We start from the raw sequence: 57,671 nt of genomic DNA, 5'->3' as shown, positions 1-57,671 counted from the left end.
TCATCGACGGAATGCGGTTGGTTTCGACGGCCCGGCGTAAGGCACTACCGCGGCCAATCAGTTTTTGCTGGCCAATGACGTCATCCAGGGTGCGGGGGCGCATCCGTTCGGGCAGGGGTGTGGTTATCGGGTTCATGCAGAATTTGCCGTTTGAAGTAGACCGGTTTGGGTTACAAAGGTAAGTAACCGTATTGGGTAAACTTCAAACGGCAAACAATAGTTAGAACCGCAGGGCAAGCGTTGCTGTCCGTTACAGAACCACTTTTTCGGGCGAGATGTATTTTTTCAGATTGGTCAACGCGCCGAAAATCAGGTTGTAAACCGACTGGATGTTGATCTGCATCAGCGACGAAATTTCTTCATTGCTCAAATTCTGGTAATAGCGCAGATAAACGGCTTCGCGTTGACGGCGGGGGAGTTTTTCGATGGCTTTGGCCACACAGGAGTTGACGTGGTCGTCTTCTTCGTACGAAATCAGCGTCGATTCGTAGGATGGCGCACAACCGGGGAGCCATTCGCGGTCGTTTTCAACGTCATCCTGGCTGCTGAATTTCATCTCGGCGTTTAGATGGCGAACCAGTTTTCGCTTGATCGACGCCATCAGATAAAACCGGACCGAGGTGGTCTGACCGATGGTTTGCCGGTGTTTCCACAATTCGACAAACAGGTCGTGAATACAATCTTTGATCAAGGCCCGGTCGGCGGTGAAGTGGGCGCAGTAGTGATACAGCACCTGTACATATTCCTTATAAAGCCGGGCAAAAGCCACTTCATCGCCACTCCGGAACTGATCCCAGAGTTGCTCTTCGTCTATACCGGATGGGGTGCGGTAGCGAGGCATAGTAATGGTTTAGGATGGGGTCACAGAAAGTACTCTTTCTACAGAATGTAAACTTATTAACAAAACTTGTTAATAAAAACAGTTCGGGCTTTTTTTTACAAAAACTTGTATAAATAGGATTTTTTTTATTTTAGTATGCGTGCATACGGTTTTTTTACCGTTGAATCAGAATGGGGGTGAACCGGAAATTCTGGCCGTCAAACAAGCCGCGATCACTCAGTTTGAGGGAGGGAATGACGAGCAGGGCCATAAACGACAAGGTCATAAAAGGGGAAGTCAGCGTGCTTCCCAGTTCATCCTTGACAAAGCGATCGATGGCCGTGTACGTAGCCGCTACGGCATAACCGTCGGTATCGGTCATCAAACCGGCGATGGGGAGGGAGAGAAGGTGATGGTGGGTCGCATCCGCAACGGCACTCAAACCGCCCCGGGCTTCAATGACCTGGTTGACGGCCTGGCAAATGCTGTCGTCGTCGCAGCCCACGGCGATGATGTTGTGGGAATCGTGCCCAACGGTAGAGGCAATCGCGCCTTTTTTAAGGCCGAAATTTTTGATGAAAGCCACGGCCGGAGCCGCGTCCTGGTAGCGGTTCACAACGGTTATTTTCAGAATATCCCGCGTCACATCGGCCACCACCCGGTTTTCCAGAATCGTAGGAGTGAGAAGAAGGTTGTTGGTAATTAACTGCCCATCGAGTGCTTCAATCACTTGTAATTGACCTGGTTGCTGATCCGATAGCACTTCAAAATCAAGCGGTTTTTTCGGCAGGCAATTAAAACGGTTGACGTGCTCACTCCGCCAATCCGGCAAATGTGAAATTCCATTTTCGGCCACCACAACGCCATTACTATACGTCTTGAGAATCTGGAACGCCTGTAAGTCGCTGACCACGATGAAATCGGCCGGATCACCTTCCCGCAGCAGTCCCACCGGCAGACGGTAATGCAACACCGGATTGAGGCAGGCAGCCCGCAGGACGTCGAATAAATCGTGTCTTTTCGCCAATGCCCGTTTAACCAGTTGGTTGATGTGGCCTTCCACCAGGCTGTCGGGATGCTTGTCGTCGGAGCAGAACATGATCTTCTCCGGAAAGTCGGCGAGCAACGGAATCAGGGCTTCGAAATTTTTGGCCGCGCTTCCCTCGCGAATCAGAATGTTCATCCCCCGCTGCACTTTGTCCAGCCCTTCTTCATACGTAAAACACTCGTGGTCGGTGGTCATACCGGCATCGATGTAACGTTGGGCGTCGTCGCCCCGTAAACCGGGTGCGTGGCCGTCGATGGGTTTGTTGAAGGCATTGGCCAACGCGATTTTCGCCATCACGTCGGGGTCCTGGTTCAGAACGCCCGGGAAATTCATCATCTCGGCCAGGTAGCCAATTTCTTTCAGTCCCAGCAGCCGCCGGACATCCCGAACGCCAATGGTGGCTCCCGCAGTTTCGAACGGTGTAGCCGGTACGCAGGAGGGAGCACCGAAACAAAATTTGAAGGGTACGCGTTTGCCGTCGGCAATCATATACTCCACCCCTTCGACACCCAGGACGTTCCCAATCTCGTGTGGGTCCGACACCGTGGCGATGGTGCCATGAACCACCGCCAGCCGGGCAAACTGGGCGGGCGTGAGCAGTGAACTTTCGATGTGAACGTGGGCATCGATAAAACCGGGTAGCAAATACGGTTCTTCAGGCCGCTCGGGGCCCAGTTCGTCGATTTGGTGAATCCGGCCCTGCTCAATGGTCAACTGGCTGAATCGGATGGTGCGGTCGAAAAGATTAAGGAGATTGCCGGAAACTTGCATGAAGAGGGAAGAATCTTGTTTTTTTTATTTCAATATTAGTGATAATTCACAGACTTTTGTCTCCTGAAATAAACCGGGATTCTGATGGATCAGCCCCGGATGTTATTCCTACTCTTATAACTATGCAGCATAAACTTCTGAAAGTACACCCCGCCGATAACGTAATTGTAGCCCTGCAAAATTTCCAGTCGGGCGAACAGGTTGATTTTGAGGGACAAACGTATACCCTGCCGGTTGGCGTCGGGGTGAAACACAAATTTGTAACCCAAGATCTGCAAACCGGGGACTCGGTGATCATGTACGGCGTGTTGGTTGGAAAAGCCACACAACCTATTAAACGGGGCGAACCCATCACGACGTTTAACCTTAAACACGACGCCGACCAGTACGGTATCGACAAAAAACAGCCCTACACCTGGCAGCAACCCGACGTGTCGGCCTGGCACAATCGGACGTTCATGGGCTACCACCGCGCCGACGGCCTGGTGGGAACGGCCAACTACTGGCTCGTAGTGCCGCTCGTTTTTTGTGAAAACCGCAACATCCTGATTCTGAAAGATGCTTTTGAGCGGGAACTGGGCTATGCCCAATCGGAGATTTATCGGGAGCAGGTACATGAATTGCTGCAGCTCTACAAAGTGGGCGACATGGACCGGATTCATAAGATGGAAGCTTTTCTTGACCCATCGCAGGTGCGCACGCTGGATGAACCCGTTGTCAAGCGGCCTTTTAAAAACATCGATGGCATTAAGTTTCTGACCCATGAAATGGGCTGTGGCGGCACGCGCCAGGATTCCGAAGCGCTGTGTGGCCTGTTTGCGGGTTTTATCAATAACCCCAACGTGGCCGGTGTCACCGTTTTGAGTCTGGGTTGTCAGCATACGCAAACCTCGATGCTGGTTGACGAGGTACGGAAACGCAATCCGAAGTTCAATAAGCCGATGCTGATTTTTGAACAACAGGACGGCACCGAATACGCCATGCTGACCAACGCCATTCGCGAAACGTTCCTCGGATTGGTCGAAGCCAACAAACTGGAACGGCAGCCGGCTCCCCTGAGCAGCCTGACCGTTGGTCTGAAATGTGGCGGTTCCGACGGTTTCTCGGGACTCTCGGCCAACCCGGCCATTGGACATCTATCGGATATTCTGGTCACTTTGGGAGCCAAAACCGTGCTGGCGGAATTTCCGGAACTGAACGGGGTGGAACAGGAACTGATCAACCGTTCGACTTCGGATGAGAAGGCCCTAAAATTCATTCACCTGATGCAGGATTATTCGGCGAAAGCGGAGGCCGTTGGTTCCGGTTTCGACATGAACCCCTCGCCGGGCAACATCCGCGACGGGTTAATTACGGATGCGATCAAGTCGGCGGGAGCGGCCAAAAAAGGCGGAACCTCACCCGTCGCCGACGTACTGAATTACACCGAACCCGCTACCCAACCCGGTTTAAACCTGCTCTGTACGCCCGGAAACGACGTGGAAGCGACGACGGGTATGGCCGGTTCCGGCACCAACATCATCCTGTTTACGACCGGTTTGGGAACGCCAACGGGCAATCCGATTTGTCCCGTAGTGAAAATTTCGACCAACACCACCCTCCTCCGGCGTATGCCCGACGTCATCGACTTCGACAGTGGCCCAATCATCGAAGGCGAAGAAACCATCGAACAAAATGCCGAAGAACTGCTCGAATACGTGATCCGACTCGCCAGTGGCGAAGTCAAAACCAAAGCCCAGCAACTGGGGCAGGACGATTTTATCCCCTGGAAACGGGGCGTTTCTCTTTAATTTTGAATGAGGGAATGATAGAATAAATGAATAGTGTGTCAAGAACCCGGCTATTTATCATTCACTCATTCGCTCATTCTATCATTCACAATTAACTATGTTTAGCCTAAAAGATAAAGTTGCCATCATCACGGGTGGAGCCAGCGGGATAGGGTTAGCGATTTCGCAGACCTTCGCGCAGGCGGGCGCGCTGGTTCATATTCTGGAGTTGAATGCGGACCTGGCCCGGCAGGTGGCTGAGGAGATCAATGCCAACGGTGGACGGGCGCACGCGCATGCCGTCGATGTATCGAATCAGGCGCAGGTCGTCGAGGTGATTGACCGAATTGCCGCCGGAGGAGCCATCAGCATTCTGGTCAACAATGCCGGTATTTCGCACATCGGAACCGTTGAAACCACGACGGAAGCCGATTTTGACCGGGTGTTCACGGTTAATGTAAAAGGGGCTTACAACTGCCTGTATGCCACCATTCCGCACCTGAAAGCCAATGGCGGGGGCGTTGTGCTGAACATGGCGTCGATTGCTGCCACGGTCGGGATTCCGGATCGATTTGCCTATTCGATGACCAAGGGCGCGGTGGTTTCAATGACGCTGTCGGTAGCCAAGGATTACCTGAAACACAACATTCGCTGCAATTGCATTTCACCCGCCCGGGTTCACACGCCGTTTGTCGACGGTTTTATCGCCCGGACCTACCCCGGACAGGAAGCGGAGATGTTTGCCAAACTGGCCGCCACCCAGCCCATCGGCCGGATGGCGAAACCGGTGGAAATTGCCGCGCTGGCCCTATACCTGTGTTCGGACGAAGCCGGTTTCAATACCGGTTGCGATTACCCCATCGACGGCGGTTTTGTGCGGTTGAATAATTGAGGAGAGATTAAAAGAGTTGAGAATAAAGACAAGAGACGAAAGACAGGGAGCCGGGACAAGGTAGAGAGGACGATGTTGCCGGTGGGAACTGGTGATTGCCTTTCTGCCTCATCCTGGCTTTTTGGCCTTCGTGCAAATGGATTGTCTGAATGGCCAGACTCATTTTTTTACTGTATTTTTATTGTTTGTCGTACCAATAAAAACAAACTCAGAACGATAGCTTCCGATTACCAGATCGGCCAAAGCCGGTACGGTATGTACTTAATAATTTTTTTTAATATAACGGGCTTTTATATTTAAAAAAATTATTAATCTTGTGTTAAATTTCTTCTACTTCCATCTTACTACATCTCCTTTATGTCAAAAAATCTACTCAGGCTTATCGTCATGCTTTTGATGGTAAGTTCACCCGTCTTCGCCCAAACGATTACGGGGAAGGTTACGGCAAGCACCGATGGCCAGCCTTTGCCGGGCGTATCCATTGTGGTGAAAGGCACGTCTCAAGGGACTACGACCGATGCCAGCGGCCAGTACAGTCTTTCCGCCAGTAAAAACGGAACACTGGTTTTCTCCTTCATCGGCTACAAAACGCAGGAAGTCGCCATCGCCAACCGGTCGGTGGTTGACCTCGCACTGACCGAAGACGCAACGATGATCAATGAAGTGGTCGTGACGGCTTTGGGGGTAACGAAAGAACAACGGGCGCTGGGCTATGCAACGACAGTGGTCAAGAACGACGCGCTGGTCAAAGCGGCTTCTCCGAACTTTGCTACGGCCCTCTACGGAAAAGCGCCGGGTGTGGTCATCAACGCAACGCCGGGTGGTGCTACCAGTGCGGTCAGCATCAGCGTTCGCGGGTTTGCTTCCATTACCGGCAATACCCAGCCTTTGATCGTGATGGACGGTATTCCCATCCGGAACGGCGAAGTGCGGAACACGGATTATTGGGGCGACCAACGGATTCGGGGGAACGGTCTGCTGGATTTGAACCCGGCGGATATTGAAAACATCTCGATTCTGAAAGGCGCTTCGGCGGCTGCCCTCTACGGTTCTGAAGCCGTGAACGGGGTGGTGCTGGTGACGACCAAAACCGGAAAAGGGAAAAAAGGATTAGGCGTTGATTTTAACGCCAGTTACAGCGTCGATAAAATCGCCTATCTGCCCCGGTATCAGGATGTTCGGGGTCCGGGCTACATGCTGAATTACCTCAACGGCGGTCAGGATGCCAACGGATTCATTTCCTACGATACCAACGGCGATGGCGTGGGTGACACCCGGGGCTTGCTGAACGCCACGGTCAATTTCGGACCCAAGTTTGACGGACAGCCGGTGATGGCGTTCGATGGTGTGATCCGGCCTTACTCGCCTTCCAAAAACAGCTACGCGGACTTGTTCCAGAACGCCAACAGCTCCAACATCAACCTGTCGATTTCCAAGGCAACGGACAATTCCAACCTGCGGTTTTCCTACACCCGTCAGGACAACGGCATGATCAGCTACAACGCGAAGAACAGCAAGAACATCATGAACCTGAACACGAGCTTTAGCCTCAACAAAAAGCTCCGGACAGATTTGATGGTGAATTATGTCAACCAGTATACGCACAACCGCCCGTATAAAGTGGATCGCATGATCAACAACTTTACGGGGATGATGAACCGCTTCGAATCGGCCGACTGGTATTTCAATAAATACCAAACCAGCCAGGGCTACAAATTCGTAACCGGAACCAACCAGAGTCTGACGCCGAGTGAGAACATCATCCGGAACGGTTTCAAGTCGGATATCGGGGATTATGTCTGGAGCACCCGCGCCAATACCTACGACGAGTATAGCAACCGCGTGATCGCGGCCGTGACGCAGCACTACGACATTCTGGACAACCTGAAGCTGCGGGGCCGGATCGGAACCGACATCACGTCGGAGCGGCTGGAAGACAAACAACGCAGCTCCGTTCCGTTGGCCTTTGGGTACTCAGGATCGTTTTCCATGGAAAATAAACTGTATAACAACGTCTACGGGGATCTGCTTTTGACCTATACCCAAAAACTGAATCAGGACATGAACCTGACGGCCATGGCAGGGTATACGGCCAACAAACAGTTGAATACCTACATCAGCCGTTCGACCAACGGTGGATTGAGTACGGAAAATTTCTTCGATGTTTCGGCTTCGGTGAATACCCCCAACGGCAGCAACACCCGCGACCGCTACGTTCGGGATGCCTATCTGGGAACGCTGAATTTTGATTACAAAGGCTTCTTCTTTGTGGAAGGAACCATCCGGAGAGACCGGACTTCTACGCTGATTACCGGCAACAACGCGTTTACCTATCCTTCCGTCAATTCCGGTCTGGTGTTTAGTGACTTCCTGAAGCTGCCAGTAGTAGTTAGCTACGGGAAACTGCGGGCGTCGTTCGGGATCGTGGGGAACTACCCGCAGATTTACAGCGCCAACAATGCCTACAGCCAGGGGAACCTGAGCCTCCAGCAAACCGGCGGAAGTTCCGTTCTCTATACCACAATCCGAAGCGACTACGGGAACGACAAAATCCGTCCCGAGCAGAAGCGTGAATTTGAATTTGGTCTGGAAGCCCGCTTCCTGAAAGACCGGATCGGATTCGACCTGTCGTATTACAACGCCCAGATCGTCGATCAGATTCTGCCGTTGACGATTGCCGCCAGCTCAGGTGCCCGGTCGGTTCTGGCCAACATCGGTACGCTGCGGAACCAGGGGCTGGAACTCGCCCTGAATGCGACGCCGATCAAAGGGTTAGGCTACAATGCTTTCAACTGGGACATTACGCTGAACATGGCGAAGAACAGCAACAAGGTTGAAAAACTGGCCAACAACTCGACGGAACTGATTCATGCGGATTACGATGGCAATGCGGCCCAGTTGCGGTCGGTGGTCGGACAACCGATGGGGGATATCTACGCCCACGGAATCCTGAAAAATGCGAACGGACAGGGTATTGTCGGTCCGAATGGTCTGTACCAGCTGGATGGTGCCAACTGGATCAAGGTCGGAAACGCCATGCCGAAACTCACGGGTGGTTTGATCAACAGCCTGAACTACAAAGGATTTAACCTGGATCTGGTGGCGGATTTCCGCTTTGGTGGTCACATCATGCCGACGGGGATCAACTGGTTGACCTCACGCGGTTTGACCGAAGAAAGCCTGACTGCCATGGATAAGGAACGCGGTGGACTGAGCTACTACAAAGACGCCAACGGCAAAGGGGTGCAGACTACAGCCGCTGCCGGCCCCAAAGGCGAAGTCGTTTACAACGATGGGATGCTGATGCAGGGCGTACTGGCCAACGGGGAAGCCAACACCAACGTGGTTTCGCAGGCGACCTATTACAATGCAACCTACAACTGGGGTGGCCCGCAATACGGCAATGCCCGGTACGAACTGTTTGTCAAGGAAAATTCCTACATCAAAATGCGGGAAATTTCCCTGGGCTACCGGATTCCGGCCAACATTACCCGCCGAATCGGAACCCAGAACCTGACGCTGTCGGTGTTTGGCCGCAACCTGTTCTTCTTCTACCGGACCATCAAAGACCTGGATGCTGAACAGACCAATTCCAGTACGAAATGGTATGACAACATCAACAACGCCGGAAATAACCCATCGTTCCGGACCATGGGGGTCATGCTTCGCGCCAGTTTCTAATCTTAACGAAATTCTGAAAATGAAAAAAATAGCCATAGTTGCATTCGCCGGGCTTTTACTGGGAACCGTATCCTGTAAGGAATCCGAGTTTGCCGAAGCCTACCCCGATCCGGCCAAAATTGCCGAGTCGACCGTTGAAAAACAATTTACCGGAGTACTGTACGCCAATCGGGAGTACGTTCTGCCGGGTTATACGCACTATTTTACAACCCTGCGGCTTTCGCTGAATCCGTATACCCAGGCGATTGGTCGGCTGAACCAGTCCGGTCTCTACGTTCCGGGTTCGGCAGGGGTCGAAAACGTGTGGTATAACTACTACAACATGCTCGCGCAGTACCGCGAATTGCAGAAAATCTACGCTTCCAGACCCGCCGATCAGCAGGCCGACCGGAAAATTTTCATGCTGGCGGCTGCGATCTACGTCTATGATCAGACGCAGCGGCTGGTGGATGTACACGGGGCAATCCCGTTCTCGGAAGCCGGGATGCTGAGTACGAATGGTGGTGAATACGCGTCTTCGCTGGCGAAATTCGATACGGCAGAAGGGATTTACGCTTTTCTGCTGGATGACCTGAAACGCATTGCCACCGAGTTGAACGGCATCACGCTGAATGCCGGGTATCAGAAATCGTTTCAGACGCAGGATTTCCTGAACAAAGGTGACATCACGGCCTGGAAACGCTATGCCAACTCGCTGCGGCTGCGGCTGCTGAACCGCGTATCGGATGTGGAAAGCATGAAAACGCGCTCCAACACCGAGATCGCGGAGATTCTGGGCAACGCCACCACCTACCCGATTGTGGAAACCAACGCGCAGAACATACAGATCAATGTTTTCGACATCAACACCGACATCAACTCGAAAGGGTTTCAGGGCGGTTTGGCATCGGACGGCTGGTACGGCAACACGGCGGGCAAGGCGATGATCGACCACATGAACACCAACAAGGACCCACGTCTGCCCATCCTGTTTGAACCGGGTCTGAATGCCGCCGGGAAGTTTATTGGCATCGATCCCCTGGCGACCGAAGCCGTTCAGGCCGCTCAGTACAATGCTGGCCAACTGGCGATTTATAACCGGTATACCACGAGCCACAACCAGTTTTTCCCCGGTGTGATCATCAACGCTGCGCAGATGAACCTGATCAAAGCGGAATATTACCTGCGGACGGGAAATGATGCTTCGGCCAAAACCGCTTACGAAACGGCCATTTCGCAGTCGGTGGAATTCTACAACAAGATTCTGTCGCTGACCAACGCCACCGGGATCACGGGTTCAACCATTCCGACGGCGGCAACGCCAGCTTCGGTTGCCGCTTACATTGCTGGTGACGGCGTAAGCTGGGCAAAAGCAACGACCAACGCTCAGAAACTGAGCCTGATCGCTACCCAGAAATGGTTGCACTACAACGTGGTTCAGCCCTACGAAAACTGGGCCGATCTGCGTCGTTTGGACCTGCCGGTTCTGAGCTTCCAGGTCGACAACGCCAATAACCAGACGCTGCCGCCGGTGAAATGGACGATTCCGGGCAATGAAATTACTTATAATGCGGTGAACTACGCGGCCGTAAAAGCAGCGGATAATCTGAAAACCAAGCTTTTCTGGGATGTGAAGTAAGGTTCGGTAGCTTAACGTAGATACTTGCAAAAGAGGCAGGCCCACGGGGTTTGCCTCTTTTGTTTAGTGACCGGCGGTTTTATTTCTTCCGGTTTTCCAGTACCAGCAGTTGTGGAAACGACAGAATGCCCTTGAAAATCAACTGGGTCATTTCGCCAACGGTATGAAAATAGGACCCCAGCACCAGATCCAGATCACCGTCTTTGTCGAAGTCGGCGGCTTCCAGTGTGAGCCATTTGCCGTGAGCGCCTTCCGGGGTAGTAGACGGTTTGAAGTTCAGCCGGCCTTCGTTGGACAAATACACAAAGCCCTGCTCGGGCTGGGCCAGATTGGAATAGAACGACGTGGCCGCAATGTCGAGGTCGCCGTCCTGGTCAAAATCCCGGGCGATGGCTTTACTGGCTCCGTAGAGCGGATAAAACCAGGCTTCCTTGAAGTTATCCTTCCGGTCGTTCAGATAAATCCGCACGCCGTGGTAATTTTTGTTGACGGACGAGTAATCCCAGTTGTCGCCATTGGTCAGCAGAATATCCTGAAAACCATCCTGGTTAAAATCAGTCAGTTCAAAATAGCTGGCACCGAACAGGGGCGAAAACTGCAACACGGTTTTTTCCTTAAACTGCCCGTTGCCCTGGTTGTAAAAAATAACGACTTCTTCCCGCGCCTGGGCCATCACGACCATGATATCGGGCTTTTTGTCGCGGTTAAAATCCGCAATCTCCACTTTTCGGGCACCGGGCAAGGCTTTCAAAACGTGTTCTTTGGTCGGCTCAAAACCGTCGTACCAGAACAATTTTCCCGCATTATTACCAAAACCGCAAATGACCACATCCTCTTTTCCGTCGGCATTCAGGTCGCCAGCGGCAAACTGCACCGGGCGGGGCAGGCCCCGGATGTTGATGGGGGAGGAACCCGGTTTGGACGCCCGTTCCAGCGTCATGAGTCGCCCGAGGTGTTGGTCAGACGGACTGAAAATGCCGATGGTGAGCAGGCGGGGAGCGGCATTTTTAGGAAAGTCAATATCCGTCGGGGCGGTATCGATCCACCAGATATCGTTCAGGAACGCATCGCCAGCTTGCAGCGGGTTGTCGAGCACATACAGGGCGTTCTGGGCATCGCCCACGTAAAGCCGGGCGGTATTTTTGTCATACTTCAGCAAAGTCGTTTGTGGAACCGGCTTATCGCCCAGCGCAATTTCCCGCGCTTTGAATAGCGGAAGCTGATTGGTCAGGGGCTGATAGGGTTTTTGCGGTAACGGTTCGACGGGCGCGAGACGTTCGTAATACCGCACAATTTCCGCCCACTCATCTGCCGAAAGCCGGGCGGTTTCGGGGTAAATACTCAGATGGGCAACGGCTTTTTCCTCCTCTGGCGAGAGCGGTTTTAAGGTATCCCGACCGGGTAGTTTGATGCCAAGCCGCATCGCCATGTTGGGAAGCACCCCCGTGACCCAGGTTTTTTTGTCCAGCAAAGCCGGTTCCGGAAACAGGTGGCAGCTTCCGCAATGGCGCATGGCCAGTTGTTTGCCAACGGAAATGGAATCGTCTCCGCCCGCAGTTCTGCGTTGAAAAGTTGTCTGAGCAGGCTTTTCTTCAAAGAAAGAAAATGACGATACCCAGAGAGCCATGAGAAAAAACAGACCGGTTTGAAGGAAAGGCATTCGGGAATGGTTTGCAGAATGAAAGTGGCAAATACGGCAGGAAGATAGTCTAATCCGGGTTTTGTAACGTTCCCGCTGCAAAAATTTAGGTTGTTAAATATTTTTTTTGACTTGTGAATGGCAGAATCAGAACATGAAAATTCCGGGACTCTTCTGCAATTCTGGGAAATCCCGGCTATAAACGTCGGTGATCCCGGAAATTTCTAAAGTACCAATCGGGAACGGGTTGAAGGTCAAAATTGCTGTCTTTTTATGGCTAAAGTGCAATAATGAGGTGGTTGAGACGGACATGCTGCGTTCCGGGTAATTTCAATGGTGAACAGTATAATATCAACATTAATTTAAAATTAATGACGGTATTATTAAATTTTTTAAAAAAGGAATATCTTTGCAGTTAGTCACCCATCGTACAGAATCTTCTGCCTGTTTTTTTATCTTTTTCAGTAATTTCTAGATGTTGAGTCGCTTTTTTGGGGCTATAATGGCCTGGAAATCGGCACGTTAACCTCCTGTTTTCCTACTTGAATCGAATGCGCTTTTTACTTATATTCACCTAAAACAATCCTAATAATGAAGTTTATGAAACAAAAACTACTTAAAACCTGCTTAAAGGTTTTTGTCTTTGCCGGAGCCTGGCTACTCTTTGCGGCTTCACCTTCATTGGCTGTAGATAAAGCAGTTACCGGAAAGGTGTCGGATGAGAAGGGGAACGGGCTGGCTGGCGCAACGGTCACCATCAAGGGAACGACACGAGGCACCAACACCGATGGAAATGGAAGTTTCCGCATTGTCGTTCCCGACGATAACGCCATTCTGGTGTTTTCCTATATTGGCTATGCAAAACAGGAAATTGCGGTTGGAAACCGCTCGAACATCGAGGTTCAGTTGCAACCCGGCGATGCATCACTGGAAGAAGTGGTGGTAACGGCTTTGGGGATTAAGCGGGACACGCGTTCGCTGGGGTATTCCGTGACGACCATCGATGCTTCTTCGGTCAACCAGGCGCGGGAAACCAACGTCATCAACTCCCTGCAGGGGCGGGTGGCTGGTCTGAGCATCACGCCCGGAACCGGTGGTCCTGGTTCGTCATCCCGGATCAACCTCCGGGGGGTGAGCAACTTCAGTGGTGGTAGTCCTTTGTTTGTCATCAACGGGGTTCCGATGGACAACTCCTCGCGCGGAAACGCCGGTGAGTGGGGCGGGAACAATAACGGGGACGGGATTGCCAACATCAACCCGGACGATATTGAAACCATGACGGTGTTGAAAGGAGCAACGGCTGCGGCCCTGTATGGTACGCGGGCGGCCAACGGGGTTATCCTCATTACGACCAAAGGCGGCAGCAAAAACTCCGGTCTTTCGGTGGAATACAACGGAAACATGCAATTCGATCAGGTGATCGATTTCACGGACTTCCAATATGTGTATGGGCAGGGAACCCAGGGCAAACGGCCAACCGACGTCAACAGCGCCCGCAACTCCGGGATTTATAGCTGGGGCGAGAAAATGGACGGTGCGCCCTACACCCAGTTCGATGGCAAACAGTATCCGTATTCGCCGGTAAAAGACAACATTGAGAATTTCTACCGGACAGCCGCCACGTTGACGAACACGGTGGCGATGTCGGGCGGGAATGAGCAGACGAGTTTCCGCTTATCCCTGTCGTCGATGGATGCCGAAGCCACGGTTCGGAACAGCGGCATGAAACGGAAAACCATCAACCTGAGCGTCAATCAGAAAGTGACGGAGAAATTCGATGTGAGTGTGATGGCCAACTACATCGATCAACAGGATAACAACCGCCCCGGTTTGAGTGACGCTCCCCAGAATCCGAACTACGGGATTATCCTGCTGGCCACGAGCTTCAACCAGAACGCGCTGAAACCCGGCTACGATCCGGTCACCGGCAATGAGTTGACTTTCAGCGATGATACGTATAAAACCAATCCCTGGTTTGTGGTCAATCAATACAGAAGTAAACTGGAACGGAAACGTCTGATTTCGGCCATCACCGGGAAATACCAGTTTAACGACTGGATCTATCTGCAGGGCCGGGTGGGTTATGACCTGATCAACGACGGCGGCTTTGGCGTTACGCCGTACGGAACGGCGTATTCACGGCTGGGTAGTGTCAGCAACAGCAAAGAACAGCGGAATGAAATGAACGTCGACGGTCTGCTGGGCATTAACCGGAAAATTACGCCGGATTTGGGCCTGAATGTGGCACTCGGGGCCAACCTTCGTAAAAACAAGTTTGAAAGTGTGGGCGTTTCAGGTGGTAGTCTGAGCATCCCGTACCTGTATACGCTGTCGAACACCCTGACGAAAGGGCAGTCGTACGGTTTTAACGAACGGCAGGTGCAGTCGGCATATTATACGGCGGATCTGGACTACAAAAACTTCCTGACGCTGTCGACGACGGGCCGCTACGACGTGTACTCCACGCTGCCAGCCGCCAACCGGGGTATCTTTGCGCCCTCGGTATCGGCCAGCTTTGTATTCTCGGAATTACTCAAAGTGCGTTCGATGGACTTTGGTAAGCTGAGAGCTTCGTATGCCCAAACGAGCGGTGAAGCCTTCGATGCCTATTTGACCAGCCAGTATTATTCCCTGGGCAATACCATCAACGGAATCCCGCAGGGTGGGTTTAGCTCCCAGTTGCCGAATCTCGACCTGAAACCGTTCCGCTTGACGGAGTTTGAACTCGGTTTTGAAACGAAATTTCTGCAAAACCGCCTGGGAATCGACTTTGCCTACTTCAACCGGGAAACCAAGGATGAAATCGTGAGTGGTCCACTGTCGCCCACCACCGGGTTTTCGTCGCGGGTGCTGAACCTGGGTTCGACCAAAAACACCGGGATCGAACTGTTGATTACCGGTACGCCCATCGTGAACAAATCATTTAAATGGGATGTGTCGTTCAACATCACGAATGTGAAAAACACGATTGTGGACATCGACGGTGACGGCGGAACCCAGCAACTCGGTTTGGGAACCTACCGGCCTTTGAACGGGAACATTGCCCACGTAAAAGGCATGGCGGCTGCACAGGTCATGGCGTATGACTACAAATACAATGCCAACGGCCAGGTCATCATCGGTGCCAACGGCGTTCCGGAACGGGGCGCACTGACGCCCATGGGCTCGGCTATTCCGAAAGTATATGGCGGTTTGAACAACAGCTTCAACTACGGAAATTTTGGGCTGTCGTTCCTGTTCGACTACAAATTCGGGGCAAAAGTGCTGTCGGCCACCAATCACTACTCCATCGTGGACGGTTTGCACAAGATGACCCTCGAAGGTCGTGAAACCGGCGTGGTAGCCTCAGGCGTACTGGCAACCGGCGAAACCAACACCCGGAACGTACCAGCCTATACCTACTATCCGGCGCTGGTGACCAACATCTCGAAACTGAATGTGTTTAACGCCGATTTCATCAAACTGCGTCAGGTTGTTCTGAGCTATCACCTGCCGGAAAAATGGTTCACGGGAAGCAAACTGCCGTTTGAAGACATTTCTTTGTCGTTGGTGGGCCGCAACCTGGCTACGCTGCTGAGACACACGGAAAATTTTGATCCGGAAGCAGGTTTCTCGTCCGACCTGCGTTATGCCGGAACGGAAGGTGCCCAGTTGCCCTCGACCAGAACGTTTGGTTTCACCCTCAATGCCCGGTTCAAAAAATAATTGAAAAACCATGAAGAAAACTTCAATCTATATAGCGGCTCTGTTGCTGGTTTGTGCGACAAGCTGTACCGATAAATTTGACGAAATCAACACCGACCCGACCCGGTCGAGTGAGTCAACCTGGGATCCGAATTTCTTTTTGCCCAACGCCCAGATGTCGTACATCAATTTGGGTTACGATGGGATTCTGTACCAAAGCACCTCGATGCAGGTTCTGGCGTCGACCTTTACCTACTACGGGAATGGTGACAAGTATGTAAACACCCAGAACTCGACCAGCTACCAGGGCAGCCTGTTCAGCCGGGCCTACAGCATCGGTACGGTTTTGGCCGAAATGATCAACCTGACGAAGGGGAAAGAGCAGTATACCAACCTCTACAACGTCGGCCGGATCATGCAGGCCATGAACATGCAGCGGGCCACCGACGTCTACGGCGATATTCCGTATAGCGAAGCCTTCAAGGTGAAAGAAGGAATTGCGAATCCGAAATACGATACGCAGCAGTCGATTTACACGGCCATTCTGACCGAACTGGAGCAGGCAACGGCGGCCCTGGATGCCACCAAGCTGAAACCAACTGGTGATTTGTACTACGCGGGTGACATCGCCAAGTGGAAAAAACTAGGCTATTCGCTGATGTTGCGGGCCGCCATGCGCCTGACCAAAGTCGACCCGGCCACGGCGAAAACCTGGGCCGAAAAAGCCGCTACCGGGGGTGTCTTCACTTCCAATGAAGACAACGCCAGAATCGTATCGGATGCCAATAATGCGACGTCCGGGATTTTCAACGTGTACCAGGTTGCTGATGATTTCCGGGAATTGCGGTGGTCGAAAACCTTCATCGACGCCCTGAAAACGACCAATGATCCGCGTTTGAGTGCCATTGCCGAAGTGCCGCAGCCGGGTCTGGCCAACAACGCGCTTCAGACGCTGGTAGGGGTCAACGATCCCGCTGTTCAGATTGGACTGCCCAATGGCTACGACCTGAGCGGAGGTGCCCGTGACATCAGAACGTCGGCGGGCTATCCGGGAGCGACCGGCACCGGCAACGACGTGGCACCCCTCGGGAAATACTCCCGGCCACGGATTTCGGTTTACCTGAAACGGAACGGCACGCTGGAAACGATGACCTATGCGCAGACCGAACTGTTGCTGGCCGAAGCTAAAGTGCGCGGCTGGAACGTGCCGGGAACGGCCGCCGAGCATTATGCCAATGGTGTAACGGCCGCCATGACGTCGCTCTCGCAACTGGATGCCACGGCCGCCATCACGCCCGCAGCCGCAGCCGCTTACGTTGCCGCGAATCCGCTGAACGTGACGTCGACGGAAGCCTCGCTGAATGCCATCAACACGCAGTACTGGCTGGCAACGGGCACGTACATGGACTTCGTTGAAACCTGGATCAACTGGCGCCGGTCGGGTTATCCGACACTGACGCCCGTCAATTATCCGGGGAATGTGACAAATGCAACCATTCCAAGGCGCATGATTTACCTCTCAACGGAAATCATCAATAACAAAGCCAGTTATACCGAAGCGGTTAGCCGCCTGACGGGTGGTGATTTGCTCACTGGTCGGGTATGGTGGGATAAGTAAGCTCAGGAAAAAGGGAAGGCTGCCGGGTGGTGCCTTCCCTTTTTTTATTTGTTTCAGAAATTACCTTAACTTCAACCTCTCCTGTTGAAGTTTTTCGTTTTTAGCTACCATGATAGTCCTCGGCTCGAAATATAAAGTATGCACATCCGGTTTTAAAAAAGTGTGGGTGTGTAAGGTAGGGCTACTGTTGTTGTGTCTCCCGGTTTCATTTTTGCAAGCCCAAACGACCCTGTTTCAACTCCTTTCTCCGAAACAAACGGCCATCGATTTCAGCAACGACATCGATGAAAACGAAAGCCTGAACGTCTTATCCTACGAGTATTTCTACAACGGGGGTGGTATTGCCGTCGGCGATCTAAACGGCGATGGCCTGGATGATCTGTTTTTTACGGCCAACCTGAAACCCAACAAACTCTACCTGAATCTGGGTGGACTGAAATTTAAAGACATCACCAAAACCGCTGCGCCGGGTTTGGGCGGTCGGTCGGGCGGCTGGAAAACCGGCGTCAGCATGGCCGACGTAAACGGCGATGGTCTGCTGGATATCTATGTCTGTTATTCCGGCAAAGGAGAAGACGATAAACGCCGGAACCAATTGTTTATCAACCAGGGCGTTTCATCCGATGGTTCGGTGCGGTTCGCCGAACAGGCCAGGCAATATGGTCTCGATGATCCGGGTTACAGCACCCAGTCGGCTTTCTTTGATTTTGACAACGACGGCGATCTTGACATGATGCTGTTGAATCACAATGTGAAGAAATACGACAACATGGAACTGGCCAAACTGCGGAACGAAGTGGATGAACTGGCCGGGAATAAACTCTACGAAAACCGGGATAACCACTTTGTCGATGTCACCAAAAAAGCGGGTATTCACCAGTATCCGCTCACGTTTGGGTTGGGCATGGCTATTGCCGATGTAAACCAGGACGGCTGGCAGGATATTTATGTCACCAACGATTACAACGAATCGGATTACCTCTACATCAACCAGAAAAACGGTACGTTCAAAGACGAAACCCAGCACTATTTCCGGCATCTGGCGCAGTTCTCGATGGGCATCGACATTGCCGATTACAACAACGACGGTCTGCCGGATATTATGTCACTGGACATGCTGCCCGAAGACAACCGGCGGCAGAAATTGCTGCAACTCCAGGAAAACTACGAGTCGTTTGAATTGATGGTGCAGCAGAAACTCTACAAGCAGTACATGCGCAATATGTTGCAGTTGAACAACGGCGACGGAACCTTTAGCGAAATTGCGCAGGCAGCCGGTGTTTCGAATACCGATTGGAGCTGGGCTCCTTTGCTGGCTGATTTTGACAACGACGGCTACAAAGATCTGTTTATTACCAACGGGTATTTGCGGGATTATACCAACAAGGATTTTCTGAAATACTGGGGTGATTACAAAGTGCAGAAAGCGATCAAACGCGAATCGATTCAGCTCATGGATTTGATCCGGGCCATGCCATCGACCAAATTGCCCAATTATATTTTTAAGAATAGCCGGGATCTGACTTTTGCGAATAAGCAAACGGATTGGGGATTTCAAACCGCTTCGATTTCAAACGGGGCGGTGTATGCCGATCTGGATAACGACGGCGATCTGGAACTGGTCGTCAACAACATCAACGAACCCGCTTTTGTATACCAGAACCTGAGTCGGGAGCAATTAAAAACGTCTTACATTCAGCTTAAACTGGTTTCGGCGGGTAAGAATAAACAGGCGGTAGGAGCCAAAGTAACGGTCTATGCCAAAGGCGGGTTGCAGTATCAGGAGCAACAGCCGGTTCGGGGTTACCTGTCTTCGCAATCGGCCCGGCTGCATTTTGGCCTCGATCAGGCCACGATGGTTGATTCCATCAAGGTGATTTGGCCCGATCAAACTGAACAAAAATTGACACAAGTGGCTGCCAATCAGTCCCTAACGGTTGTGCAACCGACCAGTGCTTCAAAATTCAGAATGGCAGTTCAGAAACACAAGCCCGGCATTTTTCAAAAAACCGATAAGATCATTTCCTTTCTTCACGAAGGCTATAACGAAAATGATTTCAAACGCCAGCCGCTGATGCTGTTTATGTATTCGCAGGTCGGGCCGGTTCTGGCAAAAGGCGATGTGAATAAAGACGGGTTGGACGATCTGTTTATTGGCGGGGATAAAAATACCAACGGCAAAATCTGGTTGCAGCAAACGGACGGAACTTTCAAGAAAATCGAAGAACTAACCATTGGGGACGAGAACGTTTCGGCGCTTTCGGCGGCTGTTTTTTTCGACGCCAATGGTGATGGCTTTGATGATTTATACGTAGCCAAAGGTGGCTATTCGCTGTTTGAACCCAACACGCCGTCGTTGCAGGATGTCCTGTACATCAACGATGGCAAAGGCAATTTAAAACTGATTACGACGGCTTTACCGGTGCTGACGACCAGCAGTAAATCCTGTGTTCGGGTGGTGGATTTCGACGGCGATGGCGATCTGGATCTGTTTGTTGCCGGACGGGTTATTCCGGGGCGGTATCCGGAACCGCCTGCGTCGTATTTGCTGGAAAACAATGGAAAAGGGCAGTTTAAAACCGTAAAAACGCCGTTCTCGACCGTCGGTATGGTTACCGATGCCCAGTGGGAAGATTTGGACGGTGATGGACGCAAGGACCTGATTCTGTGTGGGGAATTGATGCCGATTAAAGTATTTGCCAATACCAAAGACGGTTTTCTGGATAAAACCAGCCAGTATTTTCCGGAACAAGAAAGCGGTTTCTGGTTTTCGATCACGGTCGCCGACGTAAACGGGGATGGTAAAAAAGACATTATTGCCGGCAATCTGGGCGTCAATTCGCAGCTTAAATACTCGAAAAAAGAACCCGCCGAGCTGGTGTATGCCGATTTTGATAACAACGGTTCCATCGATCCGTTCTTCAGTTTTTATGTGCAGGGAACGTCCTATCCGTTTGTCAGCCGCGATGAGCTGAACGACCAAATCTTCCCCATGCGCCGGAAGTTTGGCTACTACAAAGACTATTCGACGGCAACCATCAACGACATTTTCTCGGCGGATGACCTGGCGAAAGCCAAAAAAATGACGGTTACAGAATGCCGTTCCGTCTGTTTTCTGGCGAAAGACGGCGCATTTGAAAAACAGGTTCTGCCGCTGCCGGCCCAATTTTCTCCGGTGACAAAATCTTTGGTCGAAGACTTCGATCACGACGGTTTTATGGATGTCCTGCTGCTGGGAAACAAATCCGATAATCGGCTGAAAATCGGCAGTCTGGACGCCAATTATGGCTGTTTGTTGAAAGGCAACGGGAAAGGCGGTTTTGCTTACGTGAGTCAACCAGAAGCCGGTTTATCGGTGATTGGTGACGTCAAAGCGGTGGTCGAATTGCAGGTAAAGCAACAAAAGTATTTGGTAATCGGGGCCTTCAACGAACCGGTTCAGGTTTACAAAAAATGATGGCAATGCGGTATTTATTCCTGCTTGGTTTCCTGGTTAGTCATTCGGTGCAGGGGCAAAAGGCCAAGCCGGATCTGGGGCGTCATTTGCAACCCACAATTTTCGCGGTGACGATGGTGATGATTCATGATGTGGCCAATCCGCCGGCTGCCAGCCGGTTTTATACCTACAGTTTATTGGGGGCGTATGAAATTATGGCGCAGCACAATACGGCTTTCACAGCCCCTGCGGCTTTGGTTCCCAGCTACAAAAAGATCGTGATTGAACCTAAAGGTCCTTACAACTACCGGATTGCTGCCCTTTTTTGCGTGCTGGAAACCGGTCGACTGATGCTTCCCTCGGGCTATATGCTGGAAGATGAGCAGAAAAAACTGATGGAAACGCTCCGGAAAGAAGGTTACGACCAGGCGGTTATCAACCCGTCGATTGCCGTTGCGCAGGAAGTGGCCAAAAAAGTAACGGCGTATGCAGCTACCGATAATTACCTGAAACTAAGCACCCGCCTGCGCCACCGCCCCGCCAAAGGTGAACAATTCTGGTATCCAACCCCGCCGGGTTACATCGAAGCCATCGAACCCCACTGGCGAACCATTCGCCCGATGTTCATCGATTCCTGCACCCAGTTTACCCCCAAACCGGCGGTCGTTTTCAGCAAGGATTCTACCAGCGAATTTTACAAACTGGCCTACGAAGTATACCGGGAAGGGAAAAATCTGGATGAAAAAAAGCGGTTTATTGCCTCGTACTGGGACTGCAATCCCTTCGCCATCAACACCTCCGGCCACATGTCGATTGGCTTTAAAAAAATCAGTCCGGGAGGGCATTGGATGAATATCACGAGCATTGCGACCCGGAAAGCCAGACTGGATTTTGACAAAACGCTCCAGGCCCACTGGCTGGTTGCCGCCACGTTGATGGACGCTTTTATCAGTTGCTGGGATGAAAAATACCGTAGCAACCGCGTACGACCCGAAACCGTCATCAACCGCTCCATCGATGCGCGCTGGCAACCGCTGTTGCAGACGCCACCTTTTCCGGAATACACCAGTGGTCACAGTGTCATTTCGACCGCCGTGGCCGAAGTGCTGACGTACCTGATCGGTGATAACTTTTCGTTTACGGACGATACCGAAGTCCTGTTCGAACTGCCCACCCGCGATTTTAAGTCGTTCCGGCAGGCGGCCGAAGAAGCGGCCATCTCGCGGCTTTACGGCGGAATTCATTTCCGCGATGCGATTGAGAATGGGCAAACGCAGGGAAAAGCCATCGGCAATTTTGTGGTCTCTAAAATCAAAAAAGCCGGTATCAAACCTCTGCTCTGACGCCCCTTATCGCTGGTTTGCATCCCTCTATTTTGCCTCAAATGCCCGCCTGCTGGCTGATCGTGTCGGCTTGTTCCAAAATATTCGCTGTATTTTTTAGAGAACTTATTTGACTTTGGGGGACCGGGGTTATTCAGGTTATCGCAATAATAATATTGCGTCCCTATAAATATAGATTTCGTAAAACTTGACCTTTGGAAAGTAATAAAACGTATTTATTTATTATCTATACCGTATTTTTTAAAAAAATTAACAAATAGTATATTTGCTTGCTAATTCAGTAGAAAGCCAAATATTATTAAAGCCTACACGCCATTTGTTTCCTATAAAGAAAGTAATTCATTATAATAAGTATTCTGTGTGTTCTATCACCAATCCCCTAATCTGCTTATTTCCACTTTCTTACTGTACTGTTTCCCGTAATGTTATTTCGCTTATTTCTTAACATCAACCAACCTACAGAAAACCAATGAAGCTATGTAAAGAGCGGTTTACTCTCCTTTTTTTCGTATTGCTCCTGAGTTGCAGCGTCTCGTGGGCGCAACTCCTGAACGTACAGGGAAAAGTGACGGATGCAAGCCAGAGCGCCATTCCGGGTGCCAACGTTTTGATTAAAGGAACGAACAAGGGAACGATTACGGACGCCGACGGCCGGTATTCCATCAGTGTCGGCAAAGGCAGTGTGCTGGTGATCCAGTCACTCGGGTTTGTGGCCCAGAACATTACCGTGGGCGACCAGACGACCATCGATGTCGCCCTGGTTGAAGATGACAAAACGCTGGATGAGGTTGTCGTAACGGCATTGGGCATCGCCAAAGACAAAAAAGCCCTGGGCTATTCGGTGACGGAAGTGAAAGGGTCGGATTTTACGCAGGCCCGCGAAATCAACCTCGGTAACGCCCTGTCGGGGAAAGTTGCCGGGGTGAACGCAACCGCAACGGCAACAGGACCAGGCGGATCGAGCCGGGTCATTATCCGGGGGAACGGTTCGCTGAGTGGTAACAACCAGCCCCTGTACGTTGTCAACGGCGTACCCATCGACAACACGAACGTCAACTCCGCCGGTATGTGGGGGGGAACGGACACGGGTGACGGTTTGAACAGCATCAACCCGGACGACATCGAAACCATTTCGGTGCTGAAAGGGGGAACGGCTGCGGCTCTCTACGGTTCACGCGCTTCGAACGGGGTCATTCTGATTACGACCAAAACCGGGAAAGGCCAGAAAGGAATCGGGGTCGAATACAACGGAACTTATACGAGCGATCGCCCCTTCACACTGACCGACTGGCAGTATGAATATGGTCAGGGAATCCGGCAGGCCAAACCCCTGACCCAGCAGGAAGCCATCAACACGGGCGCTCAATCGTGGGGTGCCCGAATCGACGGTTCGCCGGTGATTCAGTTCGACGGCGTAACCCGGCCGTATTCAGCCCAGAAAGATAACGTCAAGAATTTCTACAACGCCGGCAGCACCTTCACCAACACCGTGGCGGTGGCCGGAGGAAACGAAGCGGCCAGCTTCCGTTTCTCAGCCTCGAACCTCGACTCGAAAAGCAGCATTCCGAACTCCGGGTTCAACCGGAAATCGTTCAACCTGAGCGCCAATGCCAACCTGTCGAAAAAAGTGCTTTTCGAGGGTGTTGCCCAGTATAATGTTGAAACCGGAACCAACCGGACCTTCCTGTCGGATACGCCTAAAAATCCGAACTACGGGGTGCAGATGATTGCCAATACCGTCGACATCCGTTCGCTGGATCCGGGTTACGACGCGCGTGGGTACGAGGCTCTCTGGAACAGCAGCGTGTATGCCCAAAACCCGTATTTTGTGGTCAACAAAGTCAAAAACGAAGACATCCGGAACCGCTTTCTGGGGTCGTTTTCGATGCGCTACAACATCACCGACTTCCTCTACATCCGGGGCCGGGTGGGTACCGATAACAACATGATGAAGTACCTGAGCATCGAACCGACCGGTTTGGCGTATTCGACGCTGGGGAGCATGAACCGTCGTCAGGTCCAGATTCAGGAAACTAACGCCGAAGTGCTGCTTGGGTTTAACAAAGAGTTCGGTGCTTTCTCGGTCAATGCCCTGGCGGGTGGCAACCGGATGCGTCGCTCGACGGAGGAAATGAGCTACAACGGCAGCCAGTTCAACGTGCCGTTCAACTACTTCCTCGACAACACCATCAACAAATCATCAGGCTACGGCTACAGCGGTTTTGGCATCAACTCCCTGTTTGCTTCGGCGGATGTAGGCTACCAGAATGTGCTGTTCCTGACCCTGACCGGTCGCCAGGACTGGTTCTCGACGCTGGCGAAGGCCAACAACAGCCTGTTCTATCCGTCGGCCGGTCTGAGCTTTGTGTTCTCCGACGTGCTGCCCAACAAGGGCAACTGGCTGAATTACGGGAAAATCCGCGCGTCACTGGCGCAGGTAGGGGGTGGTTATCCGAACCCATACGCCCTGAACCTGACCTACGCCCTGGAAGGCAACTCCTACGTGGGCAGTGTCCCGCTGATGCGCATCAACGGCGGAACCATTCCGAACGCCCTGCTGCAACCCAACACCTCGACGACGACGGAAATTGGTCTGGAAACCAAGCTGTTCAACAACAAACTGGGACTTGACCTGACGTATTATAACCGGGTGACGAAAAATGACCCGGTGACGGCGTCAACCTCGTCGGCTTCCGGCTACGGCAATGTGTTGCTGAACGTGGGCGAAGTCGTGAACAAAGGAATCGAGGTTTTGCTGACCGGTACGCCTGTCAAAGCGGCCAGCGGTCTGACGTGGAATGTGGCCTACAACATGGCGTACAACGATAACAAAGTCGTGAAAATCGCCGATGGTCTGAAACGCCTGGAACTCGATCAGTCGCGGACGCAAAGCGCGTATGTGTATCACTTTGAGGGTGAGCCTTATGGGATGCTGGCGGGGTATAGAGCCCTGAAAGATGCCAATGGCAACACGGTTTACAACACCGCCACCGGTGTTCCGATGCGCAGCGAATTTACGATGCTGGGCCGCGGTGTGCCGCCGTTGACGATGGGGTTGACCAACACCTTCAGCTACCGGAACTTCTCGATGAGCTTCCTGATCGATGCGAAATTTGGGGCCAAACTGTACAGTGCGACCAACTATTTCGCCTACGCCAGAGGCCTGGCCAAAGAAACGCTGGTGGGTCGCGAAGGCGGTTTGACCGTAACCGGTGTTTCGCCAACCGGCGATGCGTTCACGAAAACGTTTGCGGGCAAAGACGTTCAGGACTACTACAGCGGTCTGACGACGATCACCGACCAGTTCATCTACAGCTCGGATTTTGCCAAACTGCGCCAGTTGACGTTTGGCTACACCCTGCCGAAGTCATTCCTGGCAAAAACGCCCATTCAATCGGTTAGTTTGTCGTTCGTCGCCCGGAACCTGCTGTTATTGTACAGCAAAGTGCCGAATGTCGATCCGGAATCGACCTACAACAGCGGAAATGCGCAGGGACTCGAAATGTTCGGCGTACCACCGGCCCGCAGCTTTGGTCTGAACCTGATGGTTCGTTTCTAAGAACTACTGATCTTAACACTACAGCATCATGTTACAAACAATAAAAAGAAGACGACTGCCGATCCTGACGAGTCTCCTGAGCGCCAGTCTCCTGTTTTCCTCTTGCGATAACGGTTTTGAAGAACTCAACACCAACCCGAATGCCCTCACAACGCCGGTTATTCCCAACCTGTTTTCTTACAGCGTGGTGAAAACCGCCGGAACAGGCTACGAAAACCACCGGGGAAATCTGATTTATGCCGGTGCCATCATCCAGCATTTTGCTGCCCTGAATACTTACTGGTCGGGGGATAAGTACCTGTACAACGGGCCGTATTCGGATGCGTTTTTCGAGACGGCCTACGGTTCACACATCAAGGAACTTGAACAGATCATTGCCCTGACGAAAGACAATCCGGCGCAGTCTAACCTCTACAATGTGGCTCGGATTTTCCGGGTGTTTGCCTACCACCGCGTGACGGATCTGTACGGCGATATTCCGTATTCCGAAGCGGCAAAAGGCTACCTGAACAATACGTACTCGCCGAAATACGACAAGCAGGCCGACATTTATGCCGACATGCTCAATGAACTGGATCTGGCGGCTCCGGCCCTCGATGCCACCAAAACCGGGTACGGCGCGGGCGATATCATCTTCGCGGGGGATCTGACCAAATGGAAGAAGTTTGCCTATTCGTTGATGCTGCGGTTGGGTATGCGGCTCACGAAAGTAGACCCGGCCAAAGCGGAAACGTACGTGAAAAAAGCGATTGCCGGGGGCGTGATGCAGAGCAACGACGACATTGCCAAAGTGAACCATGCCGAGGGCGACGACAACAAACGGAACCTTGACAGCAACACGCTGCGGACGCAGGAATACGACGCAGCGAACCTGAAAGGCAATGCCAACAGCAAACTGAGCCAGACGTTTGTCAACTTCCTGAAAAACAACAACGACCCGCGCCTGCCGTTTATCGCAACCCTGTGGGAAGGAAATGCCGACCCGACGAAAGAAGCGGCAGCAACGAACCCGGCTTTGCAGAAAGGCTTGCCAAACGGGTATGACGTGACGACCATCAAAACGCTCATTCCAACCTGGACCGACCAGTCGATGGCGACGTATTCGGAAGCCAACCTGAACAAAATCGCCAGCAACTCGGCTCCGACGGTTTTCCAGAGCTATGCCGAAGTGGAATACCTGCTCGCCGAAGCCGCCGTTCGCGGCTGGGGTGACGGTCAGGCGGCTACCCATTACAACAAAGGCGTAACAGCGGCCATGAGCATGATGTCATTGTACGGCGGAACCATTCCGGCGGCTTCCATCACGGCCTACCTGACGGCGCATCCGTATCTGGCAACCGGTACGACGGCCCAGCAAATGGAGCAAATCGGCACGCAATACTGGGCGGTTAATTTCCTGAATTCGTACGAAGCCTACGCCAACTGGCGTCGGACGGGTTACCCGGTTTTGACCCCGACCAACTACGCGGGCAACGAAACCGGTGGCACGATCATGCGTCGGTTGCGGTATCCATCGTCGGAAGCCAGCCGGAACGCGGCTCAGTACAATGCCGCCATTGCGGTGCAGGGTCCTGATCTGTTTACGACCCGGATCTGGTGGGATAAACAATAAGTAACTTGTATAATTTCGTAACTTACGGGTTAATAGGCTGTCGCTATGTGGGCTTGTTAACCCGTAAGTCTTTTTAATGATTACTACCGTACACTTTCTTCGAATCGGGCGGCTTTCCAGCCTGATACTCTGTCTCATCGGTCTGCTGATCGCCCAACCCGCTTTGGCCCAGTTTACCCTGCTCAATCCCCAGCAAACCGGTGTGAAATTCGTGAACAAACTGGTCGAGACCGAAAAAAACAATGTGCTGGCCTACGAGTATTTCTACAACGGCGGGGGCGTGGCGGTCGGTGATTTGAACAACGACGGTTTGCCGGATCTGTACTTCACCGGAAACATGGTGGCCGACCGGCTGTACGTCAACCAGGGCAGTTTGAAGTTCAGGGATATTTCGTCTTCGGCGGGAATCGGCAAGGGGCTGGGCTGGAAAACCGGGGTGACGCTGGTCGACATCAACCGCGATGGCTGGCTGGATATTTACGTCTGCTACTCCGGCAGCGGCCGACCGGAACAACGGCGCAACCGGCTCTACATCAACAATAAAAATCTAACGTTTACGGATCAGGCCGCCCAATACGGACTGGATTTGCCAACCCACAGCACCCAGGCCGCTTTCTTTGATTACGACAAAGATGGCGATCTGGACTGTTTCCTGCTCAACCACAACATCAAGGATTTCAAGCGGTTCGATGCGGCTGCCGTAAAAGCCATGCGCGACGAGTTTGCGGGCGACCGCTTGCTGCGGAACGATAACGGAAAGTTCGTGGACGTCAGCGAAGCCGCCGGGATCAAAGGCAATCCGATCGGTTTCGGACTGGGCGTTGCCATTGCGGACATCAACCTCGATGGCTGGCCCGATATTTACGTTTCCAACGACTACATCGAACAGGATTACCTCTATCTCAACGACGGAAAGGGCCACTTTTACGATTCACTGGAAAAGTCGGTCGGGCATTTGAGCTACTTTTCGATGGGCAACGAGGTGACGGACATCAACAACGACGGCTGGCCGGATATTTTCACCCTCGACATGCTGCCCGAAGACAACCGGCGGCAAAAACTGCTTTACGGCCCGGAAAATTACGAAACCTACCAGAACATGCTCCGCAACGGGTTCGACCACCAGTTGATGCGGAATATGTTGCAGTTGAACACCGGCGTTCAAAAAGAGAACGGTTTTCTGGTGCCTAAATTCAGCGAAATCGGGCAACTGGCGGGTATTTCCAATACCGACTGGAGCTGGTGCCCGCTGTTTGCGGATTTTGACAATGACGGCTGGAAGGATCTGTACGTCACCAACGGCTACCTGCGGGATTACACCAACATGGACTTTATGAAGTTCTACGCCGACCAGCAATTGAAGATTGCGCGGGGCGATTCGACGGCCATGATGGACATTCTCCGACAGATGCCGTCGACCACAACCCAGCATTACATTTTCCGGAATACCGGCCAGTTGACGTTCGAAAACAAGGTAAAAGCCTGGGGACTGGATCAGAAAGCCCTTTCGAACGGGGCGGTTTACGCCGATCTGGACAGCGACGGCGATCTGGAAATCATCACCAACAACATCAACATTCCGCCCTCGATTTACCGCAACGACAGCCGGGTTTCGGAGCAGCATTATGTGCAGGTTCAGATTGGCGGCAGTCCGGCGGCACTCGCTGCCGGAACCAAAGTTTGGGTGTATAGCCAGGGAATGACACAGTATCAGGAGTTTAACCCTTCGCGCGGTTTTCAATCCGGTCTGTATACGCCCCTGCATTTTGGTTTGGGTAAAGCGACAATCGTCGATAGTCTGCGGATTGTCTGGCCGAATGACCAGACCCAGGTGTTGCGGGGGGTAAAAGCCAACCAAAAGCTGGTTTTGAAACCGGAAGACGCAGCGGGAAAATACGACTGGCACAGAACCGTCTCGGAGAAACCGGTTTTTACGGAAGTTCTGAGCGATTCGCTCCCGTACCGGCATACGGAAGACGCCTACAATGATTTCAAGCGGCAGTTGTTGATTCCCAATATGTTATCGTTTCAGGGGCCGCATCTGGCGAAGGCCGATGTCAACGGAGACGGCCTGATCGATTTGTATGCCGCCGGTGCGAAAGGCCAGCCGGGAAGCTTGCTTTTGCAGCAAAAGAATGGGAGCTGGCAAGTAAGTCCGCAATCCGCTTTCGATGCGGATAAAATGCACGAAGACACGGACGCGCTGTTTTTCGATGCCGACAGCGATGGTGATCCGGATTTATACGTCGCCAGTGGCGGTTTTGCCTATTTGCCCGACGATCTGCTGTTGCAGGACCGGTTGTACCGCAACGACGGGAAAGGGAATTTTACGCGGCAAACCGGGGCACTTCCCGACGAAACCATCAGTGATGGCTGCGTCGTTTCGCTGGACTTTGACAAAGATGGCGACCTCGATTTGTTTGTTGGGGGCCGGGTCATTCCGGGCCGGTATCCCGAACCCACCAGCAGCCGGATTCTGATCAACGATGGCAAAGGCATTTTTACCGATAAAACCGCTCAGCTTGCGCCCTTTCTAACCCAAATCGGTTTGGTTACCGACGCCGTCGCGCTCGACCTTGACCAAGACGGCTGGCAAGACCTTGTGATGGTGGGCGAATGGCTGCCCATCACCGTGCTAAAAAACGAATCAGGAAAATCATTCACTAACTCACCGCCCGGCGGCCCGGTCAATCGCTCAATCACTCAATCAAACGGCTGGTGGAACCGCATCGAAACCGCTGACCTGGACAACGACGGCGACCTGGATCTGGTGGTCGGCAATTTTGGCCGCAACAGCCAGATGAAACCGACCGAAACCGAGCCGGTTACGATGGTGTACGGCGATTTTGACCAGAACGAAGCCATCGACCCGTTCCTGTGTTATTACAACCAGGGCCGTTCGTATCCCTTGGTGAGCCGCGACGAAGCCCTCAACCAGCTTTTTCCGCTTCGCCGGAAATTTCCGACCTATCAGTCCTATGCCGACGCCACCCTGAAGGAGATCCTGACGCCGGAACAACTGACCCGGGCCGACACACTTCAGGCAACTACGTTCAGTTCTATCCTCCTGGAAAACAAGGGCGACGGCACCTTTGCCAAACACGACCTGCCCGTTGAAGCCCAGTTTGCGCCCATTTTTGCCCTGGCGCTGGTTGATTACGATGGCGACGGATTGAAGGATTTGCTGGTCGGGGGAAACCAGTCGTATACCCGCATCAAGATTGGCAAGATGGATGCCAATTACGGTTCGCTGTTTAAAAACAACGGAACATTCCGGTTTTCGTACGTGCCGCAGTCAAAGGCCGGTTTTCGGGTCGAGGGCGACGTGCGGGACATCGTCACTCTGGAACAGAATAACACCCTGACCATCTTATTTGGCCGCAATAATGACAGCATCCGGGTTTACCAAAAGACCCGTTGAGTATGAAAAAAAGACTCCTATTTCTGTTGCTGCTGGGTTGCAGCCACACCCTCCGGGCCGAACCGCCCGGGGTGGAGACGGAAGCGGCAGCTTACGCGAAAACCTTGAAAAAACTGACCGATGTCATGGTCAACGACGTCACCGGCCCCTGCGCATCGGCCCGGTATTATGCGTACGCGAACCTGGCGGCCTACGAATTGCTGTACCAGCAAAAACGCCCGGCCAGTTATGTCCCTTTCGGCGGTTTGCTGCGCAGTTATCCGGCGTTTGCCGGACCGCCGGACGCCCAAATCGACGCCCGGTTTGGTAGTTTGTACGCCCTTTTGCGCATGGGGGAGGAGTTGTTGCCGTCGGGCTATACGCTTGAAAAAGACCGGCTGGCGTTGGTGAAAGAGGCCAAAAACCGGTTCCGGTTGACGGACGCCCGTATGCAGGCCACGCGGGCCTACGCCGACACGCTGGTAAAAAAACTCGTCCGGTATGCGGCTCAGGACGGCTACATCAAAACGAGCGGTTATCTGCGTTTCACGCCCACGAACGAACCGGGTTACTGGCAACCGACGCCCCCGGCCTACTCGGAAGCGTATGAGCCCCATTGGCCCAAATTACGCCCTTTTCTGCTTGATAGTGCGTCGCAGTTCCGGCCTTTGCCGATGGTGAAGTACGACGAAAGAACTGGATCGCCGTTTTTTCAACTGGCAAAAGAAGTCTACGACACGACCCGCGCACTCACCGATCAGCAACGTCACATCGCCAATTTCTGGGACTGCAATCCTTTTTTCCTGAACCAGAAGGGCCACGTCAGTTTCGGAACCAAGAAAATTACGCCGGGCGGACATTGGATGGGCATCACCAGCATCGTTTGCCTCCAGCGGAACCTGTCGCTGGCCGAAACCGTTCGCTGGCACACGCTGGTGGGGTTAACGATGGCCGATGCGTTTATCTCGTGCTGGGAAGAAAAATACCACAGCAACCGGATTCGTCCGGAAACCTTTATCAATCAGCATCTTGATCGGGATTGGCGACCGATGCTGCAAACGCCCCCGTTTCCGGAATACACCAGTGGACACAGCGTAATGTCGGCAGCCATCGCGACGGTTTTGACGACACTGGCCGGTGGGCCGGTCACCTATACCGACACAGTGGAACTGGAGTTTGGGATTCCGGCCCGGTCGTTCCGGTCGTTTGAACAGGCCGCCAGCGAAGCCGCCGTTTCCCGTCTGTACGGTGGGATTCACTTCCGGGATTCCATTGAAAACGGCGTGGCACAGGGCAAGCAGATCGGACGGTTTTTTATCCAAAAGATGGGAATTAAATAGGCGTCCGCTGATCGCGATTAGCACTGAAATGGAGATCACCGGCCGTCGCCGTTGCAATCCGGAATTCAGTAACACTTTTAAGACACCGTGAACAGCGTGTGAGTATGTATAGAAAAAGTAGACTAGTGGTTTTGTTGGTGTTACTCAGCGTCTGGAATCGGTCAACGCTACACGCGCAGGCCGTCGCCGAAAAGTACGCCATCATCCCGTATCCGACGTCGCTGACCCCCAAACCGGGTCAGGTGGTTCTGACGCCGGAAACCGGCATCGTCATCCCGAAATCTGCCGCCCTTTTTCGGCGGGAAGCGGACTTTTTGCGCACGATGCTGGAAACCGGTTTTGGAAAACCGCTGGCGAAGGCCGTCAAACCGACGGCGACACAAATCATTTTTCAGTATGACGCCGGATTGACGGCACCGGAAGGTTACCGCCTAGCCGTTACGCCCAAAACCATAGCGTTGACGGCAAAGGAACCGGCGGGGATGTTCCGGGCCATTCAAACGCTGCGGCAGTTGCTACCGGTAGCGTTGGAAAATCGGTCAAATTTCCCGGTCCAAACGCTGGCGGTTCCGGCGGTGCAGATTGAAGACCAACCGGCGTATGCCTGGCGGGGGATGCACCTGGACGTCTCGCGGCATTTCTTTTCGATGGCGTATCTTCGAAAGTTCATCGACCTGTTGGCACTGTACAAATTCAATAAATTTCACCTGCACTTGACCGATGACCAGGGCTGGCGGATCGAAATCAAAAAATACCCGAAACTGACGGAAATAGGGGCCTGGCGGACGTTCAACAACCAGGATTCGGTAGTGCTGGACCGGGCGAAAACCAACCCGGATTTTGCCTTGCCATCGAAGCACCTGATTCAGAAAGACGGGAAAACGCTGTACGGCGGTTTTTACACCCAGGCCGAGATGAAGCAACTCATCGCTTACGCGGCCGACCGGCACATCGACATTGTTCCCGAAATCGACATGCCGGGCCATTTGGCGGCTGCCATCAAAGCGTATCCGTTTCTGAGCTGCACCGGGAAAGAGGGGTGGGGCAAGGATTTTTCGGTGCCGATTTGCCCCTGCAATGAAACGACCTACGAATTTACGCAAGCGGTGCTGGATGAGATCATGGCCTTGTTTCCAGGTCCGTATGTTCATTTGGGAGCCGATGAGGTTGAAAAAACAACCTGGGCGCAGTCGGATGCGTGTAAGGTGCTGATGCAGCGGGAAGGGCTGAAGGATGTCAACCAATTGCAGAGTTATTTTGTCCACCGCATGGAAAAATACGTTCAGTCGAAGGGCAAGAAGCTGCTGGTCTGGGACGATGCGCTGGAAGGGGGGATCAATGCCTCGGCGACGATCATGTACTGGCGGAGCTGGGTGAAGGATGCACCGGTGAAGGCTGTCAAAAACGGCAATCCGGTGGTGATGACGCCCGTCAACACGCTGTATTTCGATGTCTTACCCAACAAGAATTCCCTTGACAATGTCTATCATTTCAACCCGATCCCGGCTGGCCTGACCGCGTCCGAAGCCTTGGCGATTCAGGGGGCGCAGGCGAATATCTGGACGGAATACATTCCCTCCGAAAACCGGGTCGACTACATGACCATGCCCCGAATGACGGCTCTGGCCGAAGCGATCTGGACGAAAGAAAACCGGTATGAGGACTATTTACAGCGGCTAAAAAGCCACTATCCCCGGCTGGACGCGTTGAATGTCCACTATCGTCTTCCCGATTTATCCGGGTTTACGGAAGATAATGTGTATGTCGACAAAGCCCTCTTTGCGGTTCAGAAACCGGCCAATCACCTGATTATTCGCTACCGCACGGACGGTTTGCAACCCGATTCGACCTCAACGGTTTTACCCGAATTTCTGCCCATCACGCAGTTGACTACGGTGACGTTTGCCGCCTTTACGCCCGGTGGTCTGAAAGGCGATACGTATACCGCCCGGTTTCGGCAACAGGCGTTGGCAGAGCCTGTCATTGCCCGAACGACGCAACCCGGTTTGCAGGTTCATTACTACGCCGGTTCGTTCAAAAATTCAAAAGGAATGGCGTCGGCGACGGTTACGGATAGTCTGACAATTCGCTCGATTCAAGTACCGGACCAGGCCACGGCACCCAGTTTCGGACTCCGGTTTCGGGGGTATCTGGCCATTCCGGAAACCGGTGTTTATAGCTTTTTTCTGACCTGTGACGACGGTGGTGTCCTGCGCATCGCCAACCGCGAGGTGGTTGACAACGACGGACAACACGGCCCGATTGAGAAAAGCGGGCAGGTCGCGTTGAAGGCGGGTCTGCACCCGGTCGAACTGGACTTTATCGAAGGCGGAGGAGGGTATACCCTCAAACTGAAATACAGCAAAGGCAACGAAGAGCCCCGGGAGGTGCCTTCGAACTGGCTACTGCATTGATTAAGAGAAGGAAAGTTTTATTTGTATCATTTTACCCCTTGTTGATTTACCCCATGAAATCCATCCTCATCGGTTTGCTCACCGGATTCGTTTTCGCCGGATCGGCCGTTGCCCAGCAACATTCCGAGCAAAATCACGACAAGTACGTTTGGCCAAAAGACAGTCTCGTGAAGAAAAAATTGAATCAGTGGCAGGATATTAAATTCGGACTGCTGATGCACTGGGGCACCTACAGCCAGTGGGGCGTGGTCGAGTCGTGGTCGCTTTGCCCGGAAGACGAAGGCTGGTGTGTGCGTCGGGGGCCGGAGTCTGGTAATTGGTATGGGTACAAAAAGGCGTACGAAAATCTGCAAACCACCTTTAACCCCACCCGCTTCAATCCGGAGCGCTGGGCCACGGCCGCCAAAGCCGCCGGGATGAAGTACATGATTTTCACGACGAAGCACCACGACGGTTTTTGCATGTTCGATTCGAAGCAAACCGACTACAAAATCACCAGCACCAAATCGCCGTTTGCGTCGAACCCGCGCAGCAATGTCACCAAGGAAATTCTGGGAGCGTTTCGAAATGAAGGCTTTATGGTCGGCACGTATTTTTCCAAACCCGACTGGAATACCGAGTCGTACTGGTGGCCCTATTTTCCGCCGAAAGACCGCAACGTGAGCTACGACCCCAAGAAATACCCCGAGCTCTGGAAGAAATTCAGCGATTTTTCCTACAACCAGATTCAGGAATTGATGACCGGTTACGGAAAAGTGGATATTCTGTGGCTGGATGGTGGCTGGGTGCGCCCGGCCAGCACCATCGACTCGACCGTGAGCTGGCAGCGCACGATTCCGTACAGCCAGGACATCGACATGGGACGCATCGCCGGGATGGGTCGCCAGAACCAGCCCGGTTTGCTCGTCGTCGACCGGACGGTTTCGGGCGAGTTTGAGAACTACGTGACGCCCGAGCAGCAAATCCCGGATCACTACATGCCGATACCGTGGGAAAGCTGTCTGACCATGGGCGATAGCTGGTCGTACATTCCGAAAGAAAACTTTAAACCGGCCCGAAAACTGGTGCAAATGCTGGTCGATATTGTGGCCAAAAACGGCAATCTGCTGCTGAATATCGCCCCCGGTCCTGACGGCGAATGGCATGAGGAAGCCTACACGCGGCTGGCGGAAATTGGCGAGTGGATCAAGGTAAACGGCGAGTCGGTGTATGGCACCAAACCGCTGGCGCCCTACCGCCAGAACCAGTGGGCTTTTACCGCCAACGGTAACGTCCGGTATGCGTCGTATTTACCAAAAGATACTGAAACCGTATTGCCAGCTACTTTAACGCTCCCGATTGTACCGACTCAGCCCAAAGCTACGCTGACCATTCTGGGAACCAAACAGGCCTTGAAATGGAAAAAGGTGGGGAGCGGTGTGGAGGTGAGTGTTCCGGAAAAACTGCGGCAACAACTGGCCGGGAAACCGGTTTGGGTCGTCAAAATTGGGTAATTGAATAACAAACTTACGATGAAAAACCGCATTCTTTTTTCTGCGTGTCTGGTCATGGCTACGGTTTTGACGGTTCAGGCGCAACGCGTTTACAACTTTTCTCAAGGTCTGGCAATCGGGCCGTGTCACCAATACGGGCGTGAGGCTTTGTATACCGATCAACTGGCGTACCATTTATACCGGGGGGATTTGAAAAAACCGGCCGAGGGGCAGGGACTGTCGGTCAGTAGCACCGACTCGCTCCGTTGGCAGGGTGTCACGCCCGATAAAGAAGGCAAATTCCGGGGGCGTTCGTTCAACAACGGCTACCTCTACCTGACGTACCAGGCCGACCGCGATCAGGTGGCCGTTTTGCAGGCCACCGGGCATAACATGGTGTATGTCAACGGCGCACCTCACGCGGGCGATCCGTATGCACTCGGCTGGCTGGCCGTTCCGGTCGCGCTGAAAAAGGGACTGAATGAAATTTACCTGCGGACGTCGCAGTTTTCGCGTTTTCAGGGTCTAATGGCAAAACTCGTTTTCCCCGAAAAACCGGTGTTCCTGAAAATCGAAGATCCAACCTTGCCGAGTGTGGTATTGGGCAACCAGACCGAACCGCTCTGGGGCGCTGTCGTACTGGTCAACACAACCAGCAAACCGCTGGCGGGTCTGAAAATGAAAAGTCGCCTGTCTGGCAAAGAACTACTGACGGATTTGCCGACAGTTCCGGCCCTGAGTACGCGCAAGGTAGGGTTTCGGATGGACGCGTCGGGTGTTTCCAAAAAAGAAGAGGGCGTAGTTTTGATTAGTTTAGTACAGTCCGGAAAAGCGATTGACGAAAAAGAACTGACGCTGTCTGTAGCCGCGCTGGGTGAGCATTACAGCCAGACCTTCATCAGTGCCATCGACGGCAGTGTTCAGTATTTCGGGGTGGCTCCCCAAACCAAACCGGATGGACAGGCTCCTGCCTTATTTTTTTCTGTCCACGGCGCGGGGGTTGAGGCCATTGGACAGGCACGGGCGTATCAGCCGAAAGACTGGGGTGTTCTGGTGGCTCCGACCAACCGGCGGCCCCGGGGCTTTAACTGGGAAGACTGGGGGCGACTGGATGCCCTGGAAGTGCTGGACATTGCCAAAAAGCAATTCAAACCTGATCCGCAGCGCATTTACCTGACCGGCCACTCGATGGGCGGACACGGTACCTGGTATCTGGGGGCGACGTTTCCCGGCAATTGGGCGGCTATTGCGCCTTGCGCCGGGTATCCGACGCTGGCTGGTTACGGTTCGCACGATGGGAAAATTCCCGAAGAAGGTGGCACGGCACTGGAGAAAATGCTCCTGCGAACGAGTAACCCCAGCAACGTGCTGGCCCTCGCGTCCAATTACAAACCGCTGGGGGTTTACATTCTGCACGGCGACGCCGACCGCACGGTTTCGGTGGAATATGCCCGTCAGATGCGCAAACTGCTCGGTACGTTTCACCCCGATTTTACGCACTACGAATATCCGGGCGGATCGCACTGGTACGGCAACGAGAGCGTCGACTGGAAACCGGTTTTCGACTATTTCAAGTGGCACCGCATTGCCGCCGACAGCGCCGTCAACGTCATCGATTTCACGACGGCCAACCCTGCCATTTCACCGACGATGCGTTGGGTATCGGTCGAGCAGCAGGAACATCCGTTGCAGTATAGCCGGGTTCAGTTGAAACGTGATAAAAAAGCCAAAACGATTGCCGGGAAAACCGACAATGTTGCCCTGCTGTCGTTGAATCTGGCGGATTTTGCCGTTGGAGAAACCGTAACAATTACGCTGGATAGTCTGAAAGCGATTGCGTATCAGGTCAAAAATCCGGGTGAAAAACTGTTTCTTGTCAAAAATGCGGCCTGGGAAATTGGCAGTAAACCGGCCTTGACAGCGAAAGGCTCTCACCGGAATGGCACGTTCAAAGAACCATTTAACCACCGGATGGTGTTCGTTTATGGCACTACGGGGACGGCGGCCGAAAACGAATGGGCGTTTAACAAAGCGCGGTATGATGCCGAAACCTGGTACTACCGGGGCAATGGAGCCGTGGATATGGTTTCGGACAAGGAATTTAATCCGGCGCAATTTGCCGATCGGGGCGTGGTGCTTTTCGGCAATGCGACAACCAACTCGGCCTGGAAAAAGCTGTTGAAAGACTGCCCGATTCAGGTTAGTCGGGGGGCGTTACGGATTGGAGATGAGCAGTATACTGGCGAAGACGTCAGTGCCTACTTTAGCTGGCCCCGTGCCGACAGTCCGGTGGCATCGGTGGCGGTGGTGACCGGAACCGGTTTGGCAGGCTTGAAAGCTGCCGATGCCAACCAGTATTTTGCCGCCGGCAGCGGTTTCCCGGATTACATGATTTTCGGCCTGGACATGGCCAAAGAGGGCATCAAGGGCGTTCGGAAAACCGGTTTTTTTGACAATGCCTGGAAACTGGAGAGCCGGGAAGCGGTGGGGAAGTAGGGCTCAGGACTCGGTAAAGATTTCTTTGATACGCATTCGAAAACCGCTGATCACTTCGGATTCCAGAACACCATCTTTCAATTTTTGCGCCAATTGAAACGCGTTTCCGTCGAGCAGATATTGTTCGACGGTTTCGTGTTCGACATCCACAATCCAGTATTCCTGCACGCCATGAAGCGCATAATCAGTCATCTTGATGCCGTAGTCGCGTTCTTTTGTGCTGTCGGAAAGGATTTCGACCACAAAATCGGGTGGAGGAAAGGCCGATTGTTTTTGTTGAAATTGGGCTGATTTTTCCTTTTTCCAGAAACAGATATCCGGTTCGTAATCATTTCGGGTTAAACGAACCATCACTTTTTCATAACCAACTTTACCCAACCGATTATCATAAACGTAAGGAAGCAACCAACGTGTGATATTGTTGGAAGCCATCCAATGTCGCCCATAAACTGTTGAATGGTAGATGATTTCACCCAAAATAAACTCGGCTTTTTTCCCTTCATCGACCTCGGCCCAGAATTGATGACGACGGCGTTGTTCTTCCTGCCAGGCGTTTTCAAGTTCATCCAGCAGTTCCCGTAAATTTGGCGCTTTCAGGAAGTCGTCAATAGTCGTCATGCTTGTAGAAAAAGCTTTTGACAAATATAATAAGATTTCTTCGGGGCTGTTACAATCCGGTTTCGACACTTTATTTTTGCACACAAGGTTATAAGCCCCCGGTTTTTCCCTTTATTGTCAAAAAAGTAAACCCTCCATAATGAAACTATTTCGCTTTGGCTCACCGGACAACGAACGCCCCGGTGTCATGCTGCCTTCGGGTGCCAGTCTGGATGTAACTGCTTTCGGACACGATTATGACGAAACTTTCTTTGCGACCAACGGTCTCGAAAAACTGGCTACCTGGCTGGAAACCAACGCATCAAGCTGCCCCAGCGTGTCGGGAAGTGTTCGCCGGGCGTCGTGCATCAAACGGCCGTCCAAGATTGTCTGCGTGGGTCTGAACTACGCCAAACATGCTGCTGAAACCAACGCACCGGTTCCGGCCGAACCCATTTTGTTTTTCAAATCCACCACGGCTTTGGTTGGTCCGGATGACAATGTGATGATTCCGAAAGCGTCTGAAAAAACGGACTGGGAAGTGGAACTGGCGATTGTCATTGGCAAAAAAGCCACGTATGTTTCCAAAGAAGACGCCTTCGACTACATTGCCGGCTATGCCGTTCACAACGACTACAGCGAGCGGGCGTTCCAGTTGGAGCGCGGTGGGCAGTGGGTAAAGGGCAAAAGTGCCGACACCTTTGCGCCCCTCGGGCCGTTTATGGTGACAAAAGACGAAGTGCCGAACCCGAATAAACTGGGTCTCTGGCTGCGCGTCAACGGCGAGTCGTTGCAGGATTCCAATACCGACGACATGATTTTCGACGTTCCCACGCTCGTTAGCTACATCAGCCAGTTCATGACGCTGCTCCCCGGGGATGTCATTTCGACCGGAACGCCATCCGGCGTCGGCATGGGCCTCAAACCACAACGCTTCCTCAAACCCGGCGACGTAGTAGAACTCGGCATCGAAGGCTTGGGAACCCAAAAGCAGACGGCTGTTGCTTATAGTTAAGAGTTAAGAGTTAAGAATTATGAGTTAAGAGTTTTATGGAGCGCAAGGAAAGTATTATTCAGGGAAAAAGTTTTTCGTTTGGCGTACGAACGGTAAATCTATATAAATGGCTGATTGACAATAAAGTGCCCTACAAAATTTCGGAGCAGTTACTGAAAAGTGGCACATCAATCGGTGCAAATGTAGAAGAAGCGACTGGTGGGTACAGTCGCAAAGATTTCACGGCTTAAATGAGTATTGCTTACAAAGAAGCGCGTGAAACACGGTATTGGTTGCGATTGCTTCAGGCAACTGATTACCTGAATGAACGAATGGCAACATCCATGTTGAGTGACTGTGAGGAATTGATAAAGATTCTTGGTTCAATTTTATTAACAGCTCAAGAAAATACCGGGTTTGTTCGAGAAGAGGAACCCGAGTATTTAACTCTTAACTCATAACTCTTAACTTTTAATTTCAATGCAAATCGACGCACACCAGCATTTCTGGTTCTTCAATGCGGAACGGGACAGTTGGATTACGGAAGAAATGCAACGGATTCGGCGGGATTTTTTGCCCGCCGATCTGGAGCCGGTTTTGAAGCAGAACGGCATGGAGGGCTGTGTGGCCGTGCAGGCCGATCAGTCGGAATCGGAAACGCTGTTTTTGCTGCAACTCGCCGAAGCGTATGATTTTATCAAAGGCGTAGTGGGCTGGGTCGATTTGCAGGCCAAAAATCTGTACGAACGGCTGGAATTCTTCTCGCAGTTTGAAGAACTGAAAGGATTTCGGCACGTCGTCCAAGGCGAACCGGACGATTTTATGATGCGCCCGGAATTCATTCGCGGTGTCCGGCAATTGGCGGCATTTGATCTGACGTACGACATCCTGATTTATCCCACGCAACTGAAAGCCGCGCTGCACCTGGTTCGGACGGTTCCGGAGGTTTCCTTCATCATCGACCACATCGCCAAACCGTATATCAAGGACCAGAAAATCAACACCTGGTCAAACTACCTGACCGAGATTGCCAAAAGTCCGAACGTCTATTGCAAAGTGTCGGGGATGGTGACAGAAGCCGATTGGCAGACCTGGAAACCGGAGGATTTTCGCCCGTATCTCGATGTGGTCTTCGAACATTTTGGTCCCAATCGACTGGTTTTCGGCTCCGACTGGCCGGTTTGCCTCGTGGCTGCGGAGTATGAAGAAATGAAAAGCATTGTGGAGGACTATGTGAAACCGTGGGGTGAGGATGTCCGACAAAAGGTGTTCGGTGGCAATGCTGTGAAGTTTTATAATCTGTAAAGGCGAAAGCCTGATTTTCAACCATTCCTACCAGAAACTACGCGGATAGTTGTCCGTGAGTACGTTTATGAACCTGAACCTACAAGACAAAATAATCATCGTCACGGGCGGGGCGAAGGGCATCGGCGAGGGCATCTCGACCGTGCTGGCTGCCGAAGGAGCAACCCCGGTGATCATCGGACGCAACGCAGCCGACAACCAGAAAACCGTTGACGCCATCCTGGCGACCGGCGGCAAAGCCTTTCAGATTGCTGCCGAACTGACCCGGCCGGAAGAATGTAAAAAAGCCGTTGAGCAAACCCTGGCGCAATTTGGCCGCATCGACGGCCTGGTGAACAACGCGGGCGTCAATGATGGCGTCGGATTGGAAATGGGTGACTATGAGCGGTTTATGCAGTCGTTGCATAAGAACATGGTTCATTATTATCTGATGGCACACCATGCGCTGCCCGCTCTGAAAGAATCCAAAGGGGCGATTGTGAACATTACCTCCAAAACCGCCGAAACCGGGCAGGGGAACACCTCGGCGTATGCCGCTGCCAATGGCGGTCGGAATGCACTGACGCGGGAATGGGCGGTGGAGTTGTTGCCGTACAGCATCCGGGTCAATGCTGTGGTGGTGGCTGAATCGTGGACACCCCTGTACGAAAACTGGATCAAAACGTTTGACAATCCACAGGAGAAGCTGGATAGCATCGTGTCGAAAATACCGCTCGAAAAACGCATGACGACCCCGGAGGAAATTGCTAACATGGTGGTCTTTCTGCTGTCCGACAAATCCAGTCACACAACGGGGCAACTCATCTATGTGGATGGGGGGTATGTGCATCTGGACCGGGCTTTGACCTGATCAATTGTGAATTGTTATTGAGCGATTGAGTGCCGCCGTGCGGTGAATCGCAAATAGATACCTACATCCTAATTTTCGGACTTTTCATGGCCTCCGTTCCCTCTTCCACCACCGCCCAATCCGCCGGTTCAATGCGCGGCTACACGCTGGCGTTTGCGCTGGTAACCAGTTTGTTTTTTCTCTGGGCCTTCGTCCATAATCTGGAACCCATTCTGATTCCGCACTTAAAGAAAGCGTGTCAATTGACGGATTTGCAGTCGGCCTTGATTGATTCAGCGGTTTATCTGGGGTACTTCATCATGGCCTTACCCGCCGGTTTTGTGATGAAAAAATACGGATACCAGCGCGGCATCATTGCCGGTTTATTGATGTATGCCGCGGGAGCCTTTCTGTTTGTTCCAGCCGCCGACACCCGGATGTATGGTTTTTTTCTGGGAGCCTTGTTCATCATTGCATCGGGTTGTGCGTTTCTGGAAACGGCCGCCAATCCGTACGTAACCATTCTGGGCGATCCGACCACGGCTACGACCCGGCTGAATTTCAGTCAGTCGTTCAACGGTCTGGGGGCTTTTCTGGCACCGGTGGTGGGCGGTCGGGTGATCCTGAGTGGCATTGAGCATTCGGAAGCTGAGCTGACCGCCATGTCGGCGGAACAGCTCAATACCTATTTGCAATACGAAGCCGATCAGGTCAAAATGCCGTATGTCGTTATTGGGGTCGTGGTGGTTGCTGTCGCGGCACTGTTCATGTTCACCAAATTGCCGGACATCAGCGAAAGCGAAAAGAAAGCGCCTTCAACCCTGGGTTCGGTGTTTCGGCACCGGCATTTGCGCTGGGGGGTTATTGCGCAGTTTTTCTACGTCGGTGCGCAGGTGTGTGTCACCAGTTTCTTCATCCGGTTTGCCAAATTTTCCAGTGATGTTCCCGAAAAAACCGCTGCCGAATGGCTGGGTTGGGCCATGCTGGGCTTTTTGATCGGCCGGTTTATTGGGACATACCTCATGCGGTTTGTGTCGGCCAACCGCCTGCTAACCATCTATTCCCTGATCAGCGTCCTGCTGTTGGTGGTAGCCATGACCATGCGCTCCCAAATCGCGGTTTGGGCGATCTTTGCCGTTCCCTTTTTCGAGTCGATCATGTTTGCCACGATCTTTTCTCTGGGTATCAACAAACTGGAAGAAGATACCGAACTGGGGTCATCCCTGCTCGTGATGGCGATTGCCGGGGGCGCGTTATTCCCGGTTCTGATGGGCTACATTTCCGACCAAAGCAACATCAAAGTCGCCTACATCGTCCCGCTCCTGTGCTTTCTGGTGGTGGCGTATTACGGCTGGCGGGGATATAAAGTTGAAAGTGAAGAGTTATAAGTGAAGAGTTCACAACAAGATTCGCTTTTTTTAATTCTTCACTCATAACTCTTAATTGTTAACTCCCTCATGCGTTACTGCTTCGCCCTTGACCTCATCGATGATCCGGCTTCGATTGCCGAATACGAGAAATACCACGAGAAACTCCGGCCCGAAATCGAAGAGAGCATTCGCTCAGCGGGGATTACGGAAATGGAGATTTACCGGATTGGCAACCGGTTGTTCATGATCATGGAAACCGATGAATCCTTTTCGTTTGAAAAAAAGGCCGCTATGGATGCCGCGAACCCGAAAGTACAGGAATGGGAAGCATTGATGTGGACCTACCAGCAGGCGTTGCCGATGGCAAAACCGGGCGAAAAATGGATGCTACTGGATAACATTTTCACGCTTTAATACAGCCTGCCGGAGAGGAAGCTGTCAGAAACGGGATTTGTGCGTATTTTTGGCAGAAACCAACTGTGCGACTGTATGCGAATCTGTTTATTGATTGTGGTGCTGGTGTTTGAATTATTTCGGGAAACAAACGCGCAATCTACCATTACCATTCTGACTTTCAACATTCACCACGGAGCCAACGCCCAGGAACACAATACCATCGTGCAGATTGGAAGGTTGATTCGGGAATATAAGCCCGACATCATTGCTTTGCAGGAAGTGGACAGTGTAACCACCCGAAGCCGGGGGCAGGATCACCTGGGGCAATTGTCACGGCTAACATCGATGTATCCGCTGTATGGAAGTGCCATCGATTTTCAGGGCGGTAAGTACGGGACAGCTATCTTGTCGAAGTACCCTATCATTGCAAATCAGAAGATGATGTTACCAAACCCGGATAAAACCGAGCAGCGGATTTTGCAGTGTGCGTACGTTGAATTATCTGAGAAGACAACGGTCCGTTTTTGCAATTCACACCTCGACCACCAATCTCCGCTGAACCGGAGTCTGCAATTGGCATTCATCGATAAAACGCTGGAGAACAGCATTCAACCCGTCATCTGGTGTGGTGATTTGAATACCGACCCTGATGATCCGGAAATTGAAAAGCTGTTGGATCGCTGGTCGGACGCCGGACGGGATTCGCATACGTCGACGCTGGTTGGTACCGGAGCGCGGATCGATTACATCCTGAGTCTGAAACAAAGCGAACTGGAACTGATTCGATACCGGGTTTTGGATGTGCCGAAATTGTCGGATCACCTGCCGGTTTTGGCAACGTATCGCTTCCGAAAACCCAAAAAATAAGAGACCGTCGTACGGAGCTGGACCGGTTTAAAACCGCTGGTAACGCTGAACGGTCTGACGTAAACTGCTCACTAAACGATGAAAGTTGCCCTTTTTTTGCCGTGTTACGTCGATCAGTTTTATCCGAAAGTTGGCATCGCCACGCTGCAACTGCTGGAAAAACTGGGTTGCACGGTTACCTATCCGCTGAACCAGACCTGCTGCGGACAGCCAATGGCCAATTCGGGGTTTGAGAATCTGGCCCACGATTGCAACGAATTGTTTGTCGAAAACTTCGGGGATCATTATGACGCGATTGTCTGTCCGTCAGGGAGTTGTGCACTTCATATTAAACATCATCTGCATTCGGACAAACGGGAGGGCGACGCGCTGCAAATCCGCAGCCATATGTATGAACTGACCGAATTTCTGACGGATGTGCTGAAAGTAGAGCACCTGTCAGCCCGTTTTCCGCACAAGGTCGGCCTGCACCAGAGTTGCCACGGACAACGCGGCTTGCATCTTTCCCAGATGTCGGAACTGGTTGCCGCGCCGTATTCCAAACCGGAAAAGCTACTGAACATGGTGGATGACCTGGAGTTGATCAGCCTCGACCGGAAAGACGAATGCTGCGGTTTTGGGGGTACGTTTTGTGTTTTTGAAGAAGCGGTTTCGGCGCGAATGGGCATCGACCGGGTCGAAGATCACATCCGCAACGGGGCAGAAGTACTGACCGGAGGTGATATGTCATGTCTCATGCACCTGGAAGGGATTGTTCGCCGGAATAAGCTGCCGGTGAAGGTGATGCACATCGCCGAAATACTGAATCAGGGGTAACCGTTAAAAAAAATAGTTGTCCAATCGTCTTGACAATATGTAAAGCTTATTTTACATTTGGTCAAGATAATTTGATAACACTATGAAGACACACTGGCTATTTCCGAATCGTTACCGGCTGATGGGCTGGATCTTGTTTGTTCCGTCGGCTATCCTTGGGTTAGCGACGATGTATGGAGAGTTTTCTATTGATTTTTTGACGATTACAATACCTGAATCGATTCCGGGTTCAAATTTGTTTTCCCAATTGATCTGGTGGCTGGCTGATGGTTCTAATTTTAACATTGGGGGCAAGCCTTTTACCACGATCAATTTGACCAATGAACTGGCAGCCATCGGCGTCATCATCGGGTTGCTATTTGTGGCGTTCTCGAAAGAGAAAGTGGAGGATGAGATGATTAGCCGGTTACGGTTGGAGTCATTGCAATGGGCGGTTTACGTAAATTACATCGTATTGGGAGCGCTAATTATTCTCGTCCACGGTGGTCTTTTCCTGAATGTAATGATTTACAATATGTTCACGGTTTTGCTGATGTTCATCATCCGGTTTCGGTTGTCTATTCGACGGATTGAAAAGACGGTTTTGATGGCGTTATGAAGAACCGCATTAAAGTAGAGCGAGCTGAAAAGGATTTATCACAAGCGGATTTGGCGGGGCAGATTGGCGTGAGCCGACAAACGATCAATTCCATCGAAACCGGTCGTTACGTACCTTCCACGATCCTGGCGTTGAAACTGGCGCAGGTGTTTGAGAAAAACGTGAACGAGATCTTTCAACTGGAGGAAACGGATTAATCCTGATGCCGAATCTGTATATTCTTGCGGGTTGTAACGGGGCCGGAAAAACAACGGCGGCTTACACCATTTTGCCGGAAGTACTGAATTGCCGGGAATTTGTGAACGCTGATGAGATCGCGAAAGGACTGTCACCCTTCCAGCCGGAAACGGTAGCGTTTGAAGCCGGAAGAATTATGCTGAACCGCATCAACCATTTGCTTGAACAAAACGTTGACTTTGCAGTAGAGACGACGCTATCGACACGGTCGTACGTTCAAACCATTAAACGCGCGAAACAGGCCGGTTATTCGGTTACTTTGTTCTATGTGTGGATTGAATCCGTTGAACTGGCGAAGGAGCGGGTGGGCATTCGGGTTGCAAAAGGAGGGCATTCAATTCCGCCGGATGTAATTGAGCGACGGTACAGTCGGAGTATTGAAAATTTACTGACTTTATACGTCCCCATAAGTGATCGATTTTTAGTCATAAATAATTCCGGGACAGTTCCTGAATTTATTGCACAAGGTGGAATCGCTGCCTCGCTTGATTTGTTTAATGTGAAAATCTGGGAGAAGATTAACCAAAATGGGCGAGATTAAAATCACTCCAGAAAACGAAAAAATTCTGGAAGGAATGCGCCGGGCTGTTCAGCGCGTTATTGAACAGGCAAAACGAAACGACGAAGAACTGGTGATTGCCCGGAATGGAAAACCCGTTCGGGTCAAAGCCCGCGACCTCTAACATGATGAATCACTCCGAAGCCGCCGAAGTATTTACGGAAGATATTGACCGAACCACCTGGCACGATAAGACGCTGTGGTTTGTGCGCGAAAAACGCGACAAAGCCGTTTTTCAAATTCCGGAATGGGAGGCCCTGCGCGAAGCCGGTTCCCGCATCAAGCACAACGCCTTGTCCAACCTGGATGAATACCTGCTCGAATTCGAGCAGAATGCCATCAAAAACGGGGTGAAAATTCACTGGGCGGCAGATGGACACGAGCACAACGAAATCGTGCTGCAGATCCTGCGGGAAACCGGGGCCACCCAGATGGTGAAAAGCAAGTCGATGCTGACGGAAGAATGTCATTTGAACGATTTCCTGATTGAAAAAGGCGTCGATGTGGTTGATACAGATTTGGGCGAACGCGTTGTTCAACTCGCTGGCGAACCACCCAGTCACATTGTGATGCCCTGTATTCACAAGAAAAAAGAAGAAATCGGGGCGCTTTTCCATGAACATCTGGGGACAGAAAAAGGCGCATCGGATCCAAAATACCTGGCCGAAGCCGCGCGCCAGCACCTGAGAGAGAAGTTCCTGACGCGACGGGCCGCTCTCACCGGCGTCAACTTTGCCATTGCCGAGACCGGCGGTTTTGTGGTTTGTACGAACGAAGGCAACGCCGACATGGGCGCCCACCTGGCTGATGTTCACATTGCCAGCATGGGCATCGAAAAAATCATTCCGAAGGCGCAACACCTCGGCGTTTTTCTGCGGCTTTTGGCCCGGAGCGCCACCGGACAGCCCATCACGACGTATTCCAGCCATTTTCACCGGCCCCGCCAAGGGCAGACGATGCACATCATCATTGTCGACAACGGCCGGACCACGCAGCTCGGTCGACCGGATTTCCGGAACTCGCTCAAGTGCATCCGCTGCGGAGCCTGTATGAACACCTGCCCGGTATATCGCCGGAGTGGCGGACACAGTTACCACAATGCCGTGGCGGGTCCCATCGGCTCCATTCTGGCTCCGAATCTGGATATGCGAAAAAACGCTGATTTGCCGTTTGCGTCGACGCTTTGCGGTTCCTGCTCGAACGTCTGCCCGGTCAAGATCGACATCCACGACCAGCTTTACAAGTGGCGGCAGGTGCTGGTGGCCGAGGGCTACGTCGACAGTACCAAAAAACAGGGCATGAAGCTGATGGCGAGTGTCTTATCCAGTCCGAAACTGTTCCGTTTTTCCGGGAAAGCCGGTCGGACGATGATGCGGTTATTGCCTTATTCGGTCTCCAATCCCCTCAATCCCTGGTTTAAGCAGCGCGAAATGCCGGAGCCGCCCAAAGAGAGTTTCCGGGAGTGGTATGTGAACAGAGAAACGAAAAAATGAACAGTCGCGAACGAATTCTTTCTGCTGTGAAGCAGAACAAGCCCGAATTTCAACCGTTGCCGGAAACAACCCGGTTTCAGTCTGATTACCCGGATTTAGTTGCCAAGTTTTCGGAGATTCTTCGGTTTATCGGCGGAACGCCGGTGCTGGTGGCGAACTACGAGGAAGCGGAGACCTATATCCGGCAGACGTACAGTGACTTGCCCAGTGTGGTGAGTAAAGTACCGGCTTTGAGTCATCTGGCCACCACAGACTGGGACGTTGTGGATCCGCACCAACTGGAAACCGTCGATTTGGCCATTATTCAGGGCGTTTTCGGCGTGGCTGAAAACTCGGCCATCTGGGTTCCGGAGGAGCGGGGTGGTCACCGGGTTTTGCCCTTCATCTGCCAGCATCTGGTTCTACTGCTCAACACGGCTGATCTGGTGCCGAACATGCACGACGCCTACGAACGGCTGAACATAAGCGAATCCGGCTTCGGGGCCTTCATTGCGGGGCCGTCGAAAACCGCTGATATTGAGCAGGCTTTGGTCATTGGTGCGCACGGCGCACGGAGCCTTTCCGTGGTTTTGTTGCAAAATTCATGACTAAAAAGTGAAAGGCCATATTGTAAAAACCGTATATTGGCCAAAAACGGGCAGCAACGTGGCAACCATTTATCTAGATACCTGCACTCTGCGATCCTGGCGTGATGGCGATGAGTTTTCGTTATCCGAGCAGGCCAACAACCGAAAAATCTGGGACCGTGTCCGGGATTTTTTTCCGCATCCCTATACCGTTCGCGATGCCAGTTCCTGGATACGGATGAACCGTTCGTATCAGCAACCGGTCAATCTGGCGATTGATATTGGCGGCAAAGCCGTTGGCAATGTGGGGTTTACCATCAAAGAGGACATTTACCGGCACAATGCAGAAATTGGCTACTGGCTGGGCGAGTCGCATTGGGGGCAGGGCATCATGACCGAAGTGTTGCCCGCTATGGTCAACTACATTTTTGTTAATTTTCAGGTAAACCGGCTTTTTGGCTGCGTTCTGGAGGGAAATCTAGTGTCGATGCGGGTGTTGGAGCAGGCGGGTTTTCGGGCTGAAGCCATTCTGAAAAAAGCCGCCATCAAGAACAATCAATACCTCGACGAACACATATTCGCCCTACTTCGAGAAGAATTTGTAACCCGACAGGAGCGTATTTCCCTGGCCGGAAAGCAGTAGGGTTCCCCGGAAAGTTGTTTCTTTGCACTCATGCCAAAAATAGTCATTGCCATCGACGGCTATTCCAGTTGTGGAAAAAGTACGACGGCCAAACAGGTGGCTGCCCGGATGGGTTATGCCTACATCGATACGGGTGCTATGTACCGTTCCGTGAGTTTGTATTTTATCCAGAATCACATTTCCCTCACGAATCCAAAAGCCGTCCAGGATGCGCTTCAACTCATTCAGATCACCTTCAATTTTAATCCCAGAAATGGCCGGAATGAAACTTGCCTGAATGGCTTGAATGTTGAAGAGGAAATCCGGAAAATGTACATATCCAATATCGTCAGTGAAGTCAGTGCGATTCCCGAAGTGCGGTATGCCATGGTTGCCCAGCAACAGAAGCTGGGGCGCAGACGGGGAGTCGTGATGGATGGTCGGGATATCGGGACGAAGGTATTTCCAGACGCGGAACTGAAAATCTTTATGACGGCCGATGCAACCATTCGGGCGCAGCGCCGACAGATTGAGTTGCTGCAAAAGGGCGAAATGATTGGTCTGGATGTGATTCTGGAAAACCTCAAAAAGCGGGATTTTATCGACAGCAATCGCAGTGAAGGCCCGCTCCGGAAAGCCGAAGATGCCATTGAACTGGATACTTCCTTCATCACCATCGACGAACAAATTGACTGGGTGATTCAACTGGCCGACGAGAAAATCTCCAGACTCCACCGCAAAGGGCATTTCAAAACGATTGATGCATGACCGCCGATTATTTAATTGTCGGACAGGGTATTGCCGGGTCGGTGTTGGCCTGGACGCTCCATCGGCGGGGTAAAAAAGTCGTCCTCGTCAACTCCTCCAACCTTCCCTCGGCCTCGCTGGCGGCAGCGGGAGTTTTCAATCCGCTGACGGGTAAAAAGCTCGTCCGTACCTGGAAAGCGGATCAGTTGTTTCCGTTTCTGACTGCTTTCTACGGCGAAGTGGAGCGGGAACTGAGGATTCCTCTGCTCCATTTTTCCAACATTTACCGCCCCTTCCGTTCGGTTGAAGAACAAAATAATTACCTGGCCCAGACTTCTGATGCCTCCATCAGCCGCTATGTGGCCGAATCCGTTGACAACCAGTACTATCAGCCCTACATTCACAACCCTTTCGGTGGTCTGGAAGTAACCCGGTCCGGCTGGGTGGATGTGCCGGTTTTTTTGAACGCCATCCGGCTTTTTTTTCAGGATCAAAACCAGTATATCGAAACAGATTTTGACGCTAAGGGGATAGAAATCAGGGAGAATGGGATTTTATGGCAGGAAGGTGTGTATGGAAAAATCATTTTCTGTGAAGGCCCCCATGCGTATCGAAATCCGTTGTTCGACTGGTTGCCCTACAATCCCGTGAAAGGACAGGTTCTGGATGTTACGATGGACAATTATCCGGTTACCAGTATCGTCAATCAGGGCGTCTTCATAATGCCCGTTGAATCAAATCGTTACCGGATCGGGGCGACGTATACCTGGCATGACATCGACTGGCAAACAACCGAGGATGGAAAAGCGTTTCTACAGCAGAAAGTACAGGGTCTGTTGAAGGTTCCGTACCGGATTGTCGGGCAGCGGGTTGGCATTCGTCCGGCGACGAAAGACCGGCGGCCGTTGATTGGCTTGCATCCGGCTCATCCGGCGGTGGGGATTTTCAATGGGTTGGGTACCAAGGGCGTATCGTTGGCGCCGTTTTTTGCCGACCAATTCGCCGACTTTCTGGAAGGTCGGAAAGAATTAGACCCGGAGGTTAATATTGAGCGTAGCTTTTCGTTATATTACAGTGGAAAAAATGTTGGATAAGGTTTGATGCCGGTTGTTCAATCCGGAAGACATCAGATCTGAAACCATTTCTAAAAGTAGCGTTACTTATGAGTAAGCAATTTATACTCTGCCTGGCCGGACTGTTGCTGGTAATGAATGAAGTGGTGGCACAAAACTATCCTTCGCAGGAACAGTTTGGGAGAAACCGTATCCAATACCGGAAGTTTGATTGGAAGGTGATCAAGACCTCCAACTTTGAAATCTATTTTTATCAGGAAGGCAACCAGATTGCCAATTTGACGGCGCAGTATGCCGAAACGGATTTTGACCGGATCACCGAAATCCTGGGCTATACGCCGTATAACCGCATCAAGGTCTTTATTTACAACTCACCCCAGGAGCTTTCCCAGAGTAACATTGGCCTGAGTGCGCCCAGCGGTACCAACTACAAGGAGTTAAGCCTGGCTAAATCACGGCTGGAACTGGCTTTCACGGGCGACCAGATTAGCTTTCGCAAGCAATTGATTAAGGAAGTTTCGCTGCTTTTTGTCTACGACATGCTCTATGGCGGCAGTTTGAAAGATGCTCTGCAAAGCTCACTACTGCTTTCGTTGCCGGAATGGTATATGCCGGGCATTGCGTCCTACATTGCCGATGGCTGGAGTGTTGACCTGGACGATTACATGCGCGACGTCGCACTGACGCGCCCCGTTCGTAAACCGTCTACGCTGGTGGGGGAGGAGGCCATGTACGTAGGCCATTCCATCTGGAATTACATTGCGGAGCGTTACGGGAAAGACAACATCTCCAATATTCTCAACTTGACCCGTATCATTCGGAACGAGCAGAACAGCATTGCCAGCACGCTGGGAGTTCCGTATTCCCGGTTTTTGCGGGAATGGCGGGAGTATTATTCGTCAATGGCAAAACCGGTTGTCGATGCCTACAAACCAGGCGAAGACGGTTTTCAGGTAACGGTTTCCAGTGCCAAAGAGCCCGCCCAACTGACCAGTCTGAAACTGAGTCCCGACCAGAGCCAGTATGCCTATGCGACGGCCTGGCGCGGAAAGTTTGAAGTAACCGTGGTCAATACGCAGACGCAGAAAAAGCAGGTGATTCGGAAAGGAGGCTACAAGCAGGACGAATCTCCCGTAAAACCGGCTTCTCCACTCGTTACCTGGCAGCGCGACAACCTGCTGGTGTTGACCGAAGAGCGGGGACAGACCTATTTATATGTATACAACAACCTCGATAAAAAAGCGAAGCTCAAGCAACGGATGGTCGTTCGGGGCGTTAGTCAGGTGATCGATATGGATGCTTCCGACGACGGAGCGAGTGTCGTGTTCAGTGCAGATCGCCGGGGGCAAAATGATTTATATCTCTTCAGTATGGGTCGGGGAACCGTGCAGCAACTGACGAATGATTTATACGACGATCTGTATCCGCAGTTTGTGGGCCGAACCCGGCAAATCGTGTTTTCTTCAAACCGACGCATCGACTCGTTGAGCCTCGACAAAGGAAACTACAAATCCATTCGCAACCAGCTCAGTCTGTTTTTGCACGACGGAACGCCCCGTGTCGAGGTGGTGAGCCGCCTGACCGACTCGCTGAGTATCGCCATGCGTCCGGTGGCCTCTTCCGAAAATATCGTCTATTATCTCGATGATGCAACTGGTGTGCGGAATCTCGCCAAAGTGGATGTTGAAACCAAAACGAGGGAATTTATTACCGGTTTTAGCCAGAATATTCGTCGCTACGACCTGAACCCTACGTCAGGCGCAATGGTCTATAGCCAGTTGAAAAATGGGAGTGAGGTCATTGGGTTTCGGCCCCGGGTCAACCTGAACCAGACGCGTCAGTTGCCGCTTACCCGTCGGGCTACCGTTCAGGAAGTGCCCAAGGCCTTGGCTACCCCCACGACGGCGCCCAGTACGAGTGCTGTGACGGCGGCCAAAACCATCGATTCCACAGCAGTAACTACGCTAAAGCTGGAGCCGGGAGAGGTCGATACGGACAACTACCAGTTTGACAGCGATGTAGCCAAAACCATAGAATTCAAACAACGCCGGAGTACAAACACGTCGGCATCGGTGGCCATCCCGCGCACCCGCCGACGGGAGAACGTAACGATCCGGGGGCCTTACAAATACCAAGGCTTGTTCGTCGCGAGTGACGCCAGTTCCGATTGGCGGATCGATCCAATCCGGGGTTTTGGCTATTTTCAATCGCTTACCATGAACGACCTGCTGGAAAACCACATCATCCGGGCCGGTTTGTTCATCACCACCAACCTCCGGAACAGCGACCTGTTTACCGAATACCACAAACTGGTAAACCGGATTGATTACAGCGCCCGGTTTGACCGGAAGACGATTTTCTCCGATGCAGGTCAATACCAAAAATACCGGTTCAACAAAGTAACCCTGTCGGCTTCGTATCCCATTTCGGTGAACAGCCGGTTTACGGTAGCGCCGTTCTATATCGTAACCCGCTACCTGGATTTGTTGCAGGTGGGCGGCAGTTCGTCGGACTACACCGGGGCGAAAGCGGAATACGTTTTTGATAATACGACCCTCAACGGAATGAACATGATTGAGGGAACCCGCTTCAAGCTCCGGTATGAGAACTACATTGGGTTGACGGAAAAAGTGGAAAGTGGTGTTCGCCGGGGTGCGGGCAGTTTCGACCGGATTACGGTTGACCTGCGGCATTATCAAAAAATCCACCGGGACATCATTCTGGCTCTGCGGTTGTCGGGTAGCCATTCGGCTGGTGCTGCACCGAAGAAGAGTACGTTGGGTGGGATGGAAAACTGGATCGGCATTTCGGAAGGCATCAAAGAAGACAAACCGAACAACCCTTTGTTGCTGTCACCCAACCGGGATAACCGGGATGTGTTCTTTCTGGATCTGGCAGCCCCCCTTCGTGGATTCCGCCTGGGTAAACTGACGGGCAACAGCCACATGCTTGCCAACGCCGAACTGCGTCTACCCGTCATCCGGTATTTGCATCGGGGACCGGTGACATCCAATTTCCTCCGGAATTTTCAGTTGGTTGCTTTTAGTGACATCGGTACGGCCTGGGCCGGAAAAGGTCCGTTCAGCCGCCAAAATAGCCTGAACACCGAGATCGTGGGAGGAGCGGGTGATCCGTTCCAGGCCACCGTCACCAATTTTAAAAATCCTTTTTTACTTGGGTACGGTGCCGGTGCCCGAACGATGCTCTTTGGTTACTACGTCAAGTTTGATTATGCCTGGGGGGTTGAAAATAATGTGGTCGGGAAACCGGTGGCTTATTTGACCCTGGGCTACGATTTTTGATCATCCTCATCCTTTCTGTTAAAAAACCTGCCATATGGCAGGTTTTTTGCGTTTTAGCTTCATTTGTTTTGTTTATGTAATCACCTATGGCATAATTTTAGCTATTAATTGTGTGTACAAAAACAAATTATAATAGACTTTTTCAGGGAGCCATGCGGTAGGATGCTTAGGAAATAGAGCATACTTTAAACAGTTGGTTTAGCAATGTTTTAGTTATCAGGAGAGTATACGATTTTGACGGAAATCCTTTGGATTGGAAGTGACTTTTATCGTCAAGTTAAGTCTGAAATAAAGGTACACGCTGTTTGCTGGCGAAGTCTGTCGGAAACAGAACTAAAATGTCATCAGATGAAAAGAACATCTACTTTGCGTGCAGACAGAAATGGGCAGACAAACACGAAGTGCAACCACTACACGATTCCGGTAGTCGTGCGTGCTTCATTTGTCCCGGAATCAACTCGCCGTGATGCATTAGTGCCTGTTAATTGCTTGTCAAAACAATATAATATGTTGTTTTTTAAGCAAGCGATCATGGCATCCCATCGTCTGTGGCAAACGATCCTTGTATTGTTGTTTAGCGTCGGAATGGCGGTTGCTCAGAACCCCAATGTATATGTTCACAAGAAAATTGATAAGGCACACCCGGCTATAAATGAGATCGTTTCGTACACCGTTGTGGTGGGAAATGACGGAAGCGGTCCTGCGAATGGCGTTGTGGTGAAAGACGACCTGTCAACCGGTGCCCAATATACTACGCACACGGTTTTACGGGGTTCCGGGTTGTATACGCCGGCTAGTGGTAACTGGAACATCGGCGTTCTGGCTGCGGGTGATTCGGTTATACTGGAATTAAAAGCGAAAGTATTGGAGCGGGGCGTTTGGTTTAATACTGCCGAGGTAACGGAAATGCAGGGTACGGATCCTAACTCGGTGCCCAATAATCACGATTTATCGGAAGACGACATTGCACTGACCTGTTTTTCCGTACCGATTCTATGGTACGCCGGAGATGAATTTACAGTTTCCATTCCAATACCGCTTACGAATGTTCAATGGACCCGAAATGGGATAAGCCAGTTTTCGGCAGATCAGGCTGTGGCGACGGGGAGTACGCTGGTCATCAAATCGATTGGTACCTATTCTTTTACGGGAATGTTCGGAAGCTGCCCGGTGGGCGGCTGTTGTGCTATAGAAGTCATCCCGGGGCCGGAGTGCCAGATTCTTGCCACAGCCAGTGCCAATCCAACATGTGAAGCCAGTCCATTGGTATTGAGTGCAACCGCCCAGGGGGGCACCGCCCCGTACCAATATACCTGGACTGGGCCCAATGGATTTTCGAAAACCGGTCAAAGCCAGACCATTCCTGTGGCGACGACTGCCAATGCGGGGGTATATACGGTGAAAATAACCGATGCGACCGGTTGCACGGCTTTGTCCAGTACAACCGCTTTGATTGGTACCTTACCGATTGCCATTTGTAACTCTCCGGTTTGCGAAGGAGGGACCATTACCTTGTCGGCAACCGATGGAGGAACAACCTATAAATGGTACGGCCCCAACGGTTTTACGAGCTCCTTGCAAAGCCCGACGATTCCCAACGCAACGACCGCTAACACCGGCAGTTATACGGTTGTGATCACGGGAACATCCATTTGTTCCGGAACCGCCATAACCAGCCTGAAAATTTTGCCGAAACCAACGGTTACTGCATCGGTAAGCGCGAGCACCTGTTTGGGCGGGAGTTTTAGTCTGTCAGCAACCGCGAGCGGGGGAACGCAACCCTACCAATATATTTGGACCGGCCCCAATGGTTTTTATGAGACCGGGCAAACGGTGATGGTGAGTAACGCGCAGTTAAGCCATTCCGGTAGTTATACGCTGGCAGTGTTTAGCCAAAACGGTTGCAGTAATCAGGCCGTAACACAACCGGTAACCGTCAAAGCCTGTATTTGTAATCCATTGGCGGGGGCTTTACCTGCTACCGTTTGTGTGGGGGATATGGTCAGTCTAACGGCAACGAGTGGCTTCAATTCGTATAGTTGGAAAGGTCCAAACGGCTTTAGTTCGTCCGTACAAAATCCGGTGATTACCAACGCACAATTGACCCACAACGGCAGTTACACGCTGACGGTAGCGGGTTCTAATTGTACAGGTACCGCTACCGTCAATGTGACTGTGCAAGGCGTGCCATTCCCACAGGTGTCTTCGTCTACAGCCTGTGTAGGCACGACTGTAACGATTCTATTGACATCAGCAGGTGGCAATTCCTATCTGTGGAAAGGCCCCAACGGGTATTCGAGTACCCAACAGAATCCGGTGATCGCCAATGCAACCACGGCCAACAATGGCAGNCCGACTTCGCCCTGCAGTCTGTCGGGCACCCTGACGGCTTCGCAGACGGCGGTGTGTTCGGGCGGCAGTGTGGTGCTGACGGCCAGTGCCAGCAATGCGGTAGGGAATGTAAGTTATCAATGGAGCGGAGGTTTGGGCAACGGCAGCAGTGTGACGGTGTCGAACCTGACGGCGACCAGTACGTATACGGTGGTGATCACCGATGGTTCGGGTTGCAGTGTGACGAGAACCGTCACCATAACGGTCAATCCGGTGCCGGTGTTGAGCCAGGTGACATCATCGACCATCTGCGAGAATAATTTGGTGCAGGTGTCGCTGTCATTAACAGCCTCCGGT

The 57,671-nt window shown here is 52.1% G+C and carries 38 protein-coding genes and 1 pseudogene (1 of these 39 running past the window's edge); 34 read left to right on the top strand and 5 right to left on the bottom strand.

The genetic code is table 11. From position 1 onward, the window contains the following. The 3 genes from FH871_RS13955 to ade all read right to left on the bottom strand — a co-directional run. Nucleotides 1-136: the 5' end (the start) of a replication-associated recombination protein A gene (locus tag FH871_RS13955; protein ID WP_138992050.1), read on the bottom strand. 1,136 nt of this gene lie to the left of the window's left edge; 136 of the gene's 1,272 nt are visible here — the first part of the coding sequence; it begins with the start codon at nt 134-136; its stop codon lies beyond the left edge, outside the window. 114 nt (nt 137-250) lie between these two features. After that, a complete protein-coding gene (locus FH871_RS13950; protein WP_124873068.1) occupies nt 251-841 on the bottom strand; it encodes an RNA polymerase sigma factor in 591 nt (196 codons plus the stop codon). 154 nt (nt 842-995) lie between these two features. Then, nucleotides 996-2,639 (bottom strand): adenine deaminase, encoded by a 1,644-nt coding sequence (gene ade, locus FH871_RS13945; protein ID WP_138992049.1) that lies wholly within the window; start codon nt 2,637-2,639, stop codon nt 996-998. 122 nt (nt 2,640-2,761) lie between these two features. Here ade and FH871_RS13940 point away from each other — a divergent pair, with 122 nt between their 5' ends. From FH871_RS13940 to FH871_RS13925, 4 genes are all read left to right on the top strand, one after another. Then, nucleotides 2,762-4,429, top strand: a complete 1,668-nt coding sequence (locus FH871_RS13940; RefSeq protein ID WP_138992048.1) for a UxaA family hydrolase — start codon at nt 2,762-2,764, stop codon at nt 4,427-4,429. 97 nt (nt 4,430-4,526) lie between these two features. Then, nucleotides 4,527-5,300, top strand: coding sequence for an SDR family NAD(P)-dependent oxidoreductase (locus FH871_RS13935; protein WP_138992047.1), 774 nt, complete (start codon nt 4,527-4,529; stop codon nt 5,298-5,300). 387 nt (nt 5,301-5,687) lie between these two features. Beyond that, nucleotides 5,688-8,981, top strand: a complete 3,294-nt coding sequence (locus FH871_RS13930; protein WP_306439236.1) for a SusC/RagA family TonB-linked outer membrane protein — start codon at nt 5,688-5,690, stop codon at nt 8,979-8,981. A gap of 19 nt (nt 8,982-9,000) precedes the next feature. Then, on the top strand, nt 9,001-10,599 hold the full coding sequence (locus tag FH871_RS13925) for a SusD/RagB family nutrient-binding outer membrane lipoprotein (protein WP_229317282.1): 1,599 nt from the start codon (nt 9,001-9,003) through the stop codon (nt 10,597-10,599). Nucleotides 10,600-10,678: 79 nt separating this feature from the next. On the opposite strand, the gene FH871_RS13920 is transcribed toward FH871_RS13925, so the two are convergent. Beyond that, nucleotides 10,679-12,259, bottom strand: a complete 1,581-nt coding sequence (locus FH871_RS13920; protein ID WP_138992045.1) for a VCBS repeat-containing protein — start codon at nt 12,257-12,259, stop codon at nt 10,679-10,681. Nucleotides 12,260-12,838: 579 nt separating this feature from the next. On the opposite strand from FH871_RS13920, the gene FH871_RS13915 reads away from it, so the two are divergent. From FH871_RS13915 to FH871_RS13865, 11 genes are all read left to right on the top strand, one after another. Then, nucleotides 12,839-15,943: a SusC/RagA family TonB-linked outer membrane protein gene (locus FH871_RS13915; protein ID WP_138992044.1), complete on the top strand. Its 3,105-nt coding sequence runs from the start codon at nt 12,839-12,841 to the stop codon at nt 15,941-15,943. A 10-nt stretch (nt 15,944-15,953) separates the two neighbouring features. Continuing rightward, nucleotides 15,954-17,540, top strand: coding sequence for a SusD/RagB family nutrient-binding outer membrane lipoprotein (locus FH871_RS13910; RefSeq protein WP_138992043.1), 1,587 nt, complete (start codon nt 15,954-15,956; stop codon nt 17,538-17,540). A 109-nt stretch (nt 17,541-17,649) separates the two neighbouring features. Further along, on the top strand, nt 17,650-20,997 hold the full coding sequence (locus FH871_RS13905; protein ID WP_171062844.1) for a VCBS repeat-containing protein: 3,348 nt from the start codon (nt 17,650-17,652) through the stop codon (nt 20,995-20,997). 5 nt (nt 20,998-21,002) lie between these two features. Next, nucleotides 21,003-22,319, top strand: coding sequence for a vanadium-dependent haloperoxidase (locus FH871_RS13900; protein WP_138992042.1), 1,317 nt, complete (start codon nt 21,003-21,005; stop codon nt 22,317-22,319). Between the two features lie 469 nt (nt 22,320-22,788). Beyond that, nucleotides 22,789-25,878 carry a SusC/RagA family TonB-linked outer membrane protein gene (locus FH871_RS13895; RefSeq protein ID WP_138992041.1) on the top strand — a complete coding sequence of 1,030 codons (3,090 nt, stop codon included), beginning with the start codon at nt 22,789-22,791 and terminating at the stop codon, nt 25,876-25,878. A 28-nt stretch (nt 25,879-25,906) separates the two neighbouring features. Continuing rightward, nucleotides 25,907-27,490 (top strand): SusD/RagB family nutrient-binding outer membrane lipoprotein, encoded by a 1,584-nt coding sequence (locus tag FH871_RS13890; RefSeq protein WP_138992040.1) that lies wholly within the window; start codon nt 25,907-25,909, stop codon nt 27,488-27,490. Nucleotides 27,491-27,566: 76 nt separating this feature from the next. Beyond that, complete coding sequence (locus tag FH871_RS13885) at nt 27,567-30,911, top strand: VCBS repeat-containing protein (protein ID WP_138992039.1); 3,345 nt, start codon at nt 27,567-27,569, stop codon at nt 30,909-30,911. A 2-nt stretch (nt 30,912-30,913) separates the two neighbouring features. Continuing rightward, entirely contained in the window at nt 30,914-32,230 is a 1,317-nt protein-coding gene (locus FH871_RS13880) for a vanadium-dependent haloperoxidase (protein ID WP_138992038.1), read from the top strand. A gap of 104 nt (nt 32,231-32,334) precedes the next feature. Next, nucleotides 32,335-34,644, top strand: coding sequence for a family 20 glycosylhydrolase (locus FH871_RS13875; protein WP_138992037.1), 2,310 nt, complete (start codon nt 32,335-32,337; stop codon nt 34,642-34,644). Between the two features lie 53 nt (nt 34,645-34,697). Continuing rightward, on the top strand, nt 34,698-36,137 hold the full coding sequence (locus tag FH871_RS13870; RefSeq protein WP_138992036.1) for an alpha-L-fucosidase: 1,440 nt from the start codon (nt 34,698-34,700) through the stop codon (nt 36,135-36,137). 18 nt (nt 36,138-36,155) lie between these two features. Beyond that, nucleotides 36,156-38,612 (top strand): alpha/beta hydrolase-fold protein, encoded by a 2,457-nt coding sequence (locus tag FH871_RS13865; RefSeq protein ID WP_138992035.1) that lies wholly within the window; start codon nt 36,156-36,158, stop codon nt 38,610-38,612. Between the two features lie 3 nt (nt 38,613-38,615). Here FH871_RS13865 and FH871_RS13860 read toward each other — a convergent pair whose 3' ends face one another. Continuing rightward, on the bottom strand, nt 38,616-39,254 hold the full coding sequence (locus FH871_RS13860) for a Uma2 family endonuclease (protein ID WP_138992034.1): 639 nt from the start codon (nt 39,252-39,254) through the stop codon (nt 38,616-38,618). A gap of 115 nt (nt 39,255-39,369) precedes the next feature. On the opposite strand from FH871_RS13860, the gene FH871_RS13855 reads away from it, so the two are divergent. The 19 genes and pseudogenes from FH871_RS13855 to FH871_RS13770 all read left to right on the top strand — a co-directional run. Continuing rightward, complete coding sequence (locus FH871_RS13855) at nt 39,370-40,224, top strand: fumarylacetoacetate hydrolase family protein (RefSeq protein ID WP_138992033.1); 855 nt, start codon at nt 39,370-39,372, stop codon at nt 40,222-40,224. 35 nt (nt 40,225-40,259) lie between these two features. Beyond that, nucleotides 40,260-40,664 (top strand): annotated as a pseudogene (locus tag FH871_RS13850) (four helix bundle protein). A gap of 19 nt (nt 40,665-40,683) precedes the next feature. Further along, nucleotides 40,684-41,508 carry an amidohydrolase gene (locus FH871_RS13845; protein ID WP_138992032.1) on the top strand — a complete coding sequence of 275 codons (825 nt, stop codon included), beginning with the start codon at nt 40,684-40,686 and terminating at the stop codon, nt 41,506-41,508. Nucleotides 41,509-41,575: 67 nt separating this feature from the next. Next, nucleotides 41,576-42,358 carry an SDR family oxidoreductase gene (locus FH871_RS13840; protein ID WP_138992031.1) on the top strand — a complete coding sequence of 261 codons (783 nt, stop codon included), beginning with the start codon at nt 41,576-41,578 and terminating at the stop codon, nt 42,356-42,358. Between the two features lie 86 nt (nt 42,359-42,444). Beyond that, complete coding sequence (fucP, locus tag FH871_RS13835; protein WP_138992030.1) at nt 42,445-43,725, top strand: L-fucose:H+ symporter permease; 1,281 nt, start codon at nt 42,445-42,447, stop codon at nt 43,723-43,725. A 69-nt stretch (nt 43,726-43,794) separates the two neighbouring features. After that, a complete protein-coding gene (locus FH871_RS13830; RefSeq protein ID WP_138992029.1) occupies nt 43,795-44,121 on the top strand; it encodes an L-rhamnose mutarotase in 327 nt (108 codons plus the stop codon). A gap of 75 nt (nt 44,122-44,196) precedes the next feature. Continuing rightward, nucleotides 44,197-44,970, top strand: coding sequence for an endonuclease/exonuclease/phosphatase family protein (locus tag FH871_RS13825; protein WP_138992028.1), 774 nt, complete (start codon nt 44,197-44,199; stop codon nt 44,968-44,970). 78 nt (nt 44,971-45,048) lie between these two features. After that, entirely contained in the window at nt 45,049-45,786 is a 738-nt protein-coding gene (locus FH871_RS13820; protein ID WP_138992027.1) for a (Fe-S)-binding protein, read from the top strand. 82 nt (nt 45,787-45,868) lie between these two features. After that, nucleotides 45,869-46,384 (top strand): hypothetical protein, encoded by a 516-nt coding sequence (locus FH871_RS13815; RefSeq protein ID WP_138992026.1) that lies wholly within the window; start codon nt 45,869-45,871, stop codon nt 46,382-46,384. Further along, entirely contained in the window at nt 46,381-46,581 is a 201-nt protein-coding gene (locus FH871_RS13810) for a helix-turn-helix transcriptional regulator (RefSeq protein WP_138992025.1), read from the top strand. Before FH871_RS13815 ends, FH871_RS13810 begins: the two co-directional genes overlap by 4 nt. Nucleotides 46,582-46,586: 5 nt before the next feature. Beyond that, on the top strand, nt 46,587-47,162 hold the full coding sequence (locus tag FH871_RS13805) for a zeta toxin family protein (RefSeq protein ID WP_138992024.1): 576 nt from the start codon (nt 46,587-46,589) through the stop codon (nt 47,160-47,162). Beyond that, nucleotides 47,149-47,304, top strand: a complete 156-nt coding sequence (locus tag FH871_RS33125; protein WP_171062843.1) for a hypothetical protein — start codon at nt 47,149-47,151, stop codon at nt 47,302-47,304. Before FH871_RS13805 ends, FH871_RS33125 begins: the two co-directional genes overlap by 14 nt. A 4-nt stretch (nt 47,305-47,308) precedes the next feature. After that, nucleotides 47,309-48,673, top strand: a complete 1,365-nt coding sequence (locus FH871_RS13800) for a lactate utilization protein B (protein ID WP_138992447.1) — start codon at nt 47,309-47,311, stop codon at nt 48,671-48,673. After that, complete coding sequence (locus tag FH871_RS13795) at nt 48,670-49,260, top strand: LUD domain-containing protein (protein ID WP_138992023.1); 591 nt, start codon at nt 48,670-48,672, stop codon at nt 49,258-49,260. Before FH871_RS13800 ends, FH871_RS13795 begins: the two co-directional genes overlap by 4 nt. Nucleotides 49,261-49,318: 58 nt before the next feature. After that, nucleotides 49,319-49,882 carry a GNAT family N-acetyltransferase gene (locus FH871_RS13790; RefSeq protein ID WP_138992022.1) on the top strand — a complete coding sequence of 188 codons (564 nt, stop codon included), beginning with the start codon at nt 49,319-49,321 and terminating at the stop codon, nt 49,880-49,882. Between the two features lie 30 nt (nt 49,883-49,912). Beyond that, on the top strand, nt 49,913-50,629 hold the full coding sequence (gene cmk / locus FH871_RS13785; RefSeq protein ID WP_138992021.1) for a (d)CMP kinase: 717 nt from the start codon (nt 49,913-49,915) through the stop codon (nt 50,627-50,629). Then, nucleotides 50,626-51,702, top strand: a complete 1,077-nt coding sequence (locus FH871_RS13780; RefSeq protein ID WP_138992020.1) for an FAD-binding oxidoreductase — start codon at nt 50,626-50,628, stop codon at nt 51,700-51,702. Before cmk ends, FH871_RS13780 begins: the two co-directional genes overlap by 4 nt. 68 nt (nt 51,703-51,770) lie before the next feature. Next, nucleotides 51,771-54,983 carry a hypothetical protein gene (locus tag FH871_RS13775; RefSeq protein WP_138992019.1) on the top strand — a complete coding sequence of 1,071 codons (3,213 nt, stop codon included), beginning with the start codon at nt 51,771-51,773 and terminating at the stop codon, nt 54,981-54,983. 531 nt (nt 54,984-55,514) lie between these two features. Then, nucleotides 55,515-57,671: DUF11 domain-containing protein (locus FH871_RS13770; protein ID WP_171062842.1), on the top strand; the 2,157-nt coding region annotated here is incomplete at its 3' end.

Source organism: Larkinella sp. C7, assembly GCF_006149005.1.
Lineage (GTDB): Bacteria > Bacteroidota > Bacteroidia > Cytophagales > Spirosomataceae > Larkinella.
This window is presented reverse-complemented; position numbering and strand designations above follow the sequence as displayed.

What these genes read in the sequence shown, in the direction of transcription:
- FH871_RS13950 (WP_124873068.1), bottom strand. Translation starts at nt 841, where the DNA reads ATGCCTCGCTACCGCACCCCATCCGGTATAGACGAAGAGCAACTCTGG.
- ade (WP_138992049.1), bottom strand. Translation starts at nt 2,639, where the DNA reads ATGCAAGTTTCCGGCAATCTCCTTAATCTTTTCGACCGCACCATCCGA.
- FH871_RS13940 (WP_138992048.1), top strand. Translation starts at nt 2,762, where the DNA reads ATGCAGCATAAACTTCTGAAAGTACACCCCGCCGATAACGTAATTGTA.
- FH871_RS13935 (WP_138992047.1), top strand. Translation starts at nt 4,527, where the DNA reads ATGTTTAGCCTAAAAGATAAAGTTGCCATCATCACGGGTGGAGCCAGC.
- FH871_RS13930 (WP_306439236.1), top strand. Translation starts at nt 5,688, where the DNA reads ATGCTTTTGATGGTAAGTTCACCCGTCTTCGCCCAAACGATTACGGGG.
- FH871_RS13925 (WP_229317282.1), top strand. Translation starts at nt 9,001, where the DNA reads ATGAAAAAAATAGCCATAGTTGCATTCGCCGGGCTTTTACTGGGAACC.
- FH871_RS13920 (WP_138992045.1), bottom strand. Translation starts at nt 12,259, where the DNA reads ATGCCTTTCCTTCAAACCGGTCTGTTTTTTCTCATGGCTCTCTGGGTA.
- FH871_RS13915 (WP_138992044.1), top strand. Translation starts at nt 12,839, where the DNA reads ATGAAACAAAAACTACTTAAAACCTGCTTAAAGGTTTTTGTCTTTGCC.
- FH871_RS13910 (WP_138992043.1), top strand. Translation starts at nt 15,954, where the DNA reads ATGAAGAAAACTTCAATCTATATAGCGGCTCTGTTGCTGGTTTGTGCG.
- FH871_RS13905 (WP_171062844.1), top strand. Translation starts at nt 17,650, where the DNA reads ATGATAGTCCTCGGCTCGAAATATAAAGTATGCACATCCGGTTTTAAA.
- FH871_RS13900 (WP_138992042.1), top strand. Translation starts at nt 21,003, where the DNA reads ATGCGGTATTTATTCCTGCTTGGTTTCCTGGTTAGTCATTCGGTGCAG.
- FH871_RS13895 (WP_138992041.1), top strand. Translation starts at nt 22,789, where the DNA reads ATGAAGCTATGTAAAGAGCGGTTTACTCTCCTTTTTTTCGTATTGCTC.
- FH871_RS13890 (WP_138992040.1), top strand. Translation starts at nt 25,907, where the DNA reads ATGTTACAAACAATAAAAAGAAGACGACTGCCGATCCTGACGAGTCTC.
- FH871_RS13885 (WP_138992039.1), top strand. Translation starts at nt 27,567, where the DNA reads ATGATTACTACCGTACACTTTCTTCGAATCGGGCGGCTTTCCAGCCTG.
- FH871_RS13880 (WP_138992038.1), top strand. Translation starts at nt 30,914, where the DNA reads ATGAAAAAAAGACTCCTATTTCTGTTGCTGCTGGGTTGCAGCCACACC.
- FH871_RS13875 (WP_138992037.1), top strand. Translation starts at nt 32,335, where the DNA reads ATGTATAGAAAAAGTAGACTAGTGGTTTTGTTGGTGTTACTCAGCGTC.
- FH871_RS13870 (WP_138992036.1), top strand. Translation starts at nt 34,698, where the DNA reads ATGAAATCCATCCTCATCGGTTTGCTCACCGGATTCGTTTTCGCCGGA.
- FH871_RS13865 (WP_138992035.1), top strand. Translation starts at nt 36,156, where the DNA reads ATGAAAAACCGCATTCTTTTTTCTGCGTGTCTGGTCATGGCTACGGTT.
- FH871_RS13855 (WP_138992033.1), top strand. Translation starts at nt 39,370, where the DNA reads ATGAAACTATTTCGCTTTGGCTCACCGGACAACGAACGCCCCGGTGTC.
- FH871_RS13845 (WP_138992032.1), top strand. Translation starts at nt 40,684, where the DNA reads ATGCAAATCGACGCACACCAGCATTTCTGGTTCTTCAATGCGGAACGG.
- FH871_RS13840 (WP_138992031.1), top strand. Translation starts at nt 41,576, where the DNA reads ATGAACCTGAACCTACAAGACAAAATAATCATCGTCACGGGCGGGGCG.
- fucP (WP_138992030.1), top strand. Translation starts at nt 42,445, where the DNA reads ATGGCCTCCGTTCCCTCTTCCACCACCGCCCAATCCGCCGGTTCAATG.
- FH871_RS13830 (WP_138992029.1), top strand. Translation starts at nt 43,795, where the DNA reads ATGCGTTACTGCTTCGCCCTTGACCTCATCGATGATCCGGCTTCGATT.
- FH871_RS13825 (WP_138992028.1), top strand. Translation starts at nt 44,197, where the DNA reads ATGCGAATCTGTTTATTGATTGTGGTGCTGGTGTTTGAATTATTTCGG.
- FH871_RS13820 (WP_138992027.1), top strand. Translation starts at nt 45,049, where the DNA reads ATGAAAGTTGCCCTTTTTTTGCCGTGTTACGTCGATCAGTTTTATCCG.
- FH871_RS13815 (WP_138992026.1), top strand. Translation starts at nt 45,869, where the DNA reads ATGAAGACACACTGGCTATTTCCGAATCGTTACCGGCTGATGGGCTGG.
- FH871_RS13810 (WP_138992025.1), top strand. Translation starts at nt 46,381, where the DNA reads ATGAAGAACCGCATTAAAGTAGAGCGAGCTGAAAAGGATTTATCACAA.
- FH871_RS13805 (WP_138992024.1), top strand. Translation starts at nt 46,587, where the DNA reads ATGCCGAATCTGTATATTCTTGCGGGTTGTAACGGGGCCGGAAAAACA.
- FH871_RS33125 (WP_171062843.1), top strand. Translation starts at nt 47,149, where the DNA reads ATGGGCGAGATTAAAATCACTCCAGAAAACGAAAAAATTCTGGAAGGA.
- FH871_RS13800 (WP_138992447.1), top strand. Translation starts at nt 47,309, where the DNA reads ATGAATCACTCCGAAGCCGCCGAAGTATTTACGGAAGATATTGACCGA.
- FH871_RS13795 (WP_138992023.1), top strand. Translation starts at nt 48,670, where the DNA reads ATGAACAGTCGCGAACGAATTCTTTCTGCTGTGAAGCAGAACAAGCCC.
- cmk (WP_138992021.1), top strand. Translation starts at nt 49,913, where the DNA reads ATGCCAAAAATAGTCATTGCCATCGACGGCTATTCCAGTTGTGGAAAA.
- FH871_RS13780 (WP_138992020.1), top strand. Translation starts at nt 50,626, where the DNA reads ATGACCGCCGATTATTTAATTGTCGGACAGGGTATTGCCGGGTCGGTG.
- FH871_RS13775 (WP_138992019.1), top strand. Translation starts at nt 51,771, where the DNA reads ATGAGTAAGCAATTTATACTCTGCCTGGCCGGACTGTTGCTGGTAATG.